This is a genomic window from Buttiauxella cochleicola, from assembly GCF_021282405.1.
GTDB classification, from domain to species: Bacteria; Pseudomonadota; Gammaproteobacteria; order Enterobacterales; family Enterobacteriaceae; genus Buttiauxella; species Buttiauxella massiliensis.
This window is the reverse complement of record NZ_JAJSOU010000006.1, coordinates 1-57,671: the sequence shown is the minus strand read 5'-3', so window position 1 is coordinate 57,671 and position 57,671 is coordinate 1. Positions and strand designations below refer to the sequence as shown.

Here is a 57,671-nt window from a genome sequence, read left to right as displayed (position 1 = left end):
CAGATTGCAGATGCGACAATTCGGTTTTATGACCTTACGCTACCGCTGATTTCTGCTTTGCTGGTGTTATACAGAAAGAAGGCACTTCCCATCCTGGGGATATTTTTCCTTTATTCGATTTCTTGTCATCCGTTATCAGCGAAACTGACTCTAACGTCCCAGTTGCTGGCAGCACTCATCAGTCAGCTACTGTATTACTGGCACACAGGAAAACGTGGTACGGTCAGTTTTGGGCGAAGTCAGTTAACTCCCCGACGCATTGGTTGGCTTGTTTGCTGTAATTCTTTGTTATGTATAACTTTTCATCACTCACTTCAGACTTATTTTGATCCAGAATCAGCCACTGAAATTTTTACAGTACAGACTCTGATTAACCTGCAGTGGATGATGAACTCTTGTATTACGGGTATTCCCTTTTGTTATCTTTTACTTCGGGTCTGCCATAAGCCTGCATGGGGACTTCAATATTTAAGACACGTAAAAGCATCAGTAAAATCAGGCCCATCCGTTTTATATCAGGCAATCTGGTGGTTTTTACTGCTGATAATTATGTACTGCCTGATTTCAAAAAATCTCAATACGCTGCTCTTTACTGATTATTCTTTACTGTGGTTATTACCGGTAATGTTATGGGGGACAGTTCGTATTGGGCATGCTTTGGTGGCTCCTGTATGGGTCATCATACTGGCATTGCTGGGAAATTATATTGATGGATATATTTCAATAGCAAATACCCTTACAGATGCCAACCATCTGCACAGCTTAATCATATCATCCACAACAATTTTCATTTTCTCCCTGACCATTGTTGCAACAGGAGTGATATCTGCGCACAACCTAAAATACTCCCAGCATGTCAGCAGACTGTACCGCTCCGAGCCAAACACAGGGCTGCTAAATTTTCAGGCTCTGAGTATGGATATAGATAAACACTCAGCTGAAGCATTATGCCTGATTCGTTGCCCAGAGCTAAATGAGCTTGAACAGACTTATGGTGTGGAGTTTCGCTTTGAATTTGTTAAAGCGTTAAGTTCGTATATAACAGGCTTATTGCCATGTTGTGGCCAGGTTTATTACAGCCCTGGTCATGGTATAATTCTAAGGCTAAACACGCTCCCAGACGTCCCCGTATTTTACAGATCACTAAGGGTTTTCCGCTTTCAATGGAAAACATCTATCCTCGGGCTCAATTGTGGGGTGGCTTATACTAGTGATAAAAGAATCATCCGCAACTTATCAGAAGCAATAAAACAGTTAAACATTAACAGTTATATTTCCTTGTTGCATGGAAGACCGTTATCTCTGAGCCCGACGGTTCCTGGGGATAACATTGTTGAGTCAGGGATGATACGCGATGTTCTGCAACAAGCTATCGACAGACAATCGTTGTTGCTAATGGCACAGCCAATTGTATCCACGGTGCTCACCGCACAACCTGTTATCTCTGTTCGGGGTAAAATTCATTACCATGAGATCCTTATTCGCCTCAAAACAGCAGATGGTAAACTAATTTTTCCTGATACCTTTCTGCCCCTGGCACGCAAAGGTGGCCTGCTGCCTGCACTGGATATTACGGTAATTGAACAAACATTCCGCTTTATGCAGACAAGGAAAGTCTCAGATCCTGATTGTTATTTTTCAATCAACCTGACGCCAGAGTCACTTTACCAAACTGACTTTCTGGATAATGTCTCAACATTATTCAAGAAGTACAGCATAGCTCCTTACCGTATTATTTTTGAAATTATTGAATCTGAAATTCTTGATAACGACAATGTCTCAGACATCCTGAGAAGTCTGCGTAATGCGGGCAGTAAAATTGCCATTGATGACTTTGGCACCGGCTCCTCAAGTTATGACAGATTGCGTGTTCTGAATGCAGACATTCTAAAAATCGATGGTTCTTTTATCAAAAATATTATTGATGATCCATTTAGCTACTGTGCCGTTAAATCATTTTGCGAAATGGCGAAATTGAAAAATATGGAGATAGTTGCAGAGTTTGTTGAAAACGAAGAAATCGCGCAGATGCTAACTGAGATGGGTATCGATTGGTTACAGGGATACCATATTGGAAAACCTATCCCCGTTGAGCAAGCAGAGCTGTAGCTTTGTATTAAGCTAATTATCGCATTTGACTCAGAAACCGCTCAACAACCCGGCAGCCTAAAATCCTAATAGGCTGCCGGGCTGGTTTTACATTATCAGGCTGTGGTTTGTCGTTGATTGGAGCCTATGAGCACAAAACGTGAATTTCAGGCATAAAAAAACCACCCGGAGGTGGTTTCACGACACTGCTTATTGCTTTGATTATTCTTATGTTTCCCATGGTGCCCGGGGCGGGACTTGAACCCGCACAGCGCGAACGCCGAGGGATTTTAAATCCCTTGTGTCTACCGATTTCACCACCCGGGCTCGGGAAGAAAGTGGAGGCGCGTTCCGGAGTCGAACCGGACTAGACGGATTTGCAATCCGCTACATAACCGCTTTGCTAACGCGCCAAAACCTTTTACCTTCGCAGGCTGTAACAGAAACTCTGCTACATAAATTTGGAGCGGGAAACGAGACTCGAACTCGCGACCCCGACCTTGGCAAGGTCGTGCTCTACCAACTGAGCTATTCCCGCAAAATCTTACTAATTAACCTTAAAGCTAATCATTTGATTTTACTATCTTCTGGCAAGCTGTACTGCCGTTCGATGCGTTGCATTCTACTTACCTGACGCGATGAGTCAATGAAATTTTCCGTCATCACGCTCCGTTTGCTGAATTTTGCACCGCACCGATCACGGTTCGAGCAAATAAGCCTCTGCTGCGTCCAAATATTGATGCATTAACCAGTAAATGGGAATCAAATTTGATAATCCAATATCGTTTCTTCTGGTTCAAGTGCCAGCCTTTTGATATCCGCAACCGAAAGCTCCGGATTACATAGCTCAATAAATCGCCAGACATAATTCCGTTGTAGCTGACCTCGCTTCAATCCGAGCCACACGGTGTTAGTGTCAAAAAGATGGCGAGTATCGAGCCTGACTAACTCCCCTTCCTCGCTGCTTGCCTGAAATGCCACCAGACCGATACCCAGTCCTAGTTCAACATAAGTTTTCACCACGTCTGAGTCTTGCGCACTCAGCACGATATCTGGAGTCAGTCCACGGCGTGAGAACGCTTCATCAATACGCGCACGTCCGGTAATACCCTGACGATAAGTAATAATCGGCCAATGGCTAATATCATCAAGTGTGAGGGGATTAGCATGGATCAGTGGATGACCGCGCGGCACCAATAAAGTGTGAGACCAGCGAAACCACGGATAAGCAACGACTAAGGGATCGGTACTTAAGCGCTCACTGGCAATACCAATATCTGCAGTACCGTTATGCAGCAGCATCTCGATTTCTTGCGGTGTCCCCTGAATTAGCTCAAGACGTACTTCTGGGAATAATGTGCGGAACGATTTGATAACCGACGGCAAACTGTAGCGTGCCTGAGTATGCGTGGTAGCAATGGTGAGTACACCGCTGGTGTCGTTGGTAAATACATCGGCCAGACGACGTACATTACTGGCTTCATTAAGAATACGTTCAGCAATCACCAGCAGAGCTTTACCCGGCTCTGTCATGCCCAATAAACGTTTACCGCGACGGATGAAAATCTCGATACCGAGTTCTTCTTCCAGTTCACGAATATGGCGGCTTACGCCCGATTGCGAAGTGAAAAGCATATTGGCGACTTCGGTCAGGTTGTAGTCCCGCCGGGCCGCCTCGCGGATGATTTTGAGTTGCTGGAAGTTCACATTGCCCCCGGGGCATAACCATTCTTTACACTATTGTTAAAGTGGCAACCCCGATATAACAAATAATAAAAACCAGCAACTTATTCGATTTAGCAATAAGCCGAATCATCCTACCAGTAGCAGTTCGCGATTTTCCTGTGCAGGACGAACCACCAGCGACATCAAAATGTCTTTTACTGCCTGCGCCTGCGGGGTCAGCGCGCTACGGGCCGATAAATTAACCGAGAGTGGTAAATTCAGGGATGGGCTGGTGATACGAGCCATCCAGCCGTTTGCTGAACTCACCAGCGAGCGTGCCGCTGATTCTGGCAACACGGTCACCCCCATACCGCTGGCAATAGCAGCCGTCAGCGTCGAGATAGAATCAATCTCCCCGGTAATTTTTGCCGTTAAGCGGCGTAATGAGAAAGCTTCATCCACGCGTTTACGCACGGCGCTGTAGTCTCGCGGCAGGAATAGGTTCATTTCGGCCACCGCAGAAAGATCGACTGTCTGACCTGGACAGTCGCGGGTGCCGACCAGAAACAACTCCTCTTTAAGTAACGGTTGGCTGGTGATGCCCGCCGTTGGAGAACGGTCATACAAGACCGCCATGTCAAGCTGGCCGCTTAACAGCTTGTCATTCAGGACAGAACTACTGTTCTCATGCAGATAGACCAGCACGTCGGGTAATTCCGCACGTACTGCCTGTAATAAAGGCATGGTAATTGAAGACGCTGCGGTACCGGGAGCCAGACCAATAGAAACCTGACCACCTAAAGTTTGGCCCACATTGCAAACCGCTAATTGAGCCTGTTCACATTGGCGCAAAATAGTTCGCGCATGGGTATAGAGAATTTTTCCTGCTTCTGTTGGCGTTACGCCGCGTTTGGTACGAATTAATAGCTGCTGATCCATTTCACCTTCAAGGGTAGCAACTTGTTGGCTCAGTGCCGGCTGCGCAATATGCAGCACTTCTGCGGCTTGAGTCAGGCTACCAATATCGACGATTTTCACGAAGTACTTCAGTCGTCTTAAATTCATTTTGCCCCCTACACGGAATGCCAACGCCAGTCTCGGCAGTGATGTCTCTCTAAGAATTGCAATATGCTTGCCACTTTTGAGAAACATCCGACCAGATGTCCTAACAAGCTGGATAATAAGCGAAAGTGATTTGAAAAGAGGAAAAATGAGTTTGAAACAGTGGTTCTCTTATGCCCCATTAGAGGTATAGGCGCACCATTACGGTGCGCCAAACCACCTCGTTACAAACTTGCCCACCAAAGACGTAATTTCATTCCTGAAAGGCTGGTCCAACCGGTCGTTGACGAGACAACCTCTCCTTTATAAAGCACAACCAACGTAGGCGTGACGCCAATCTGCCAGTTGCGAGATAACTCACCTGAGGCATCATTGACCACAGGGAGATGGATCTTTTTCTGGGCCAACCAACGCGTCACATCCTGTGGTCCACCTGAACGTAGCGCAATTGTCATCACGTTCCCTCCTTCTCCCACCAACTGCGCAACAGAAGGTGTGGTGTAGCGACACACACCGCACCAACTAGCCCAGAAATAAAGTAGTAATGGACGATCTTCACTCAACGCGCTCAACGTGACTGCCTGGCCATCCAGTGTATGAAGTGGTGTGCTGTCGAAAGTCGTGGGCATTTTCGGCGCTCGCCACCAGTCCATCAGAAAGACAATGGTGAGGAGGACTACCACCATCACCAATGCTTCCCGTCCCCAGCGCTTTAATTTACTTTTCATTGGCCTGCGCCCGCTTTTCTATCACCAGCGTTTCCAAAGACTCCCATGGCACTGCCCCTGCCAGTAAGGTATCGCCAACCAATGTTGCCGGCGTGCCTTCCACACCGACGACCCGAGCCAGTTGAAGGTTGAGATTCAGTGTTTCCCTACTCAATTCATCAGGCTTAACCACTGGTACCCCACTTTTGACGAATGCCGCATCAATAGTGGTTGCGGTGTGATTACCCTGTTTCGACATCAAACTGTGATGCAATGCCAGAAACTGTTGCGGGTACTCGCGCCAGGTCGTTAAGGCGACACGCGCTGCCAGCGATGATGATTCACCACGAAATGGCAACAGCTTGAACACCACCGCCACGTCGGGATACTTCTCGACAATCTTCTCAAGCATTGGGTCGAACTTTTTACAGTACGGGCAGTTGTAGTCGGTAAACGAAATGATGATTAATTTCGGTGACGTTGCACCAATCCGTGGGCTGGCAGGATCGTGATACAACGCTTGATAGATCATCTGCTGTATTTGTTCTTCATTATTAGGTTGGGTCTCGGCAGTGGCACCAAAAGTGGTCGCCAGCAACAGTACAAGCGTCATGATCATTTTCATTTTTTATCTCCTTTCGCATCATTTAGCGCGTTCAATACGACATCTCGTGTCAACAGAGTTGGCAGGGCTTTTCCTTCGGGTGTACCCGGCCCATAGACCTGGTTGAATGGCACACCAACTTGTCCACGCTGTTTGAGGAATGTGGTTATCTCTTTTGAAGGGAGTGTCCAGTCTCCGCGTAATGCAATGACATCAGGCTCTTGCAACACAGCCTGTACATCCTCACGAGAAAGAACGTTTAACTTGTTAATTTTGCAGGTGATACACCAGTCGGCGGTGACATCAATAAACACACGCTTGTTTTGCGCCACTGCATCCTGAATTGCCTGCTCACTTAGCGGCTGCCAGGCAATATTTTCTTTAACGGGAGTATTTACTGCTGACCCAAAATGCACCGGTAACAGACTAACCAGCCATAAAGCTGAGCCCAGCATCATCACTGCCAGGATGCGGCGCAACCAGACCATCCAGCGTCCAGGTTTCGGCAGTCGTAATGCCAATGAAGGGCGCATGGCAATCAGCAGCCACGGCAGGCTCATTCCCACACCAAGAGCTAAAAAGATACCCCACAATGTTGGCAAAGATGCACCAAGTGCCACAGCAACGGCTGTACCGAGGAATGGAGCACTACAAGGTGTTGCCAGCAGTGTTGCCAGCGCTCCCTGCCAGAAATGCCCACTTATGCCATTGCCACCTTGCGTAGCAATCCTGGTTGTCACTTTTGAAGAAAGTCGGAATTCAAATAGTCCAAACAGATTGGCACTGAACACCAACATCACTACGGCCATAAAGCCAATAAACCAGGCATTCTGGAACTGAATCCCCCAGCCCACCGCCTGGTTTGTCAAACGCAGTACCGTCATTAATAGCGCCAGCGCCATAAACGAAACGAGAATACCGGCAAATGAGGCGAGGAACTGTTGGCGAATAACGCGCTTTTCTTGTTTTTCAGCCAGTAACACGGAACCGAGTTTCATCCCCAAAACGGGCAACACACATGGCATCAGGTTAAGAATGAACCCACCCAGCAGGGCAAGCAGTAACACTTGCCAGAGTACAAAGTCACCCCCAGCCTCAGGTACAACTGGCGTTTCAGCTATCGTGATATTGCTTTGCTGAGCAATGCCATTATCGGCGATAACCAAAGAGAGATTGCGCCCACGGAGATCGGGCCCGGCGCCTTCCCAGCCATCACTAACCGGTACGGTTGCCCATAACATTTCACCTTCGACACGATATTTTGGTTTACCGAAACTGGCATCCTCTGGCATATCAAAAAACAACTCGGGTTTCTGCCAGCCTGCCGAACGTGTGGCTTGCACCACCAGTTCAGCGCTGCGATACCCCGCTTTCAGGCTATCGGTTAGCCCGTTATGAAGCGGCACTTTACCCATCGCTTGTGCATAATCGTGGGCAAAAGCTGCGTTGCCATTCTCAGGTGTGATTTCAAAGGGAAAATCTGTCAGCAGACAGACATCTTTGCAGGTCGAGAGCGTAAGTACGCCTGTGATTTTCCCTGTAAAAGCACCATCGAGGACCAGCGGAATACTTACCGCATTGTGGTAACCCTGAGTGGTGATCCCCGCCACATCAAAACGTTGTGGCGTCGGCCAGAACCACTGGGCAGATTTCACGGCTTCGCTCCAGACAATAGTCGGCGCAACGCCACCATCACCCGGCGACCGCCAATAGGTTTTCCACCCTTCTTCCAGTTTTACATCCAGCAGGACGCGGGTTTCACCTGGCAGTGAGGTATCTGCACGCAGCCGAACGCTGGCGTGTTGATTATCCGTAGATTGAAGCCAGCCGGGTTCCGCAGCCCATGAAAATGGCAGCCATAGCAGTAGCAGGCAGAGCAACGCTCGCCTAAAAAGACTCAACATATTTTTTCTCCGTAAATGAATTATCGAACTGTGTTAAACAGCCGGTGTTTCATTCACGGAAAACGCAAAATCTGAGATGGACTCTGAGGGTGGGCGAACTAAATGCCCTGGCAGGAGAAACAGATGATCGTTCAGCTTGTAATGGTGCAATCAGCGCCAGAAGTAGACTGAAAACAAAAAATGCAGCTTCAAACAACACTGGAGGTGCGGCAAGTAATGACTTTGCACTCAATTCGCAGGGGGTAACCGGCGCGTTATCTTCAACTTCGGAATTGCTGCTTTGCGAGAGCATGATGCTTTGGGCAGCTTTCATTTGCAAAGCGTGCAATCCCGCCATGCGTTGCGCGGTGCAAACTAACACCACCAGACATGCCAGCAATAAAAACCACTTTGCAAAATGCTTCCGTTTAAACATGAATCCCTCGCACTATATGAACCGCATATCTTAACCAGTCGTTCTCGTTTGGCAACTGATGTGCTGTAAAGATATGTCTGCACGCCTGCATTGCCGGGTTTGATTGTTTTATCAGCAAACAAACCTGCAGTGTGATAACAGGCTTTGACAACCCCGAAGCGCATCGCTAATATGCGCCCCGTTAACCGATTCCTCTGTAGTTCAGTCGGTAGAACGGCGGACTGTTAATCCGTATGTCACTGGTTCGAGTCCAGTCAGAGGAGCCAAATTCTTGTTTTCATGCATCCCTGCGAATCTCTATATGATTTTGATTCAGTAAGTTAGCGTGAAAAACCTTCCCGATGCGTGTTTAGTTTTCCCTACGCATCCAGTGAATTTGGTGGTCAGATTTGGGGTCAGTTTGGTTCGATATTGGAGTGACCCCCAAATGTCTTTAAACGATTCTAAAATCCGCAATTTAAAACCTTCTTCCCGTCCCGTAAAACTCACCGATTCACATGGCCTGTATTTGCTTGTCAATCCGGCTGGTTCGCGCATCTGGTATCTCAAATATCGCTTTAGTGGAAAAGAATCCAGAGTCAGTCTGGGTGCATATCCACTCATCTCACTTTCGCAAGCCAGACAGCAGCGCGATGGCATTCGCAAACTATTGACACAGAAAATCAATCCAGCGCAACAACGTATTGCGGATAAAGCAGCGTCTTCACCTGGCAAGTGCTTTAAAACCGTGGCGCTTGCATGGCATAAAACCAACAAAAAATGGTCGACCGATTACGCCGCACGTATTCTCGCCAGCATGGACAATCATATCTTTCCGGCAATAGGTCATTTGCCCGTCACAATTCTTAAAACGCAGCATTTCACGGCATTACTTCGGGTTACGAGGATAAAGGCTTCCTTGAGGTCGCGTCCCGAACCCGGCAGCAGCTCTGCAACATCATGCGTTACGCTGTACAGCAGGGAATGACCGAAAATAACCCGGCGCAGCATCTGGAAGGCGTTGTCGCACCTCCCGTTAAAAATCACTATCCCGCACTGCCACTGGAACGGTTGCCTGAACTGCTTGACCGTATCGGCGATTATCAACAGGGTCGGGAGCTAATCCCCGTATTCAGCAGGAAGTCCCCGGTATATTCAACTTAATTACCCGGCGAATGGTTCAGCAGATGCCCCGTGTTTTTATTCTGGTGGACTGGAGTAGTTATCACTGTGAAGCCTTACAACTGTTGCGTGCGAGCCTCGCCTGTGATGGCCGCTATCTTCCACTGATGAGCCGGGTGGTACCAAAAGCTCTTCAGGGGAATCCGGATATACATGACCAGTTTTTTACATCACTTTCACACTGCCTCAAACCGGATACAAAAGTCGTTATTATTGCCGATTCGGTTTTTCATGGACGCTGGTTCAGGCAAATCAGTCAACGCGGTTGGTCTTATATCAGCCGGATACAGGGAAATCATTATTACCGCACCGGAACTGAGTGGGAGAAAGTCAGTGAGTCGGGAAATAAAGCCACAGATAGACCTCAGTATTTAGGTGAAGGTATTCTCGGACGAAATAAGTGCGCTCAACATCCCGGCCATTTTTATCTGTATAAACAGAAAGATAAAGGACGGAAAGGACGAAGTACCAAAGAACGAAAGCGTCGACCCGGTCAGGAGATGAAAAGCCGCGCTTCAGCAAAATCTCCCTGGTTAATTTTTACGAATACGACGGAATATAGCGCAAAGCAAGTAATGAAAATTTACAGCAGAAGGATGCAGATTGAGCAAAATTTCAGGGATGAAAAAAGTGCCAGATATGGATTTGGATTACGGGATGGAGGGAGCCAGACAGTTGGACGGCTTTCAGTACTGAGTCTGATAGCCACACTGGCAAGCATAATCATGTGGCTGAGTGGTTATAGCTTTGAAAACAAGGGATTGCAGCGGAGGTATCAGGCCAACACAACCCATAGCCGCAGAGTAATATCCCTGTTAACACTGGCAGAAAATGTTAAGAGGCATTCACCAGAATTGTTTGTCAGAACGTCGCTGGATAAGTCGTTAAGACTACTTGTCCAGCGAAATACATCTATGGTACTGGTTTACTGATAATGAGTGGGGATCCCTCAGGGTAATTCCCCCGGTTCACTCAACGTCATTGAGCGATTTCACCGTATGTACAATTTAAATGAGCGATTTAGTTTTAACCACTTCTCATCGTTCAGGTAAAAGCATCCGCTTCGTTTTTTAATGTGATTTTCATCTCATTTAATCAATCAGATACACCGCATAACATCCCCTCGGTCAATCACTTCTGAGGTTATTTATGCCCTTTGATACCCGTTCCACCCTGATGCATCTCCTGTCGCTGGATGCCATCCCCGGCCACGAAACCGTTGTTGCTGACGTGATACAACCCCTTCTCGCAAAAGGTGCTATCACAACAAGTCGGGATGTTCTGGGCAATGTCATTGCACAGTTTGGCAGTCAAGAACCCGATGCGCTGCGCGTGATGGTGTTCGCCCATATGGACGAAGTCGGTTTTATGGTGCGAAAGATTGAGCAGAACGGTTTTATTCGTTTTGAACGCGTCGGCGGGCCTGCACAGATAACCATGTCCGGCTCCACGGTGAATTTGCAGGGCAGTAAAGGCAGTGTGCCGGGTTGTATCGGGACCAAATCTTACCATTTCAGTAAAGGGGATGAACGCACCCATCAACCTGCAATCGACCAACTGTGGATCGATATCGGGGCCAGCAGCAAACAGGATGCGCTGGCGATGGGGGTTAATGTTGGGACGCCCATCACACTCAATAATCCACCGCGTGCACTCGGCAATAATCTGGTTTGCAGCAAGGCACTGGATAACCGTCTGGGCTGCACAGCCTTGCTTGGGCTGGCGGATAAAATCGCCGGAAAAACGCTGGAAGTGGCTTTGTTTATCGTCGCTGCGGTACAGGAAGAGTTTAATATTCGCGGCATTCTTCCCGCCGTAAATGCTATCAGCCCTGACCTGACGATCGGCATTGATATCACGCCTTCATGCGATACCCCGGATCTCGCCGACTATTCTGATCTGGTGATCAATCAGGGACCCGGCATCACCTGTCTGAACTACCATGGACGCGGCACGCTGGCTGGTCTTATTACTTCACCCAAAGTCATTCACTGGCTGGAAACGACCGCCGTGCAGCATCAAATCCCGGTTCAACGCGAAGTCGCACCTGGCGTGATTACCGAAAGCGGGTACATCCAGCTTCAGCAGGACGGTATCCTCTGCGCGGGTCTGTCTATTCCCTGTCGTTACACCCATTCTCCTGGCGAAGTTGCCAGCCTGAGCGACCTGCAACACTGCATCAATCTGCTGGCACATCTTGTTGAAGCGAAAGCCGAAACGTTTCCATTAACTGTGAAAGAAAAGAGGTCACCGCAATGAAAAAAATACTTGTTGCCTGTGGTACCGGCATGGCCACGTCCACCATGATTGCCCAGAAACTAAGCCGTTTCCTGAGTGAGCAAGGTATTCACGCCACCACCAATCAATGTTGTCTGAGTGAAATTCCACTCAATAAACAAGGGGTTGATCTTATCGTCACGGCCATGAAAACCAGTACTGATTACGGAGTACCGTGCCTGAATGGTGCTGCATTTCTGACGGGAATTAACGATGAACCACTTAAGCAGCAGTTGCTTGAGTTACTGAAATAACATCAGAGGGTACCGTCATGATTGATTATATTTTATCCCTCGGGGGTACAGTTTTCGTCCCCATCATCATGTTTTTCATCGCGCTTATTTTCCGTATCCCGTTTTTCCAGGCAGTTAAAGCTGGCGTCACCATCGGCATTGGCTTCGTGGGAATGGGGCTAGTGATTGTCATGGCAATAGATAGCCTGAATCCCGCCATCAAACTGATGATCGAGCGTTTCGGCCTGCATCTGAATCTACTGGATGTAGGAGCAGGCCCGGCTTCTGGTGTCGGTTATGCCACGGCTGTCGGGGCGGTGGTGATCCCGGTGGTGTTCCTGTTTAACATTGTGTTACTGGTTACGCGCCTGACCAAAACCATGAACGTGGATATCTACAACTATTGGCATTACGCCATTACCGGTGCTATTGCCAATATTCTTACCGGCAGCATGATCTATGGCGTGATAGCGGCGGTCTGCCATGCGGCATTGTCACTGAAAGTGGCCGATCTCACTGCCCGTCGCGTACAAAAGATTGTCGGTCTGGAAGGCATTTCTATCCCCCAGGGTTGGGGAACCAGCTCAGTCCCCATTGCGCTGCTGCTGGAGTGGGTCTATGAACGTATTCCGTTTATGAAAAACCACAGCATTGATGCCAGCGAAATCCAAAAACGCTTTGGCATGATTGGCGACCCGGTAATTATTGGCGTGATTCTGGGTATTATCTTTGGCCTCGCAGCCGGTTACGGATTCAAAGATCTGGCAAGTCTGGTGATCACCGTAGCGGCCATCATGGTGCTGTTCCCGCGCATGATCCGTTTGATTGTTGAAGGCTTGCTTCCTATATCCGAGGGGGCTCGCACCTTCTTGCAAAAGCATTTTCATGGTCGGGAGTTTTATATCGGCCTGGACAGTGCCGTCACACTTGGCCACCCCACCACCATTGCCGTCGGCCTGCTGCTAATCCCCATCATGCTCATCACCGCCGGGCTGTTACCGGGGAATCAGGTGCTGCCACTCGCCGACCTTCCCGTTGCACCTTTCTTTGTCTGTATGGCAACCGTTATCCATCGCGGAGATTTCCTGCGTACCGTAATCACCAGCTTTATCACCATGATTTTTGTATTACTGATTTCCACCCATTTTGCCCCGTACTTTACCCAGATGGCCGCACAGGGGGGGTTCAGTCTGGCTAAAGACGGTTCACAAATTACCGCGCTTTCGGTTGGCAACCCGTTCGGCTGGTCGATTACCGAACTCGTCGGCATGGGGTTAATTGGCACTATTGTCTGCATTGGTATCACGGCGCTGGTGGTTATTGGTCTGGGTAAACGTGAGTTATCTGCCTGATTTATCAATCGTTAAAAAGGAGTAGTGAAATATGAGTTGGCTTAAAACCGTTATTGGTACTGAGAAAGCCGTTATTGCTATGTGCCATTTGCGCGCCTTGCCTGGTGATCCGGGTTATGACAGCAAAAAAGGCATGAACTGGGTTATCGACAAAGCCCGCGATGACTTGATTGCGCTACAAAATGGGGGCGTAGATGCCGTCATGTTCTCCAACGAATTCAGCCTGCCCTATCTGACGCGCGTAAAAACGGAAACGACCGCTGCTATGGCGCGCGTTATCGGGCAGTTGATGGCTGAGATTAAGGTGCCTTACGGGGTCAACGTACTTTGGGATCCGGTCGCTTCGTTTGATTTGGCGATGGCCGTAGACGGTAAGTTTATTCGTGAAATCTTTACCGGTGCCTACGCCAGCGATTTCGGTATCTGGGATACCAATGTCGGCGAAACGATTCGCCACCAGCACAGCATTGGTGCCTCACATGTCAAAACCTTATTCAACATTGTGCCAGAAGCCGCCGTTTATCTGGGGAACCGCGATATTCGCGCTATCGCTAAATCAACGGTGTTCAACAACCATCCTGATGCACTGTGTGTTTCGGGCCTGACCGCGGGTAGCAAAACGGATTCCGCCCTGCTCAAAATAGTGAAAGAGACGGTACCGGATACCGTCGTGCTGGCCAATACCGGGGTGTGTCTGGATAACGTAGAAGAACAGCTGGCCATTGCCGACGGTTGTGTCACCGCAACACATTTCAAGAAAGACGGGATATTCGATAACTTCGTCGATGAATCGCGGGTCGCGCGCTTTATGGAAAAAGTGCACCAACTCAGAAGGTAAAACGAGGCCGTTTTTCAACGGCCCCTCCGTCATCACTAACGGCCCGGCGCCTTCGCCAAAAGTACACCGGGCCTTTATTTATCGCTATTACGTTACAGGTGTCAATATGCTGATACATCAGCCCCAACTCGCCCAAGCCCGGAGAAAAGCATCAGACTGGCAGCAGGCGGTTCAAATTGCCCTGCAGTCGCTGGAGGAGTCCGGTTACACCACCCGCCGCTACTATCAGAGCGTGATTGAAAATACGCTTGAATGGGGCCCTTATTATGTCATTGCACCCGGTATCGCCATGCCCCACGCACGCCCCGAACAGGGCGTACTGGCGAATGGCATCGCCATCACTACGCTTGAGAGCCCGGTTTGTTTCGGCCATGAAGATTGTGATCCGGTATGGTTGGTGATTGCACTTAGCGCCACGGATGCCAATGCCCACCTGGCAACCATTCAGAGCATCACAACGCTGCTTGATGATGGTGAGTTACTCACCCGGTTGCGACAGGCAAAAACTGACCATGAACTTTTTCAACTGATCGGTTCTCCCACACTACAGGAGCGTTAAAGATGGTCTATCTCCACCCGTCCCTGGCTTCCTCCGACCCGCTGACACTCGGGGAGACACTTTCTTCGCTGGCGCGCCTGAAAGTAAGCTCCCTGCATATTGATATCGAAGACACCAGCTTTATCAACAACATCACCTTCGGGATGAAGACCGTTACCGCCATCGCCCGTGAGACGCAACATTGTTTGTCATTTCATCTGATGCTGGCGGAGCCTCGCCGCTGGCTAACCTGGATTGCGCCGCTAAAACCGGCATGGATTTTTCTGCATGCTGAAGCGCTGGCTAACCCATCAGAAGATCTGGACGCTATCCGTCTGACCGGTGCCAAAGCCGGACTGGCATTTAATCCGGCAACGCCCGTTGCCCATTACCGCTACCTGAATAAACAACTTGATGGCTTGTTGATAATGACCAGCGAACCGGATGGTGAAGGGCAACGTTTCATTCCGGCAATGTCAGATAAAGTGGCCGAAGCCGCGCGGTTATTCCCACAGGCTGAAATCTGGGCTGACGGAGGTGTTGATCTCAATGTTGCCTCAACGCTGATTCATGCGGGAGCTCGCCATCTGGTACTCGGCCGGGCTCTATTTGCTGAGAACGATATTGCATACGCGCTACGCCAGTTTCAGGATGAATCCGATGAGCCAAAAGCGTAGTGAACGTATCGGTAATATCCTGCACTACTTGTGGATACACCATCAGTTCAGCATTCAACAGGCACATGAATTATTGAATTATGCCGATGCCACTTTAAGGCGCGATTTTAACTATATTGCGGCCCACTATCCCGGCATGGAACGTTATCATGGAGGGTTGCGCTTTAACGTCAATAACGCGGATAAAGAATTCGTCTTCGACATGAAAAAAAATATTAATGTCGAAGCAAAAAAACAGATAGCCCTGCTGGCACGTCAGTACATCCGTCCACACGATTTTCTTATTCTTGACTCCGGATCCACCTGCCTTGCGTTGGCAAAGTCGCTGGATATACCGGCAAGCGTGGTCACTACCGATGTTAATATTGCACATCATCTGGCGCAGATGAGTCATCTGGAGAGCTATATTATCGGCGGCATGATCCGCCCCGGCTATTTCACTGTGGGAGAAAGCCTCGCTACGGATATGCTGAAAACCTTTTCTATTGAACAGGCATTTATTTCCTGCGATGCGTTATCTCTCGATGCCGGTATCACCAACGCTACCCTGTTTGAAGTCGGCATAAAAAAAACCATTATCCAGCGCGCCAAAAAAGTGATCCTGCTGGCTGATCACAGCAAATTTGAACAAACCAATCCCTATAACATCAGCACGCTTTCTTGTATTCATTGTGTGATAACTGACAAAGGTCTATCCGATCAGCTGTTTAAGCGTTATCTTCAGGCAGGTGTCAATGTTATTCGTTAACAGCCCATGAAGGCACCCAATGTGTAAAGCCAGCTAAATTAAGCCGGCTTTTTGCTTTTCAACCCTTACCAACCCCTTTCGCTCCCTCCTCCCGATGACATACTATCGAAGCTGCAAACAGCCCTGTAAAAATCAGCAGGATGAGGAGAAAAGATGACGCATCAGACAGCCGCCACAGCCCTTACCCCGAACCAGGCCCTCGATAAACTAGAGGAGCTGTACGATGCCTCGGTCAACGCACTGCGCGACGCTATTGGCCAGTATGTTGAGAACGGCGCACTACCCGAAATTGAAAAACGTGCCGCTGGTTTATTTGTCTACCCGGAGTTACGCGTCAGTTGGGATGGCACCGTACATCACCCAAATAAAACCCGTGCCTATGCTCGCTTTACCCATTCAGGCAGTTATACAACCACCGTCACCCGTCCTGCTTTATTCCGCCATTATCTCGCCGAACAACTCACACTGCTTTATGACGACTATGGCGCACACATAGAAGTGGGGTTATCGCAGCATGAAATCCCGTATCCGTATGTGATTGATGGTTCCAGTTTGTCGCTGGACCGCTCAATGAGCGCCGGTTTGCCGCGCTATTTTCCCACCACCGAACTGTCGCAAATTGGCGATGAGACAGCGGATGGGTTGTTCCACCCTGGCGAGTTCTACCCGCTTTCGCATTTTGATGCCCGACGCGTCGATTTTTCGCTCGCGCGTTTACGCCACTACACCGGCACCCCGGTAGAACACTTCCAGTCTTTCGTGTTGTTTACCAACTACACCCGGTATGTGGACGAGTTTGTGCGCTGGGGTTGCCAGCAAATTCTTGACCCTGAAAGCCCGTATGTCGCACTTTCCTGCGCCGGTGGCGTGTGGTTGACGGCCGACAGCCAGGCCCCTGAAGAAGCGATTTCAGATCTCGCCTGGAAAAAACACCAAATGCCTGCTTGGCACTTAATCGATGCCAACGGTACCGGCATCACGCTGGTGAATATCGGTGTTGGCCCGTCGAATGCAAAAACTATTTGCGACCACCTGGCGGTGTTGCGCCCGGCTGCGTGGTTGATGATTGGCCACTGCGGCGGCCTGCGTGAAAGCCAGTCAATTGGCGATTATGTTCTGGCCCATGCGTATCTGCGTGACGATCACGTTCTGGATGCGGTGCTGCCGCCGGATATCCCAATCCCAAGCATTGCCGAAGTGCAGCGTGCCCTCTACGACGCAACCAAGCTGGTGAGCGGCATGCCGGGTGAAGAAGTTAAGCAACGTTTACGTACCGGGACTGTTGTCACTACCGACGATCGTAACTGGGAGTTGCGCTATTCCGCCTCGGCCTTGCGTTTTAACCTCAGCCGCGCCGTCGCTATTGATATGGAAAGCGCCACCATTGCCGCACAGGGTTATCGCTTCCGCGTACCGTATGGCACGTTGTTATGTGTTTCCGATAAACCTCTGCACGGTGAAATTAAACTCCCCGGCCAGGCCAACCGCTTTTATGAAGGGGCGATTTCGGAGCACTTGCAGATTGGTATCTGCGCGATTGATCTCTTGCGCGCTGAAGGCGAACGCCTGCACTCACGCAAATTACGTACTTTTAATGAACCTCCTTTCCGTTAAGAGAAAATACTAATGCAACACACAACTCCCCTGGCTGCATTGCGCAGCCTGCTTAAAGAGCGCGAACTGGATGGCATGCTGGTTCCACGCACCGACGCCTGGCAAAGTGAATATTGCGCGCCTTATGACGACAAACTGGAGTTTATCAGCGGCTTTGACGGCTCTGCGGGCCTGGCTCTGATTCTGGCTGACCGCGCGTTGCTGTTCGTTGATGGCCGCTATCAGGTTCAGGCGCGCCAGCAGGTGAATCTGGACGAGTTTGAAATCCACCATTTGCACGATGAGCCAATTCATCTCTGGCTTCACGAAAATTTGTCAGCTGGTAAACGCATCGCGTTTGAACCGCTGCTGATGGTCAACAGCCAGTATGAAAGCCTGCGTACCAGTGGCTGCGACCTGGTTGCCGTTAATGATGACCCGATCAATCAAATCTGGGCGACACGTCCGGCCATACCTCGTGGGCTGATACGCCAGATGCCTGATGTGATTAGCGGTGAATCTTCTAAGTCTAAATGTGCCCGAGTCGCGCAAGCGTTGACGCGCCAGGGTGTCGATTACCTTGCGCTCACTTTGCCAGACAACATTGCCTGGTTGCTTAACGTGCGCGGTTCAGACATCCCAACAAGCCCAGTGCCGCTTTCGTTTGCGCTGGTTAAAAATGACGGTGCAGTTGAGTGGTTTGTTGACGAGGCGAAGCTGCAACAACTCGACAGTTCAGTGCCGGCGTCAATCGCCGTCCACAGCCCGGATGCCTTCCTCGCACGTTGCCAGCAGCTTGCGGCCGGGAAGCGCTTCTTGCTTGATGGCGACAACACGCCTGTCGCTGTGCGCTTTGCTGTGGAACAAGGCGGCGGTGACATTGAATGGCAGCCAGATCCAATCACACTAATGAAAGCCAATAAGAACGATATCGAACTGGAAGGCTATCGTTCAAGCCATGTTCAGGATGGTGCCGCCTGGGTTAATTTCCTTGCATGGCTCAGCCATGAAGTACCGCTGCGTGAAGCCTCTGGCAATCCGATTACTGAACTTGAAGCCCAGGAAAAACAGCTCGCTTTCCGTCAGGAATGTGACAACTTCATCGAGCAAAGCTTTGGCACCATTTCCGCCGCAGCGGGCAATGCCGCCATGTGCCATTACCACAGCGCACCGGAAACCAACTTCGCGATCGTCGGTAATGAATTTTATCTCAATGACTCCGGTGGCCAGTATTTCAACGGCACCACCGATGCCACCCGCACGCTGAACTTTGGGCAACTCGATGCTCAACGCCGCCTGCACTACACCGCGGTTCTGAAAGGCTTCCTGTCGCTGATTTCGCTGCAATTTCCGCAAGGCGCACAGGGCCACCAACTGGATGCATTTGCTCGCCGTCCACTGTGGGAACTGGGTCTGGATTATGACCACGGAACTGGTCACGGTGTCGGCCACAACATGTTGATTCACGAAAACCCACACCGTATGGCGAAAAAAGTGAACCCGTGGCCAATGCTGCCGGGCAACGTACTGACTATCGAACCGGGTTATTACCTCGCTGGCAGCCATGGCATTCGTATTGAAAACCAGGTGGAAGTTGTCGCCTCTGTTCCTGGTTTCTGTAAATTCGCTTCGCTGACACTGATCCCGATTGATTTAAGCGCTGTGGAATTACCATTGTTAAGTGAGCAAGAGATTGCCTGGCTTGATGATTACCACCAGTTGGTGCGGGACACATTGTCACCGCTCGTTTCCAGTACTGCGCGGCCATGGCTGATAGAGGCAACAGCGCCAGTCAGAACGCAGCGCATGTAAATCCCTCAAAGAGCCGTGTTTTTGCGGCTCCTTTCTTCTTTTTGATGATTAAAACAGCAATCAAACACATTTCACCTAATCAGCCTTTGACAACCCAGTAGCCGCTAGTTACTATGCGCCCCGTTAACCGATTCCTCTGTAGTTCAGTCGGTAGAACGGCGGACTGTTAATCCGTATGTCACTGGTTCGAGTCCAGTCAGAGGAGCCATATTAGAGAAGCCCGCTTAGGAAACTAAGCGGGCTTTTTGCTTTTTAGAATTTGCGTTTTATAGCTGACCGGCTTTTCCAGATTCAATACTAATTGGCACCGGCATCCCGGAACGACGGGTCAACGCTGCGCTCGCCATGCCTGCATCTACGCCAGAACCTTGCGTCATATCGCGCAGAGTTGGTGTCATGGGTAGCGGCACTTTCTTGTCAGATTCAAACTCCGCACGGTTACGGGACAGAGGCTCATGCACTTCCAGCCAATGCCTTCCGTCCGGTTCGACAGTTGCTTTCACCGGCTGATCAATCAGCTGCACACGCGCCCCCACCGGCACATTATCAAACAGATACTTAATGTCATCTTTGCGAAGGCGGATGCACCCCTGGCTAACGCGCAGGCCGATACCAAAGTTGGCATTCGTGCCGTGAATAGCGTAAAGCTTGCCGATGTAAATCGCATACAGCCCCATCGGGTTATCCTCACCCGGTGGCACGTACGCTGGCAGAGTTTTCCCTTCTTTCGCGTATTCGCGTCGGGTATTCGGTGTTGGTGTCCAGCCTGGAGCTTCCTGCTTACGCTCAACCCTCGTCACCCAGTTACGCGGGGTTTCTCGCCCAGCCTGTCCAATGCCAATGGGGAAGATCTCAACCGTGTTGCTCTGATCCGGATAGTAGTAAAGCCGCATTTCGGCGACGTTAATCACGACGCCCTGGCGTACGGTATCTGGCAAAATCACTTGTTGCGGAATCGTCAACTGGGTACCGGCTTTTGGCAAAAATGGATCGACCCCTGGATTGGCTTCCAGCATATTGCTTAGCCCCTGCCCATATAACGCGGCGAAGTACTCTAGCGGCTGGGTATTCCCTTCAGGTACGCTAACGGTTAGCGGCGAGCCGACCAAGCGGCTACCCTCAGGTGGAAGCATATAGGTAACGGCCTGGGCGCTACTGGTAACGGCGGCAAGCACAAGGGCAAGCGAGGATAAGCGAATCATAATTTCCCTATTATCGTACATGGTATCGATAGGTTAAATATAACCTTCTATTGAGATTCAGTGAGGATTTCGGTATTTGGAACTGGGGGGAGTTTGGTGCTTTTAAGAGATGAGCCCGACAGGAGCTCATCTCTTGTGTCTGATACGGTTATTAAGTGCCTGAACTATCGAGCAGATCTTTACTTGCCGCTTTTAAATACTGGAACATTGACCAGAAAGTTAGTACCGCAGCGATAAAGAATAAACCGATCCCCGCATACTCAATCCACATATTTGGACGCCAGAGCATACCGATCAACGCCAGCATTTGTGCCATGGTTTTGGACTTACCAATCCAGGAAACAGCAACGCTGCTGCGCTTGCCAATTTCAGCCATCCATTCGCGTAACGCAGAGATAATAATTTCACGGGCAATCATAGTGGCCGCAGGTAGCGTCACCCACCATGAGTGGTAGTGTTCCACCACTAGCACCAGCGCAACGACGACCATGACTTTATCCGCTACCGGATCAAGGAATGCTCCAAAACGCGTGCTTTGATTCCAGCGCCGCGCCAGATAGCCATCAAACCAGTCTGTTATTGCAGCGAACCAGAAGATAAACGCGCATAGGAAAGGTGCCCAACTGAACGGCAGATAAAAAGCCAGCACAAAGAATGGGATAAGGACGATACGAAACAGAGTAAGCAATGTCGGAATATTAAATTGCATAGTGCTGGTTAACTGTCTGTCGTAAGTGGAAATTGTCTCTATGTTGCTACAGAGCCCTTAATGTTTCAACGAGTAGAAGATCTTTTCTGCCAACGCTTGCGAGATGCCTGGCACTTTTGCAATTTCTTCTACGGATGCATTCTTTAATGGTTGCAATCCCCCCATATATTTCAACAACATCTGGCGACGTTTTGGCCCAACCCCTTCGATTGTCTCCAACGCACTGGTATTTTTCACTTTTGCGCGTTTTTTACGATGCCCGGAAATGGCATGGTCGTGCGATTCATCACGGATATGTTGGATAACATGCAAGGCAGGAGAATCTGGCGGCAGTGAGAACCCTTCCCCTTCTGGCTCGAAGAACAACGTCTCAAGTCCAGCTTTGCGGTCCACGCCTTTTGCCACGCCGAGCAACAGCGGATGATTTTTATCCCACTCCACATCAAGTTCTGCAAAGACGGTTTTTGCCTGGCCGAGTTGCCCCTTGCCACCGTCAATCAGGATAACGTCCGGGATTTTACTTTCATCGATAGTTTTACCGTAACGACGACGCAATACCTGGTTCATCGCGGCATAGTCATCGCCAGGTGTAATCCCTTCAATGTTATAGCGTCGATATTCGGCACGTACTGGCCCGTTCGCATCAAAAACGACACAAGAAGCGATAGTCTGCTCACCCATGGTGTGGCTGATGTCGAAGCACTCCATCCTTTTAATCGCTGGCAGCTCCAGCACATTGGCGAGCGCCGCCAGGCGTTGGTGGATAGTCGACTGCTGCGCCAGACGCGTCACCAGTGCGGTAGCCGCATTAGTTCGGGCAAGTTTAAGGTAACGAGCGCGATCGCCTCGTGGCTTGGTCTGCACGTTGATGCGCCGCCCCGCCAGTTCCGTCAGGGAGTCTGAAAGCAGGTTTTTATCCGGCAAATTGAAGTCGAGCAGAATTTCAGAAGGCAAGGTGCGCATCTGGCTGCCCTGCAAATAGAACTGGCCAACAAAAGTTTCAACCACTTCTGACAGTTCCGTGCCATTGGGTACTTTCGGAAAGTAACTGCGGCTGCCCAATACTTTACCCTGGCGGATAAACAGCACGTGTACACACGCCATACCCGAATCAAACGACACGCCGATCACATCCAGATCGTCGCCGGTATTAGAGACAAACTGTTTTTCAGTCACACGGCGGACTGCCTGAATCTGGTCACGAATTCGCGCAGCGGCTTCAAATTCCAGGTTTTTGCTCGCCTCTTCCATTCTGGCGATCAATTGGTTCAAAACCTGATCGTCTTTTCCTGACAGAAACAAGCGCACATATTCCACCTGCCGGGCGTAATCCTCTTCACTGACCAAACCCGCAACACACGGCCCAAGACAGCGCCCAATCTGGTATTGCAAACATGGACGAGAGCGATTGCGATAGACATTGTTTTCGCACTGACGAATCGGGAAGATTTTTTGTAATAACGCCAGCGTTTCGCGTACTGCGTAGCCGTTTGGGAATGGCCCGAAATATTCACCCTTCGCATGTTTCGCCCCACGATGCATAGCAAGCCGCGGGTGAGTATCACCGCTCAGGAAAATGAAAGGATAGGATTTGTCATCACGCAGCAATACGTTATAACGAGGCTGATAAAGCTTGATGTAGTTATGCTCAAGCAGCAGCGCTTCTGTCTCGGTATGGGTTACCGTCACGTCGATATGCTGGATGAGCGCAACCAGAGCTTCCGTTTTACGGCTGGCAAGATTGCTCCTGAAGTAGCTCGACAGGCGTTTTTTCAGGTCTTTGGCTTTACCAACGTAAATAACCGTCTCACTGGCGTCATACATACGATAGACGCCAGGTTGGCTGGTTACTGTCTTGAGAAAAGCTCGTGGGTCAAAGATTTCACTCACTACTGATTAACGTCTCCGCACTAAATAAACCATGACGAATGGCCAGGTGTGTCAGCTCAACATCGCCACTGATATTCAGTTTACTAAACATGCGGTAACGGTAACTATTGACCGTTTTTGGGCTCAGACTAAGCTGCTCAGAGATCTCATTGACCTTCTGGCCTTTGGTGATCATCAGCATAATCTGTAATTCACGCTCAGACAAACTGGCAAACGGTGTGTCCGTTTTTTCCGGTTCAATCTGGCTTAACGCCATCTGTTGGGCGATGTCTGATGCAATGTAACGCTGACCCGCGTTTACTGAGCGAATCGCATTAACAACATCCTGCGGTGCCGCACCTTTACTTAAATAACCCGCAGCACCAGCCTGCATGACTTTCGCAGGTAGCGGATTTTCAGTGTGAATAGTCAGCATAATCACTTTGATATCAGTTGAATATCGCGCGATTTTGCGTGTTGCTTCAAGGCCGCCAATGCCCGGCATGTTCATGTCCATCAGGACAACATCAACCTGATGGCTACGGCACCACTTAACGGCATCCTCACCGCAATTTGCTTCACCTGATATCTTGATCCCTTTGATATCTTCAAGAATGCGTCGTATCCCTGCGCGCACCAGTTCGTGGTCATCAACAAGAAGTACGTTGATCAAAGGGGACTCTCCAGAAAAGGAATTACGCTACTAAAAATTATCACGCTATATTAACGGGTTTTCCGGTAACTTTAAAATGCAAAAACAGATTTTCAGAGTTTCCACTGTTTTTGGAAATTTAATTGTACAGTGGAAACTGTACAAGCAATTTGATTAATTTATGTCTTTAAATAATAAAAATGCTTTTCACATTAAAAAAAACGATAATCCATTAATATTAGACGTATTAAATAATGCTTATAAACCGCAACATTTAACCACAAACAAACATAATCAAAACAATTTAACAGCATTGTACAGATAACAACCCGCACGATTAGCGTTAGCACTAATAAAATGGTTTACGATTGTGCTATACTCCGCCGCCTTACGAAACCGTTACACAATTCAACGGTGTACCAACCGAGACCGAGGAACACAAATGAGCACTCCTGATTTTTCCACCGCAGACAACAGTAGTGAACTGGCTATTGAAGTTACCTGCCTGAAAGCTATGCTGACTCAGATGCTGAAAGCCATGGGCCAAGCCGATGCAGGCAAGGTTATCATTAAAATGGAAAAGCAAATTGCTCAGATGGATGACTCGGCGCACGCAGAAGTCTTTGGTAATACTGTTAAGCAAATTAAACAGGCTTACCGTCAGTAATCGTTAAAGGCGGCTGGATGAGGAATGTTTCTCCAGCCGTTTCATTGAAGAGTCATCGAATTAACTCCCCTTTCAAATTATTCCAATCGCTGCCGCATAACAGGCAATTTGTGTTTTATTTGGCGCGTTAAATTTCTTCTGCATATTTTTCTGATGAAAATTGACGGTATTTTCTGATATCGACAAAATAATAGCTATTTCAGCCGATGTTTTTCCTTCGCCCGTCCACTGCAATATTTCCCGCTCGCGCTTGCTGAGTTTTAATGTCAGCGCATCCATAGACGGATCGTTGAGACGCGTTAATGTCATCAGGCTCAATTCACCCAAATACTGCAGGCGTAACTGAAGCTCATCGCCAGGTAATACTTTCCCTTTGCCCTGAGTACGTGAAACTGAGTAAAAACCAATTGCCCGGTTAGGTGCCATTACACACTGGCTAATGCCGCGGCGCAGGCCGTGATCCCTTGCCGCATCCCAGAACTGTGGGGTATCACTAAAAAGCTCGTCATCCCAGGGAAGATGACCACGCATGAAATTTTCCGGGCGCAGCACTGGATCAATCGCGAAGTAGTTTTCTGCATGGTAGTGGTCGAGCCAGCTCTGCGGATAGGACGATCTTAAAGAGGTTTTAGGACGAGTAAATGGCACCGGGTGACGTATACATAGCGAGTAATAGTCAAACTCCAACAGCTCAGTTTGCTGATGCAGAATTTTTGTTATTTCATCAGCCTGAGTGACAGACTGGAAGATATTAAGCGCATCCAGCCGCCAGCTAAAAAAGTTACGATCATCCATTATATCTGGCGAATCTCCTGACATTGAATTCATTTTCGAATGTAATGCTTAACGCTATCACATTTACCAAAATTATTTATATGATTTAACTGCAACAACAGCTGAATATTGAAAATCATTACTCAATAGTTATTTTTTATTTATAACGCTTATTAATTACAGGGTTAATTGACTATAAATAATGGCCCCGATTGGGGCCATTCAAGCTACTGCGTAAGGAACTTTTCAAGAAATTGCTGGGTACGAGCCTGCTTAGGGTTAGCAAACAACTCACGAGCCGGCCCCTGCTCCACAATGCGTCCCTGGTCCATGAAAATAGCTCGGTCAGCAACATCACGAGCAAAGCTCATTTCATGGGTCACTATCACCATGGTTCGCTTCTCTTCAGCCAACTGGCGGATTGTGCTCAACACTTCCCCAACCAGCTCCGGATCGAGTGCTGAAGTTGGCTCATCAAACAGAATCACTTCCGGGCGCATCGCCAGCGCGCGGGCAATCGCTACGCGCTGTTGCTGGCCACCTGAAAGGCGGCGCGGGTAACTGGTTTCTTTGCCGCTTAAGCCAACTTTCGCCAACAGCTCACGGGCGCGTGCTATTGCCTCTTCCTTCGGCTCACCTTTAACAATCACCGGCCCTTCAATGATATTTTCAATCACCGTGCGGTGCGGGAAAAGGTTGAAACTCTGGAATACAAAACCAACATGCTGGCGCAGTTCGCGCACTTTATTCTTTTGCTTATTCAGCGAAAGCGCTGCATCAATGGAGATATCACCAACCCTGATGGTTCCCGACTCCGGCTGTTCCAGCAAGTTAATGCAACGTAATAACGTAGTTTTACCTGAGCCGCTTGGCCCAATAATGGCGACCACTTCACCCGCTTTTACTTCCAGATCGATGCCATGCAGCACGGTCTGCCCGTGGAATTTCTTGACCAGTTGTTTTACGTCGATGGCACTCATTTTGGATCCCTGTCCTGGCGATTGAGTTGATTTTCAAAGTAGTTCTGCAACGAAGAGAGCACCGTTGCCATCACCCAGTAAATCAAGGAAGCCGCGAGATACATGGTAAACACCTCAAGCGTGCGCGAAGTAATAAGCTGAGCCTGGCGAAACAACTCGGGAACCTGAATTGTGGCTGCAAGCGAGGTGTCTTTTACCAGACTGATAAAGCTATTACTCAGTGGTGGTAATGCCACACGAGCAGCCTGCGGTAAAATCGCCCGGCGCAAAGTTTGCCACGGCGTCATACCGATACTTGCCGCCGCTTCCCACTGCCCTTTCTCAATTGATGAAATGGCAGCACGCAGAGTTTCTGATGCATATGCCGCCATATTCAACGACAAACCAATCATTGCGGCCGGAATAGGATCAAGCTCGATACCAAACTGCGGCAGGCCGTAATAGATCATAAACAGCTGCGCGATTAACGGCGTACCACGAAAAATCGATACATAGAAACGTGAAAGTAGTGAAAACGGCCAGAATCGAGACAAGCGCATCAGCGCCAGTAAAAAACCGAGAATCAACCCAAAGAACATACCGCCGATGCTGAGTTGCAGCGTGAACACCGCACCTTTGAGCAGGAATGGCGCTGAGTCCAGCACCAGTTGAATACTTTCTTGCATAGTAACCCTGTTTTTTTATTATGACTTAGACATGGGGATGGTAAGCAAACAACGCGGGCGCCCCACCAGTATGAATAAAGATAATCGGGCCTTCGTCTTTAAAACGCTTCTGCGCAACGCCGTCTATCAACCCTGCCATCGCTTTGCCAGTGTAAACCGGATCGAGCAGTATCCCTTCCAGACGGGCGAGAATTTTAATCGCCTCAAGCCCTTCTTCGTTCGGCGTGCCGTAGCCCGGAGCGAAGTAGTCATCCCAAAGTTTTATCGGATTGTTTGCGCTGACACTAAGCGACTGCGCCACAGCCTGCTGTAATGCTTCCACTTTCGGTAATTGCTGAGCAATGGTGCGCGACACGGTAACGCCAATTAAATCAACATCCGGCATCACTTGCTCAAGCCCGACGGCAAGCCCCGCATGCGTTCCCGCGCTTCCGGACGCAACAACAACAGACGATACGCTCACCGCACCTTCGCACTGCTGGGCGATTTCCAGCGCGCTTTCCACATAACCCAACGCACCCAGTGCATTCGACCCACCCACCGGAATCACGTACGGGCGAAAACCCTGTGCTTCAAGACGAACGGCTATTTCTTCGAGTTGTTGGTCCGGCGAATGCAACGCATCACACATCTCAATTTCGACATCAAACAGGTCGAGCATCAAGCGGTTGCCATTGGTGAGATAATTTTCTGCCTGTGTACCGATCGGGTTTTCCAGCAAAGCGACACATTTCAGGCCGAGTTTTGCGGCAACCGCTGCGGTTTGGCGAACGTGATTCGACTGAATTGCCCCTGCGGTGACCAGTACATCAGCCCCTTCACGTAAGGCGTCAGCCGCCAGAAACTCAAGTTTACGCAGCTTATTCCCGCCCATCGCCATAGGGGTTGTGTCGTCACGCTTGATGTAGATTTCGCGGCCGAGATAGTCAGAAAAACGCGGCAAATATTCGAGTGGCGTCGGGGCGCCAATAAATTCCAGACGCGGGAAACGCGTCAGATTGTGCAGTGACATGAGCAACTCCATACACTTATTAAAAATTCACATCTCTTCATTATGCACGAGCCTGGCCGAATGCCCGCAAATGCAAATAAAAAAAGGTGCTGAAATCAGCACCTTTTTTCAGGCTTTCGTAAACTACTTAGTCACGTCAGCGCCAAACCACTTCTCGGAAAGCTTCGCTAAAGAACCATCTTTCTGCATTTCAGCGATACCTTTATTAATAGCATCAACCAGGTCTTCGTTGCCTTTACGAACGGCAACACCCGCTTCCTGACGAGAGAATGGAGCGCCAGCTACTGCCAGGGTATCTTTGGTTTTCTTCACCAGATCCAGTGCCGCCAGGCGGTCAACCAGAATGGCATCGATACGACCTACGCGCAGATCCTGATATTTGGTTGGGTCATCATCATAAGTGCGGATATCAACGCCCTGCACATTGGCACGCAACCACTCTTCGTAGTTTGTCCCAAGGCCAACACCCACTTTCTTACCTTTCAGCGACTCAGGCCCGGTAATGCTGCCTTCATTGCCTTTTTTCACCAGCGCCTGAATACCAGAAACGGTGTATGGCGTGGAGAAATCATATTTTTGCTTACGCACATCGGAAATTGTGACCTGATTAATCACCACATCGATACGTTTGGAGTCCAGTGACGCCAGCATGCCGTCCCATTTAGTCGGCTTAAGCGCGGCTTTCACGCCCAGGTGCTGTGCCAGTTGTTCCGCAAATTCCACTTCAAAACCGGTCAGTTTGCCATCATCACCCTGGAAGCTAAACGGAGGGTAAGTCCCTTCCAGCCCAACCAGCAACGTGCCGCGTTCTTTAACTTTATTGAGTAAGTTTTCCGCCGCAAACGTCTGCACACTCGCGCCAGCTACCATTGCCACAGCCAGCACGCCCATCAGCGCCTGACGCCCCACCATTGCTAATTTCATAGATACCCCGAATGTCGATAATTTGATGTAGTGTAACGACTTAATATAATCAATCAAAACCACTACGCTACAAGTTATGCCATTTTAATATATACCCTTATCTTTCAAGTTGCAGGTGCGTTGGCTGCTCTCTTTCACCCGAATCACTTACTACAGTAAGCTCATCGGGATTCACTCGCTTGCCGCCTTCCTGCAACATGAAATCTTTTGGGTAATGATCAGAAGTTGATTTTTTTTCCTGGAAATGGGCATGGGTATTTTGGTTCACGGTCTGGAACTGCCCGTACTTGCGCAGTGCAATACGGTAATTGTTGGTGCTGGTTGGCGGTAACCATTCTTCGAGGGAATCGTCGAAGAAGGCCTTAGTTGATGTGGGAAAAGGGATATTTTGTACGGCAAAATGATTCCCCAGACGACGCAGGCGCACCACATATTCGCGGATAGTGCCGTGGCTCATCTCGGTTTGCTCGAACAGGTATTCTTTAAAGCCAATGATATCGAAATAGTGTTGCTGCTCTTTGCAGTACAAATCACCGCAAAAACGGCACAGTGCCGCCCAGGACTGGCGTTCAGCCTGCCAGCCATTTTCATCTATTAAGGTATCAAGTTGGGCGATGGCGGTTTTGCTGACAATTTCACCCCCACGCGTAAGCGTGATTCTATCGAGCAATTTTGCGCACTGCGCACAATGAGTTTGTGTGTGTTTAAAGTCTTTCAAATAACGGCTTAATGGCCGTTTTTTTAATTGCTGCACCGTCATTATGTAATCCCGATTATCTCGCCAAATACCCAAATAATTCGAGTCGCAGCGCTACGGCAAGAGAACAAGTCCCAATGAGCTTACATCAGTAAGTGATTCGGGCGCGTGAACGCTGCCAACAAAGATGCGACTTGAAGTATGACGGGCATTTACAACTTACCGAGCTTAGTGCGTAAACGTTTAATCGCCTGGCTGTGCAACTGACTGACGCGCGACTCCCCTACTTCCAGCACCGCGCCAATCTCTTTCAGATTCAGCTCTTCCTGGTAGTAAAGTGTCAACACCATCTTTTCGCGATCGGGTAACGCATCAATTGCGCCCATCACACGTTCACGCAAATTCCCTTCCAACAGTTGCTGAAGCGGGTTTGCCTGCTGATGCTCTTCAGTAATCAGTTCGATACTATCGCCATGCTCTTCACGCCACTCGTCATAAGAGAAGAGTTGGCTGTTATTGGTGTCGAGCAACATCTGACGGTATTCGTTGAGCGGGATATCCAACCGGTCTGCCACTTCTGTTTCGGTAGCATTACGGCCCAGCTCTTGCTCCAGTTGACCAATTGCCTGCGCAACGCCGCGGGCGTTACGCCTGACGCTGCGTGGCACCCAGTCACGGCTGCGCAACTCATCAAGCATCGCCCCACGGATGCGCTGCACCGCGTAGGTAGTAAATGCCGTTCCTTGCAGGGCATCATAACGGTCCACTGCGTTTAACAACCCGATGCCGCCCGCCTGTAGCAGGTCGTCAAGCTCCACACTCGCGGGCAGGCGTACCTGCAGGCGCAATGCTTCGTGACGCACCAGCGGTACATAACGCTGCCACAGCGAGTGTTTATCCATCACACCTTCAGCGGTATACAGTGAATTCACGATAAACAGCCCTGCGTTAGTTGAGTTATCGGCATGATTATCCGTTTCTGGAGGGTTTTTAATCGCAAGAATAGTGGGTGAAATAAGGGGTTATTTGGGGGTTATGGGTAACAAGCATAAAGAAAAAACCCCGCAAGCGCGGGGTTTGGTCAGGAATGTGCGTTTTTTTATGAAACTTAACGCAGCAGAGACAGAACGCCCTGCGGAACCTGGTTTGCCTGAGAAAGAACAGAAGTACCAGCCTGCTGCAGGATCTGCGCGCGGGACATGTTAGAAACTTCGGTCGCGTAGTCAGCATCTTCAATACGGCTACGAGCAGAGGTCAAGTTATTTACTGTATTGCCCAAGTTAGTAACTGCAGATTCGAAACGGTTTTGAATTGCACCCAAAGAACTACGGAATTGGTCCACTTCAGATAATGCAGCATCAATCTTTTTAAGTGGATCCGTTGTACCTAAAGTAACAGCAGTTGTTGTAGCAGAAGCTACCTTTGTTGTTTCATCAATGCTTGCTTTTGCAAAACTACTGACCCCATTAGCATCGACAGACTGAACAGCATAACTTGCATTACCTTTATCATCTTTGTAACTAACCAAGGTTTTTCCTGCAGCTTCAAGCGCTGTGGTGTCAACTTTCAGATCTTTGCCTACTTCAGTAACATCTTTAAGATTCGCAGCATTTACAGTAGCTGGAGGAAGATTACTATCGATAGTAACTGTACCGGCTTTATTATCTACTGCAGCAGCGTAAAATGTTGTACCGTCTTCAGTCGCATAATAGTTCCCTGATGCGTCTTGTTTCAGCTCAGCGGTAGCTGTAAACGTAACCCCACCAGTTGTTTTGCTATCTTTAAAATCCGCTGGAGCTGCCAAAGCATGACGCACATTAATTGTGTCGCCATTGCCTACAGATTTGCCCATTTTTGTGATATTCAAATCTGCAAGGCCAAGTGTTGTACTATCAATTTTTTTAAGATCGATAGTTATAGTTTCATTATCCTTAGCACCGACCTGAATTGTCAGTTGTCCATCCTGATTGAGTACTTTTTTACCGTTGAAATCAGTTTGTTGTGATACGCGATTGATTTCTTCAAGACGTTGGTTAATTTCGTCTTGGATTGAAGAAAGGTCAGTATCTGAGTTAGAACCATTTGCAGCCTGTACCGAAAGCTCACGCACGCGCTGCAGGTTGTTATTGATTTCGTTTAATGCACCCTCGGTTGTTTGTGCAACGGAAATACCGTCGTTAGCATTACGAGAAGCTTGCGTTAACCCCTTAATATTTGCTGTAAAGCGATTGGCAATTGCCTGACCTGCTGCATCATCTTTGGCGCTGTTGATACGCAGACCGGAGGACAGACGCTCAATAGCAGTACCCAGAGCGGACTGAGATTTGTTCAGATTGTTTTGGGTCAACAGCGACAGGCTGTTAGTGTTGATAACTTGTGCCATGATTTTATCCTTATCAATTCACATTTTGTGGTTGGGCTGTTGCCCACGGTTTCTCACCGTCTACCCATGTATCGGCACACTATTTTCGAACTTTAGGAATATTTCACTTTTTCACTAGTCGCAGAAATAACCCGCAACGCCTTCATTATTCCCGCCATTAAGTTTGCACAAATATCATTAAACTTTGTGCTCTTGTTGCCGATACCACTGTGAATAATTGTTAGTAATGAAAAGGGAATAATAATGGCTAGCGTTTCTTCATTAGGGGTCGGTTCCAATCTGCCACTGGACTCACTGTTAACCAACCTGAGCACAGCAGAGAAAGGCCGCCTGACGCCGATCACTGCGCAGCAATCCAGCTATAGTGCAAAACTCACCGCGTACGGTTCGCTTAAAAGTGCAATTGAAAAATTCCAGACCGCAAACACTGCACTAAATGATGCCACTCTCTTTAAAAGTAGCATTGCCACGAGCAGCACTGCAGATTTAGGTGTAACTACAACAGCTGGAGCCGCTGCTGGGAAATACACCATCAGTGTGACACAGCTCGCACAAGCTCAATCGCAAGCAACGAGCGGCCTTACTAGTGCTACAGATAAACAAAGCAGTACTTCGTCATCTGATCGTAAGTTGGTAATCAACCAACCTGGCCGTGAGAAACCACTAGAAATTAAACTTAGCGATGATCAAACTTCACTGAATGGTATTCGCGATGCTATTAATGTTGCCGACAGCGGTGTATCTGCAAGTGTAATCAAGAATAAAGATGGTGAATTCCAGTTAGTTATATCTTCTGCCGAAACGGGGGAAGATAACAAAATGGCAATTACCGTCACAGGTGACCAAGCTCTGAGCGATAAACTCATCACTGGAGATAAAGGTCTAAAAGAAACAATACCTGCAAAGAATGCTGAGCTTACTATCAACAATATTCAGGTTATTAGCAGCAGCAATACAATTAAAGATACACCAGAAGGTGTGACCTTAACTCTGAATAAAGAAGTCACTAACGCAACAGTTTCGGTAACCAAAAGCAACGATAAAGCGACGACTGCGATTAAAGCATGGGTTGATGCTTATAACTCAATGCTGGATAACTTTAGCTCCCTAACTAAATACAGTGCAGTGGAAGCAGGCGCCGACCAAAACTCAGGAAATGGCGTTTTACTGGGCGATAGCGTAGTACGCACTATTCAGACAGGCATTCGTTCCCAGTTTACCGCGGGTGATACGGGTTCAAACTTTAGCACCCTAGCGCAGATCGGTATTGCACAAGACCCAACCACCGGCAAACTAAAAATTGATGATGATAAACTGGGTGCTGCATTGACCAAAAATTCCGTTGATACTCAAAAATTACTAGTCGGTGACAGCAAAAATACAGGCATAACCACAACAACTGTTAATTTGCTGAAAAGCTATCTAGCAAGTGACGGTATTATTGAGAATGCTACTAGCAGTATTAACACCACATTGAAAGGTCTGACTAAGCAATATCTGGCGGTCAGTACCAGCATTGATGAAACCATTGCCCGATATAAAGCTCAGTTTACGCAACTCGATACAATGATGAGCAAGCTGAACAACACCAGTTCATATCTGACTCAACAATTCTCATCCAGCAGTTCCTGATAACAAGGGGTAATTATGTACAGCGCGCGGGGTACACAAGCATATGCTCAGATAGGTGTGGAAAGCGCCGTCATGAGCGCGAGTCCTCATCAATTGATTGTTTTGCTTTTCGATGGAGCATTAAGCGCCCTGGTTAGAGCTCGCTTGTTTATGCAGCAAGGAGAGGTGGCAGCGAAGGGTGAAGCACTGAGCAAAGCTATCAATATTATTGATAACGGTCTGAAGGCAGGACTCAATCATGAACAAGGTGGCGAATTAGTAGACAGTTTATCTTCTCTATACGACTATTTGGTTCGCCGTCTATTGCAAGCAAATTTACATAATGATGTTAGTGCAATAGAGGAGGTCGAAAGGCTATTAACCAATATTGCGGATGCCTGGAAGCAAATCTCACCTCTGAATGCTGCGCGGGAGCCTGCCTAATGTCGCCGTATGTAGAACTGATCAGCCGCTGGCAGAACGTTGTGCTGTTAAGCCAGTCGTTGCTGGAACTGGCACAGCGCGGCGAGTGGGATTTATTGCTGGAGCAGGAAGTCGCTTACCTGCAAGGCATTGAGACGCTTAACGCCAACCCTATTCCACCAGGGACGGCGAAAAGCGTGCAGGATATGTTGCAGCAAAAACTAGAACAAATTCTGGAAAATGAGCAGGCGCTAAAAAACTTATTACAGCAGCGCCTGGACGAACTGAGTTCGTTAATCGGCCAGTCATCACGCCAGCAAACCCTGAACCACACGTATGGAAGGTTATCAGGTCAGTTACTGGTACCTGATGCACCACAATAATTTTGCCTCACACTGCAAAGCATTCAGTAACTAATCCGCTAGTCATCCTAAAATCTTCCATACTCCAGTGGTCAGCTAAATGACTCCTGGAGCGTGGACTCGATGAAAAACCCAACCTTATTGCAATTTTTCCATTGGTATTACCCCGGTGGGGGTCAATTGTGGGCAGAAGTCGCCGAACGCGCGGCAACTCTCAATGATATCGGCGTCAATATGGTCTGGCTGCCACCGGCTTATAAAGGCAGTTCCGGTGGCTATTCCGTGGGATATGACTGTTACGATCTTTTTGATCTCGGTGAATTCGACCAAAAAGGATCGGTGGCGACCAAATACGGCGATAAAGCGCAATTGCTGGCAGCAATAAAAGCCCTAAAAGAAAACGATATCGCAGTGCTGCTTGATGTGGTGGTTAACCATAAAATGGGCGCTGATGAGAAAGAGCGCATTCAGGTCAATCGCGTCAACGAAGAAAACCGCAATGAAATAGACGACGAAGTTATCGAATGCGAAGCCTGGACGCGTTACACCTTCCCTGCCCGCGCCGGTCAATATTCGAAGTTTATCTGGGATTACAAATGCTTTAGTGGCGTTGACCACATCGAAAACCCGAACGAAGACGGTATTTTCAAGATAATCAACGATTACACCGGTGAAGGCTGGAACGACCAGGTTGATGATGAACTCGGCAATTTTGACTATTTAATGGGCGAGAATATCGATTTTCGCAATCACGCCGTCACAGAAGAGTTGAAGTACTGGGCGCGCTGGGTCATGGAAGAAACCGGCTGTAACGGCTTCCGCCTCGATGCGGTCAAACACATTCCGGCGTGGTTCTACAAAGAGTGGATTGAACATGTTCAGGAAGTGGCTGAACAACCGCTGTTTATTGTTGCGGAATACTGGTCACATGAAGTCGATAAACTTCAGGAATATATCGCGCAGGTTGATGGCAAAACGATGCTGTTTGATGCGCCACTGCAGATGAAATTCCACCAGGCATCAAAGCAAGGTCGTGATTACGACATGAGCCAGATTTTCACCGGCACGCTGGTTGAAGCCGACCCTTTCCACGCCGTGACTCTCGTTGCCAATCATGACACGCAACCCCTGCAATCACTTGAAGCACCTGTTGAGCCATGGTTCAAACCCTTAGCTTATGCGCTGATTTTGCTGCGCGAAAACGGTGTGCCAAGCGTGTTTTATCCCGATTTATTTGGCGCAAGTTACGACGATGAGGGTGGCGATGGCGAAACTTACCACATCGACATGCCGGTTATCGAACAGCTGGACGACCTGATCCATGCACGGGAACTTTATGCTCACGGCGTGCAGACGCTCTATTTTGATCACCCTAATTGCATCGCTTTTAGCCGCAGTGGCACCGATGAAAATCCAGGTTGCGTGGTGGTGCTATCAAATGGTGATGAAGGCGAGAAAACCATTACGCTTGGCGATAATTATGGCAGCAAAAACTGGCGGGATTATCTGGGCAACCGTGAAGAAACCGTCACCACCGATGAAAACGGCAGCGCGACATTTTCCTGCAACGGCGGTAGCGTCAGCGTGTGGGTAATGGAAGAGGTGTTATAGATTGGCTGAAACTTCCCTCTCCCTTTAAAGGAGAGGGAATCATCACTTACGGTAATTTGCTATCCAGCGGGTTCTTCTGCAAATAATCAGCACATTCTTGCGTCGGACGATCAACACGTTTCAGCGTCATACCTGCATATTCCAGCGTATCGCCTTCACGCTCAACGCTATAAACATCGCGTTTGTTGGTCACGTTATACCAGTCATCTGAACGCACGGTCAGTTTACCCGGCAGAGCAAGCACGCGCTGCCACTGGCGGCAATCGAGCGTATCCCCTTGCGGCGTGACCACAAGAGTCGCGATCGCTTCCGGGCTCACCATCTCACTTTGTGGGCCTTGTGACTGCCAGTAACCAGCAAGTCCTGCAGGCGCTGGGGTTTTAACCACTTCGAGGTAATTATCAACCTGCACACAGCCGCTCAACGCCAGCAACACTGTCAATAATGCAATCTTCTTCATCATCTATCCCGACTGCGGAGAAAAAATAATTTTCGCATTAAAGCACTTAGCCCGCCAGTGTTTCAGTAGCTTGCAACCAATCGCGGGAAATTAAGACGGGCCGTTCAAGCCCTGGCATAGCAAATCTTTTACCAGACTCAATGGCGAGTTGCAGATTATGAATTAAGATTATTCTTATAAATCTTAAAAGGAATATCGCCATGCGTGATTTCTTTTCCACATTAAAATATGACTTAAAAATCAATACAGCCAAATCTAAGCTCATTATTTTAATTTTCAGAATGGCCACTATTCATGCCAAAACAAAGGTGCTTTACCCGATTTCGCTAATGTTTGTGATACTCAACCGAGTTATTAATGAAGGCCTGTTTGGGGTAGAGCTGTCTTACCATTTAAAAATTGGCAAGGGCTTTAAGATTTGGCACGGTAACTCAATGATTATCAACAGAAGCTGTGTGATTGGAGAAGGTTTTACCATCAGGCAATTCTGCACCCTTGGCAGCAATAAAAATGGTGTCGACATCAAATTTAAAGTGGGAAACAACGTCAATATGGGCGCCCATTCCTGCATCATTGGCGACGATATAGAAATTGGCGACAACGTGACAATTGGCGTAGGCACGCTGGTTTTAAAAAGCGTTCCGTCTAATAGCACAGTCATTTCCAGCAATAAAATGGTTATTATCGAAAAGCCCGAAACGTTAACGATTTAATTAACTAGCGCAAAACCCAGCATCGGAAAACATGTTTTAAGCCGCTCATATTTCGCAACTTTGGGCAGGCTAAATAGAAAAAGGCCGACGATTGTCAGCCTTTAGAATCATTTTAAAAATCTTGCTTACTTCTGAACTTCTATACATTTTCCAGCAGATGGGGCCTGGACAGTACCGTAACTTCCATCAGGAATTCCCTTCATCACCTCTTTTAAGGTGAGCTCGCACACGTCCATGCTAGGCATGGGGGTCACGTTCCATGAAACATTACTCGTATAACCTGACGCCAGAAGCATAAAATAATAAACAGTTGCCACAATACCCCCCTATAAACTGTCGCGGATTATGTAAATGGAACCAGGAAGCAGCAAGCCATTTATTACATTTGAGTAACTTTTAGGAATTAATGACAAAAAAATAATGATTATCGTGGGTTAGTAAAGATGATAATTAACAAGTCCACAGATTTTTTCACAACAACACTTCTACGTAGGCGCATATGTATTGACCTACGCTGTCTTATTTTAGTGATAAAAATGTACGTCTATATTTTTATATATCTCATAGATCAAGCAACTAAACCTGCATGTTCATCACTTCCTGGTAGGCCGACACCATCTTGTTACGCACCTGAATTCCCATCTGTAACGAAACTGACGATTTTTGTAGATCGACCATCACATCATTTAGCGCAACACCGGGAGTTCCCAGGGCAAATTTTTCAGCCTGGGTACGCGCAGCGGTTTGTGTTTCGCTGATGCGACCAAGTGCTGCCTGCAACTCACCGGAAAAACTCACTTTAGGCTCGTTATTCTGAACCGGATTTCCCGCCGATAGCGCGGTTGCCTGCAACTGCTGAAGAACGCCTTCAATACCCTGAATTGCCATTTCCCTGCCCCAATGATTTTTATCGCGGCAAGATTAACACCTTGTCAATAGGACAAAGGCGGTAATTAGCGTCAATAAATAGAGCTAATTCAGCCATCGAAACTTTTGAGAAAGAAAATAATGACGGTGCCATCTATGTGGAACTTTTGTTGTGGGAGCTCGTTTTGTTCACTCTTTATAGTAAAAATGATGTCTATGTTCAGTTGCGAGGTGCTCAATGACCGCAGCGGACCAGGCACAAACGTCACAAAACAAATCCCAGGAGTGGCTGACCCGCGTTCGCGCGAATCCTAAAATCCCACTGATGGTCGCAGGTGCGGCGGCGATCGCCGTTATTATCGCGCTGGTACTGTGGGCCAAAACACCTGATTACAAGGTGCTTTACAGCAATCTGGCGGATCAGGACGGCGGCGCCATCGTCACGCAACTGACCCAAATGAATGTGCCTTACCGCTTCTCCGATAACGGTAGTGCCATTGAAGTTCCAGCTGATAAAGTCTACGACCTGCGTCTGCGCCTCGCCCAACAAGGGTTGCCGAAAGGTGGCGCAGTTGGCTTTGAGCTGCTGGACCAGGAAAAATTCGGTATTAGCCAATTTAGCGAGCAAGTGAACTACCAGCGTGCGCTGGAAGGTGAACTGGCACGAACAATAGAAACACTCGGCCCGGTAAAAAATGCGCGTGTGCATCTTGCCATGCCAAAACCCTCTCTCTTTGTCCGCGAGCAAAAGTCCCCTTCTGCTTCCGTAACGCTCAGCCTCGAACCTGGCCGCGCCTTGGATGAAGGGCAAATCAGCGCCGTTGTCCACATGGTTTCCAGCGCGGTTGCAGGGCTGCCACCAGGTAATGTAACGCTTGTTGACCAGGGCGGGCATCTGCTCACGCAGTCCAATACCGCAGGCCGCGACTTAAACGATGCTCAACTGAAATATGCGATGGATGTTGAAAGCCGCTTCCAGCGCCGTATCGAATCAATCCTCGCACCTATCGTGGGTAGCGGGAATGTCCATGCTCAGGTCACCGCCCAGATAGATTTCGCCAATAAAGAAAAAACTGAAGAGCAATATCGCCCGAACAGCGATCCTTCTCAGGCTGCCGTGCGTTCACGCCAGCTAAACCAAAGTGAGCAGGTTAATGGCCGTAACCCAGGTGGTGTTCCGGGTGCTCTATCAAACCAACCAGCTCCGCCGAACAATGCCCCTATTGCCAATGCGCCACAAAACAATGCGGCAAATGCACCTCAACAAAATCAATCGACGTCGATGGGTGGCTCTACCCCAACCGGCTCAAGCAATACGCAGCGCGACGAAACGACCAACTACGAAGTTGACCGCACTATTTTGCATACCAAGCTGAACGTCGGTGATATTCAACGCCTGTCTGTGGCTGTCGTCGTGAATTACCGCCAGCTAACCGATGGCAAGCCTTTGCCGTTGACCACTGAGCAAATGAAGCAAATTGAGAACCTGACGCGTGAAGCGATGGGCTATTCAGACACACGTGGCGACACGCTCAACGTAGTGAACTCACCATTTAGCGCGACAGAAGAAACCAGCCTTGAGCTGCCGTTCTGGAAGCAACAAGCCTTCTTCGAAATGCTGATGTCCGCAGGCCGTTGGTTGGTAGTGCTGATTGTTGCCTGGCTGCTGTGGCGCAAACTGGTGCGCCCACTTATTCAACGCAAGGTTGAGGTGCAACAAACGCAGGTGGAAGCACAGCGCCAGCGTGCGGAAGAGGAAGATGCAGTTTCTGTTCGTCTGACGAAAGACGAGCAGCAACAACAACGCAAAGTGAATCAAAAACTGAGCGCTGAAGTGATGAGCCAGCGTATTCGCGAGATGTCCGATAATGATCCGCGCGTCGTTGCGCTGGTTATACGCCAATGGATGAGTAACGAACTATGAGTATTAGCGGAACAGAGAAAAGCGCAATTCTGTTGATGACCATTGGCGAAGACCGAGCGGCAGAGGTGTTCAAACACCTTAGCCCGCGTGAAGTCCAGCATCTTAGTGCGGCCATGGCCAGCATTCGCCAGATTTCCAATAAACAGCTGACCGAAGTGCTAGCTGAGTTCGAGCAAGAAGCCGAGCAATACGCTGCGCTGTCGATTAACGCCAACGACTACCTGCGCTCTGTGCTGATCAAAGCGTTAGGTGAAGAGCGTGCTTCCAGCTTGCTGGAAGATATTCTGGAAACCCGCGAAACCACCTCGGGTATGGAAACGCTCAACTTTATGGAACCACAGAGTGCCGCCGATCTTATCCGCGACGAGCACCCGCAGATCATCGCCACGATTTTGGTTCACCTCAAACGCGCTCAGGCTGCCGATATTCTGGCGTTATTCGACGAACGTCTACGCCACGATGTGATGCTGCGTATCGCCACCTTCGGCGGCGTGCAGCCTGCAGCGCTGGCGGAACTGACCGAAGTGCTCAACAACCTGCTCGATGGTCAGAACCTCAAACGCAGCAAAATGGGCGGCGTAAGAACGGCTGCAGAAATTATCAACCTGATGAAAACTCAGCAGGAAGAAGCGGTTATCTCTGCTGTTCGCGACTTCGACGGCGAACTGGCACAGAAAATTATCGACGAAATGTTCCTGTTCGAAAACCTGGTCGAAGTGGACGATCGCAGTATCCAGCGCCTGTTGCAGGAAGTGGAATCCGAATCGCTGCTGGTCGCACTCAAAGGTGCCGAGCAACCGCTGCGCGAGAAATTCCTGCGCAACATGTCGCAGCGTGCAGCAGATATTTTGCGCGATGACCTTGCAAACCGTGGCCCGGTACGTCTCTCGCAGGTGGAAAACGAACAGAAAGCCATTCTGCTTATTGTTCGTCGCCTGGCAGAAACCGGCGAGATGGTGATTGGCACCAGCGAGGATACGTATGTCTAACGGGCTTGCGTGGAAAATCTGGACACCAGACGACCTGGCTCCGCCTTCACAGGCCTTCGAGCCGATGTTCCAGTCGGAATCGGATGGCGATGAGCCCGAACAGGCTCAGGAAAGTGTGCCTGATTTACAGCAACAACTTGCTCAAATGCAGATGCAGGCTCATGAACAAGGCCATCAACTGGGCTATGCCGAAGGGCAAAAAACTGGCGTGGAAGAAGGCCGCAAAACGGGTTTTCAGCAAGGGCTGGAACAAGGTCTTGCTGAGGCTAAGCAGCAACAAGCGCCGGTACATGCGCGAATGCAGCAACTGGTCAGCGAGTTCCAGTACACGCTTGACGCGCTCGACAGCGTTATCGCTTCACGTTTGATGCAGATGGCACTGGAAGCGGCTCGCCAGGTTATCGGCGAAACCAAAGGCATTGATAACACTGCGCTGATTAAGCAGATTCAGTCGCTATTACAGCAAGAACCACTGTTTAGCGGCAAACCACAGCTGCGCGTACATCCTGACGATTTAAGCCGCGTGGAAGAGATGCTGGGTGCCACGCTCAGCCTGCATGGCTGGCGTTTGCGTGGCGACCCGAGTCTGCATCAGGGCGGCTGCAAAGTCTCCGCTGATGAAGGCGATCTCGACGCAAGCGTTGCAACGCGCTGGCAAGAACTCTGCCGCCTTGCAGCCCCTGGAGTGTTGTGATGACTGCGCGTCTGACTCGCTGGCTCAATTCGCTCGATACTTTTGAGGCGAAAATGTCTCAACTGCCGACCGTGCGTCGTTATGGTCGTCTGACTCGTGCAACCGGTCTGGTACTGGAAGCCACAGGTCTGCAATTACCGCTTGGTGCGACCTGCATCATCGAGCAGCACTCGCGAGATATCGAGTGTGAGGTCGTCGGTTTTAACGGTCAAAGACTGTTTCTGATGCCGCTTGAAGAAGTCGAAGGCATTCTGCCCGGTGCCCGTGTTTATGCCCGCGCCACCAGCGAAGGTGGCCTGCATAGTGGTAAACAACTGCCCCTCGGCCCGGCGCTTCTGGGCCGTGTACTGGATGGTAGTGGTCGCCCACTCGACAGCCTTCCGGCACCGGAAACCACCACGCTTGGTGCATTGGGTGCCGCCCCATTCAACCCCTTACAACGTACCCCTATCGAACACGTGTTGGATGTTGGTGTGCGTCCTATCAACGCGCTGCTAACCGTGGGTCGCGGCCAGCGTATGGGCCTGTTTGCCGGTTCTGGTGTGGGGAAAAGTGTGCTGTTGGGCATGATGGCGCGTTATACCCAGGCCGATGTAATCGTCGTGGGGTTAATCGGCGAACGTGGGCGTGAAGTAAAAGACTTTATTGAAAACATTCTTGGCCCTGAAGGGCGTGCCCGCTCGGTGGTCATTGCTGCTCCTGCGGATGTTTCGCCGCTGCTACGTATGCAGGGTGCCGCTTACGCCACACGCATCGCCGAAGATTTCCGCGACCGCGGCCAGCATGTGTTGCTGATTATGGACTCCCTCACCCGTTATGCGATGGCGCAACGTGAAATAGCGCTGGCGATTGGCGAGCCGCCTGCAACCAAAGGTTATCCACCTTCGGTGTTCGCCAAGCTGCCTGCGCTGGTTGAACGCGCCGGTAACGGCATTTCTGGCGGTGGTTCGATTACCGCGTTTTATACCGTTTTGACCGAGGGCGACGATCAACAAGATCCGATTGCCGATTCGGCGCGAGCCATTCTTGATGGTCACATTGTGTTATCGCGCCGTCTGGCGGAGGGCGGTCACTACCCGGCAATCGATATTGAAGCGTCTATCAGCCGTGCCATGACTTCGTTAATTACCGATCAGCACTACGCACGCGTACGCCATTTCAAACAGCTGTTATCCAGTTTCCAGCGCAACCGCGATTTGGTGAGCGTAGGTGCGTATGCCAAAGGCAGCGATCCGCAGCTCGATAAAGCAATTTTGCTGTGGCCGCAACTGGAAGCCTTTTTGCAGCAAGGGATTTTTGAACGCAGCGGCTGGGAAGAAGCCTGCCAGTCACTGGAGATTATTTTTCCAACGGTTTGATAACCCATCGTAGGTCGGATAAGCGTCAGCGTCATCCGGCATAAGCTTGACGAGAGGTAACAATGAACCAAAGCACAGCACTGGATACCCTGCACGACCTGGCAGAAAAAGAGGTCGAGGACGCAGCAGTACGCTTAGGGGAAATGCGCCGCGGCTGCCAGGCGGCAGAAGAACAGCTCAACATGCTGATTAACTATCAATTTGAATATAGCTCCAGCCTCAACGACAGCATGAGTCAGGGCATTGCCAGTAACCGTTGGCAGAATTATCAGCAATTTATACAGACGCTTGAGAAAGCTATCGATCAGCATCGCCAACAGTTGATGCAGTGGAACGGAAAGGTCACTCAGGCGCTGAATGTATGGCAAGAGAAGCAGAAGAGATTGCAGGCCTGGAGCACGTTACAGCAGCGCAAAGCAGCACAAGTCCTGTTGGCTGAGAACAAGCTTGATCAAAAACTGATGGATGAATACGCCCAGCGGGCAACACTGAGGAAAGCAGAATGATTATGCAGCCCCTGATTACAGCCTCTCCCGATGTCGCAAGTACTGCGTCTGCCCCGGGTAGTGTAGTTCCTGGCGATAAAGGCTTCAGTGAAGATTTCCTGAGCCTGCTGAGCAAAGCGCTGCCAGGTGAAGTCACTCTGGCAGATGGTAAAACCGTGTCTCTGGAAGCCGCTCTGGGTAAAACAGCGGGCAAAGACGCACCTGCTATTGCTGCTGATGCCGCTGATGAAAAAACCACGCTTGCCGCGCTGTTAAAGAACCTCGATGCACCACAGGCATTGTCTGCCCTGCTCTCTAACGTGAAGAAAAGCGGCAACGAGGAAAAAACGGCACAAGTCGATGCGCAACATGAGCAAACCCACACGCTCAGCAATGCTGACATGCAGGCATTAAGCGCATTGTTTGCCATGCTGCCGCAGCAATTACCGGCCGCCAACACACTCAATACCCAGTCAGATGGTGAAAGTAGCGCGGCGGTTAGCCTGAATACTTTGCTTTCCAGTAGCGGTATAAAAAATGCGCCGACGGTTGATGCGCGAACCAACAGCGCCATCGCGACAGATAACACCGTTACACTTGATAGCGCAGCGACAGCAAAAAATGCACCCGCAACAACCGACTCACCGGTTGAAGCAAAAGCTTTCACCATAAGTAGCACTGAAAATGGCAACCGTGATGCCACAGCGAACAACACCACCACTGCTTCGGCACTGACCACGCCAGTCTTCAGTACCGCAACGGTGGCGACACCCGCTTCGACGCAAATTGCTGTGCCGGTCGCACCACAGATTAGCGCCCAGCTTGGCAGCCAGGAGTGGCAGCAGGCAGTCAGCCAGCACATCACCCTATTCACTCGCCAGGGCCAGCAAAGTGCCGAGCTACGTCTGCACCCTGAAGATTTAGGACAGATTCAAATCAGCATGAAGCTTGATGACAACCAGGCCCAGTTGCAGATGGTTTCAGCCCACAGCCACGTTCGCGCAGCACTTGAAGCGACATTACCAAACCTGCGTATTGCACTGGCAGAAAGTGGTATCCAGCTTGGGCAGAGCAGTATCAGTAGCGAAAGTTCTGCCGGGCAGCAGCAACAGCAATCAGGCCAACAGCAGCAACAAGCCTCACGATCGGGCGGTGCTTTCCCATCAATGGGTGATGCTGATTCGCTGGCAGTTCCTGCCAGCGTGCAACGTTTAGCATCGGGTAATAACGCGGTGGATATTTTCGCCTGAGCCACGCTCCCTAAGCTAAACGTCAGAGGTAACAACAAATATCATCTGTTTTCGGGCCTTTGAACGCCCGCCGACACAGGATAATCAACCGATACCCAAGCTACTTCAAGGTGCAGGTAGGCGGCAATCGAATGAATCCCGATGAGCTTACTTGTGTAAGTGATTCGGGTGAATGAGAGCAGCCAACACCCCTGCAACTTGAAGGGCGATGGGTAGATATGCAGTACCGATACAGGAAAGATTCATTTTATGACTGACAACGCTTTGCCAAAAAGCCGCAAGCGCTCCATCTGGATGCCATTACTGGTCCTGATTACACTTGCCGCATGTGCTACCGCTGGTTACAGCTACTGGCGTATGCAGCAGCAACCTGCTGCCGCGCAGGCGAAGGCACCAGAGCCACCACCAGCACCAGTATTTTACGCACTGGATACCTTCACGGTTAACCTCGGTGATGCTGACCGCGTCTTGTATATCGGTGTCACATTGCGCCTGAAAGATGAAGCCACGCGTCAACGTCTGAGTGAATTCCTGCCAGAAGTACGTAGTCGTCTATTGCTGCTGTTTTCCCGCCAGGACAGTGCAGCCCTTGCGACCGATGAAGGTAAACAGAAACTGGTTGAAGCGATAAAGAATACGCTGGCACCACCTCTGGTCGCCGGACAACCTCAACAGGCAGTCAGCGACGTGCTGTATACCGCCTTCATTTTGCGGTAATCCCATGGGCGATAGCATTCTTTCTCAGGCCGAAATTGACGCACTGTTAAATGGCGACAGTGACAACTCTGACGAACCCAAGACCAGTGTCGTTAATGAAACCGACATTCGTCCTTATGACCCCAATACCCAACGTCGTGTGGTGCGCGAGCGCTTACAGGCTCTGGAAATTATTAACGAGCGTTTTGCTCGTCAATTCCGTATGGGGTTATTTAACCTGTTACGTCGTAGCCCGGACATTACCGTCGGGGCTATCCGCATTCAGCCGTACCACGAGTTTGCCCGTAACTTGCCCGTGCCTACCAACCTCAACTTGATGCATCTGAAACCGCTGCGCGGCACAGGTTTGTTCGTGTTCTCCCCAAGCCTTGTGTTTATCGCCGTGGACAACCTGTTTGGCGGCGACGGGCGTTTCCCAACTAAAGTTGAAGGCCGGGAGTTTACCCATACCGAGCAGCGCGTGATTAACCGCATGTTGAAACTGGCGCTGGAATCTTATAGCGATGCGTGGAAAGCCATTTATCCACTGGAAGTGGAATATGTGCGTTCCGAAATGCAGGTGAAATTTACCAACATTACGACGTCGCCAAACGACATCGTGGTGAATACGCCATTCCATGTGGAAATCGGCAACCTGACCGGCGAGTTTAATATCTGCCTGCCGTTTAGCATGATTGAACCTTTGCGCGAGCTGCTGGTAAATCCGCCACTGGAAAACTCCCGTCAGGAAGACCAAAGCTGGCGCGATACCCTGGTACGTCAGGTTCAGCATTCTGAGCTTGAGCTGATTGCCAATTTCGCTGATATCCCGCTACGCCTGTCGCAAATTTTAAAATTGAAACCTGGTGACGTGCTGCCGATTGATAAACCGGACAGGATTCTGGCGCACGTTGACGGTGTTCCGGTACTGACGAGTCAGTACGGTACGCTTAACGGCCAGTACGCTCTGCGCGTCGAACATTTGATCAACCCGATACTGAATTCGCTGAACGAGGAACAGCCCAAATGAGTGATATTAATCAACCGTCCGACGACAATGCAGACTCCGTGGACGATCTGTGGGCTGACGCGTTAAACGAACAGAAAGTTACGACCAACAAAAGCACGGCAGACAGCGTATTCCGTGCGCTTGAAGGCAATGACATAGCGGGCGCGATGCAAGACATCGACCTGATTATGGACATTCCCGTCAAACTGACTGTGGAGCTGGGCCGTACCCGTATGACTATCAAAGAGCTGCTGCGTTTGTCGCAAGGTTCAGTGGTAGCACTGGATGGCTTAGCAGGTGAACCGCTGGATATTTTGATCAACGGTTATCTGATTGCTCAGGGCGAAGTCGTGGTAGTGGCTGACAAATACGGTGTTCGTATCACCGACATTATTACGCCGTCCGAGCGTATGCGTCGTTTGAGCCGCTAACACCATGAAAACCCAGGCAACTGTTCAGTCACAATCCACTGCCAGCACCGGCTCTCCGTTGGTGCAAGTGAGCGGCGCGTTAACGGCGATTATCATTTTTATTTTACTCGCCGCCTGGGTGGCAAAACGTTTTGGCTTTACGCCGAAAACAGGCTCCAGCAAAGAGATGAAAGTCAGCGCCAGTTGTAGCGTTGGCCCGCGTGAACGGGTAGTGATTATCGATGTGCAAGATGCGCGTCTGGTGCTCGGCGTGACTGCCGGGCAAATCACTCATTTGCATACGCTCCCCGCCGCGACGGTGATCGAAACTGTATCGCCAACAGCACCTGCTGATTTCCGCGAATTGATGAAAAACAGTCTGATGAAAAATCTGCTTAAACGTAACGGGAAAGATTGATGAAACGTTGGCTCCCCTTCTCGTTGCTTGGCCTGTTGTTAGTCATGCCAGCCGCTTTTGCCCAGCTACCCGGCCTCATCAGCCAGCCGATGTCTAACGGCGGCCAAAGCTGGACGCTGCCGGTTCAGACGCTGGTATTTATTACTTCGCTGACATTTTTGCCGGCAATTCTACTGATGATGACAAGCTTCACTCGCATCATCATTGTTTTTGGCCTGCTGCGTAGCGCATTGGGCACACCGTCTGCACCGCCCAATCAGGTATTGTTGGGACTTGCGCTGTTTCTGACCTTTTTCATTATGGCCCCGGTATTCGACAAAATTTATACCGACGCTTACCAGCCATTTAGTGAAAACAAAATCCAGATGGACGAAGCCATTGAGCGGGGTTCGAAGCCGCTACGTGAGTTCATGTTGCGCCAAACACGTGAAGCAGATCTGGCACTGTTTGCACGCCTGGCAGATACACCACCGCTGGAAGGTCCTGAAGTGGTTCCGATGCGCATATTGTTGCCGGCATACGTGACCAGCGAGCTGAAAACCGCATTCCAGATTGGCTTTACAGTCTTCATTCCGTTTTTGATTATCGACCTGGTTATCGCAAGCGTACTGATGGCGCTGGGGATGATGATGGTGCCACCGGCAACTATCGCCCTGCCCTTTAAATTAATGCTGTTTGTGTTGGTGGATGGCTGGCAGTTGTTGGTCGGCTCGCTTGCGCAAAGTTTCTACAGTTAGAGGGGAAAAAGATGACTCCTGAGTCGGTCATGATGATGGGCACCGAAGCCATGAAAGTCGCTTTGGCGCTCGCAGCCCCATTATTGATGGTGGCACTGGTCACAGGTCTGGTGATCAGTATGTTGCAGGCCGCGACCCAGATAAACGAAATGACCCTATCGTTTATTCCAAAAATTCTCGCGGTGTTCGTCACTATTATCGTTGCAGGGCCGTGGATGCTTAATCTGCTGCTGGATTATATGCGCACGCTGCTGACGAACATCCCGATGAACATTGGATGATTCACGTTGATAGCGGGCAGTGGCTCACATTATTAAGTATGGGCTTCTGGCCATTTATTCGTATTCTGGCGCTGATTTCCACTGCACCGATTCTCAGTGAACGCGCGATTTCAAAGAAGGTAAAAATTGGCCTCGCGTTGATGATTACCTGGATAGTTGCTCCGACCCTTCCGGCAACTGAGGTCACGATTTTCTCGGCGGCAGGGTTCTGGCTCGCCGCACAGCAAATTCTGATTGGCATTGCGCTTGGCTTTACAATGCAGTTTGCCTTTGCCGCTATTCGTACTGCAGGTGAGATAATCGGCCTGCAGATGGGGCTCTCATTCGCTACCTTCTTTGACCCTGGCAGCCGCCTGAATATGCCAGTCCTCGCCCGTTTTATGGACATGCTGGCCATGTTACTTTTTTTGGTGTTTAACGGCCATTTATGGCTGATATCGATGCTGGTCGACACTTTTCACACCCTGCCAATCGGTGGCAATCCGATTAACAGCAACGCGTTTCTGGCGCTGACTCGAGCAGGCGGCCTGATCTTCCTCAATGGCTTAATGCTGGCCCTCCCACTCATCACTTTGTTACTCACGCTAAACATTGCACTTGGTCTGCTAAACCGTATGTCACCACAGCTGTCTGTGTTTGTTATCGGTTTTCCGCTGACACTTGCTGTGGGCATGTTGGTGATGACGACATTAATTCCCTTAATGGCTCCTTTCGCCGAACACTTATTTAGTGAAGTATTTAATTTACTCTCAGATATTATGAGTGAAATTCCCGCGAATTAATCCCCAGGTTTTGTGGAGTCTTACTGAGGATATTCCTAAAAGCTTTCTTGAATAACATCCACCAGGATATAACTGGCGCGGCTTATATGCTTTTAGGTATCTCACATAATGTAACATTCACTTTACTTTGAGAGCATTCTTAACAAATTATACATAACTTTACTAGATAGTTAGTACGCCTAAAAATACTTAATTACGGGTGGGGGGTGTTATGTCAACGATCATTATGGACTTATGCAGTTATACCCGGTTGGGGTTAACAGGTTATTTAACCAGCCGTGGCATCCGAAAACGACAGATGACCAACGTGGAGACAATTGAGGATTTAGCGCTCGCTTGTGAGTCCCTGACACCCAATGTGGTGTTTATTAATGAGGACTGTTTTATCCATGATGCTCAAAGCAGCGAGCGAATTAAGCAGATCATTAATCAGCATCCCAGTACTTTATTCCTGGTCTTTATGGCAATTGCTAATATTCATTTCGATGAATATCTTTTGGTGCGTAGTAATCTACTGATCAGCTCTAAATCTATAAAGCCAGAGTCACTGGACGAAATACTTTCAGAATATTTAGCAAAAAATGCTCACTGCATCGGGCATATTAATTTACCCACGTTATCATTAAGCCGAACTGAGTCCAGCATGCTTAAAATGTGGATGTCTGGACAAGGCACAATTCAAATATCCGACCAGATGAATATCAAAGCAAAAACGGTTTCGTCACACAAAGGGAATATAAAACGCAAGATAAAGACACATAATAAGCAAGTGATTTATCATGTGGTCCGCCTTACCGATAATGTCACCAACGGTATCTTCGTAAATTTGCGTTAATCCAACCAGGATGGTTTAGGGTGGATTAGCGCAAGCGATATCCACCGCAAATATATTACTCAGAGCGCTCAACAAAAACGCCATCCGGGTGCCCCAGTTCGTTAAAGAACCAGATCCCCAACGGATACTCTTCCAGCGACACGAGGTACATCGTCCCCTCGCTAAATTGCTCGACAGCTAATACCACGCCTGGCCGACGCGGGCCGCCATCGGTTTTGACTGTCACGCGATCGTTGATATTCATAACAAAAATCTCCAAGTTTCTTTGTGCCAGTGTAGATCAAAAACGACTCATTCGCATCGCATGATGCGCAAGGTTATGCATTTTGTTAAGCGTCTATACTTAAACACGGGTATCGCCTGGAGGACGACTGCATGAAGACCGCGAAAGAGCTCAATGAAACCACGCGTATTGATGTCGATGCGCTATTGGCGGCCATCAATGAGATTAGCGAAAGTGAAGTGACACGTGCGAGTGACGATCCGCATCGAGTCAGTATCGATGGGCGCACATGGCACACCTACTCCGAATTAGCGGAAGCCTTTGAACTGGATATACACGATTTTAGTGTTAATGAAGTGAACCGCTGAGCTGAATAAAAGAATCCCGGCAGGAAAGCCGGGATGAACTTGCATAAGCAAGAAGCAATTGAAAAATTCGTTACACCAGGAAATCTGATGTGCATCCACCATACATCAGATTTATTTCAAAACAATGAATGATTCGTTCTATGAATATTCAATTTTTCGCAACGACTTAGCTGAATCGTGCCGCCATTCCTTATTCTTAGCGGTTTCCAGCAATAATACGGATACTCATTAATGATTAGCCTGCGAATTTAATTGAGATTTATCCTACTCAACCAGTCATTTAGCCTTTGGATTTCAGGAGAAGTACCATGCTGCATCTGCACGATCCGCTATTAATCATTTCAGATCTCGATGGCACACTGCTGGAACACCATTCCTACCGTTGGGAGGCCGCTAGTCCCTGGATTAACATTTTGCGCCAAAACGAGATCCCACTGATTTTGTGCAGTGCGAAAAGTGCTGCGGAAATCATTGAGTGGCAAAATGAGTTTTCATTAACCGGACAAGCGTTTATTGCAGAAAACGGGGCGGTTATTCAGCTTGATTCGCGCTGGAGTGACAGCGACGATTATCCTCGTCTGATGACGGGTATTCGCCATGAAGAGCTGTTTTCTGTGTTGGATAAACTGCGCCAGAAATTTGGCTTCAAATTCACCTGCTTTGCCGACGTTGATGAGAATACCCTCTGTGAGTTAACTGGCCTTACACGCAAACAGGCAGCCCTTGCAAAGCTCAGTGAAGCATCTGAAACCTTAATATGGCGCGATAGCGAAGAAATGATGGCCGCATTTAACGACCAGTTGGCAAGTCTGGGTTTAATGATGCTGCAAGGCGGGCGGTTCTGGCATGTATTAGATATGCAGGCCGGCAAGGATAAAGCGCTACACTGGCTTCAGGAACAGTTTCAACAACGCGAAGGGAAAACCCACATCACAATCGGATTGGGGGACAGCCCGAGCGATGCATTACTGCTTGATAGCGTCGATTACGCAGTGGTTGTCAAAGGCTACAGCCGCCAGACAGTGACGCTGCAACGAGACGATCCACAGCGCGTGTATCGCAGTCAGAACTACGGTCCTGAAGGGTGGAAAGAAGGTCTTGATCATTTCATCACCCCTGAGTAACCGGTTTAATCGTGATTACAGACCTGATTACGACCACCCTGCTTCGCTTTATACAGCCGATGGTCAGCGTAAGTTTGTAGGCGTTCGAAATCATAATCATTAAATTCAAACGAACTACTCACACCAAATGAGGCGCTGATCCTTACCGTAGTGCCTTGCTTGATGAGTAATTCCTTAGTGTTAATGCGCACTCGGATGCGTTCAGCCACTTTTGTCGCCTCTTCCAGCGTTGTCTCAGGCAGCACGATACAGAACTCCTCACCGCCGACGCGTCCGGCAATATCTCCCGTACGAAATGCATCACTGAGCATCGCTGCCGCATGGATAAGTACTTTGTCGCCGCAACTATGGCCAAATCTGTCGTTTATGCTTTTGAAGAGATCAAGGTCCATCTGAATAACCGAGAAAGGTAACCCTTGCTGCTCACACTCCTGCGACAATTTACGTGCAATCTCGAAGAAGGCACCGCGATTGTACAAACGAGTTAGCGTGTCATAGTTAGCCCGCCAGGATAGGGTTTGTTGTAAGCTAAACATGTTATTGACCAGGCGGCGAATCACCATCCATGAAGCAAACAGCATAAGCGTAAACAGCGTCCACAGAATGCTCAGAACGATACTGATACGACCAAATTCACCCTGAACCCCTTCTTCCAGGGTATGAACTTTAATCAGCAAACCATCAAAGTTATTCAGCTTCGCCCAGGTGATGAAACGGCTATCCATACGCAATTCGCCCTGATCCCCCTGTTTTGCGGCAGTGACTACATTGGCAATTCGCGCCAATTGGGGGGCGGTAAACAGCTCATGTTGCGGCAAACTCCTGGCCGAAGTCGCAATAGGATTTAATTCGTTATCGTAGAGCAGCACCGTGCCTTCATGGTCGTCATATTTGGCTTGCCGCAAGAAGTTATGGATTGATTCGATAGGATAATCGAGAGCCAGTACGCCATACCAACGCCCGTTAAAATCAAGCGGGACCGAAGCGGTAACAATCTGCCCTGATGTATCGTTGCCATTAAACGTGTGTGTCCACTTCAAAGACCGCTGTGGGTTATTTTGCAGTGACTGTGAGGAAAAATAGGGTCTGGCAATCAAGCGGTAGTAAAGCGAGACGATATTCGGATCGTTGGCGGGCGGCGTATTCGTCAAAAAGAACCCGCTGCGCGAGGCATAGAACATGCGCTGCGGCATTTTCCCGGAACTGTCGGATAAGCGCATGATATAGCTTAATTCCAGCGCTGAACTTAATTCGGAGTGAAGCGTACGCTCATCGCGGTCGAGCAATGGGCTTTTATTTACAAATTCATCAGACACGCCGCTCATCGGCAAACTGCGGCTTAAATCGAGGCGCAATTGCCAAAAAGGCTGGGTACGCAATGTATCAAAATCGGCCAGGGATTTGCGGGTTCTGTCCGTTGAAATCGGGGATTGCAGCGCGTACAGCATCGCATTGCGATAAAACAGCAGATTGTCGATGCTGTGCTGGAGCTGTCGGTCAAGCAAAGTGGCAACGCTATCGAGACTATTGCGCTGGTTGGCGACATAGGCCCCTTCAAGTACCACTGCCTCTCGCCATGTCAGCACTGTAGAGAACAAAAATACGAATATAAAACAAAGGTTAACGACCTTCTGCGGATTTTTGAAGCGGCCGATCACGCGTTGTAATGCATTGCCAAACACTGACACTCTCCCTGAAACCGCAATCATCTATAAACCTGGCAACTCTGCCGGTGCCATGACACCCAGGTCATGGGTCAGTTCTAATATGTAGAGAATACATGACCACTCAGGATTATTACTAAGGGTAAATATATTCATGAGAATTATATTACCCTCAAAACGAATGGTAATCAGGAAATAAAAATGCCCCGTCAATGACAGGGCATTTGAGGCTTATCCTTGCGAGCCGCCTCCTGTTGCCAGTGGGGCCAAATCATCCTCTCGGAAGGCCTCGCGCTTTACACCAAAACCATCATACCAACGACACTCCACCATACCGCTGGAAAACCCGGTAACAATCATCCTTGGGCCACCATTCTTAGGTTGGACTTCATCGCTGACCACAAAGACCATAACTGCCTCCTGTATCAGGGGTGAAAACTTCTACAGTTATAGACAATGACCTGGTGTTTTGCCTGGCAAACCAGGAAAATTTACGCAAAAAATTAGTGAACTGTGCGCCCACGCAGGCGGCTTATGCCATTAACGACTGCCAGCACAATGGCGCCAATGACAAAACCGATAACCAGGTTTGCTACGGTTGGCCCGAGTAAATGAACGGCACCACCGACCTTCTGCGCCCAGTTTTCAATGGCATGATGAAGAACCGGAATACCGTGAACCAGAATGCCGCCGCCGACCAAAAACATAGCCAGAGTTCCGACAACAGAGAGGAATTTCATCAGCCACGGTGCCAACACTAATAACCCTTTGCCGATCCCGCGTGCGATAACCGAGGTTTTCTCAACCAGCCAAAAACCAAGATCGTCGAGCTTAACGATAATCCCCACCAGGCCATACACCCCTACCGTCACGACCAGCGCTATTCCCGATAGCACCAACACCTGGTTGAGCAAAGGCGCTTCGGCGACAATGCCTAACGTAATCGCCACGATTTCAGCAGAGAGAATAAAATCGGTACGAATCGCGCCTTTCACTTTGTCTTTTTCGTAAACCAGCGGGTCTTGCGCGGCAATATCATCTAACCGCTTCTGGCGCTCTTCCGGTGTCTCCTTGTGCTTACGGGCCTGGAGCGTGTGAACGACTTTTTCCACGCCTTCATAACACAGGAAAGCGCCGCCAATCATTAATAATGGCGTGATGGCCCACGGTGCAAAAGCGCTAATAATCAGAGCCAGAGGAACGAGGATCAGCTTATTGATGGCCGACCCCTTCGCAACTTGCCACACCACCGGCAATTCACGGTTTGCCCGGACCCCAGAAACTTGTTGTGCGTTAAGGGAGAGATCGTCTCCCAATACCCCGGCAGTTTTCTTCGCTGCCAGTTTCCCCATCATCGAGATATCGTCCAGCAAAGTGGCGATATCATCCAGCAACGTTAGTAAGCTACTTCCAGCCAAAATGAGCATCCTTTTTTGTTTGTCTACTCAATAGTATGGAACAAAAGTTAGCTGACGAATATCAAACTCATCTGTCAATAAAAATTAACATTCTTTAAACAAGTAAAATCCTCGCCAGAAAGATAGTTTTGACGTTAACTATTAGCTCTATTAGCGTTAGTTACCCTGAATAATTCGAGTTGCAGGAAGGGTAAAGAGAGGAAACATGCGCGTTCGTTCTGGTCAGTTATTGCCGCTGGTTGCTGCACTATTTTCGTTGTACATCATCTGGGGCTCCACCTATTTTGCTATCGCCGTAGGCGTGAAAAGCTGGCCGCCATTTATGATGGCTGGCGTGCGATTTATGGTTGCTGGTGTGTTGTTGATGAGCGTTTTATTACTGCGGGGCCATAAGTTACCCGCCATGCGCCCAATGCTTAATGCCGCGTTAATTGGCGTGTTATTGCTGGCTGTTGGCAATGGTTTTGTGACTGTCGCAGAACATCAGCATGTTCCATCGGGTATTGCCGCAGTTATGGTCGCAACGGTTCCGCTATTTACCTTGTGCTTTAGCCGACTGTTCGGCATTCAAACGCGCAAACTGGAGTGGCTAGGCATCGCCATTGGCCTTGCTGGCATCGTGTTACTTAATAGCGGTGGAAACCTGAGTGGTAATCCCTGGGGCGCGTTGTTAATTCTGATTGGTTCCTTGAGCTGGGCGTTTGGTTCGGTTTACGGGTCGCGTATTGAATTGCCAACCGGCTTGATGGCCGGTGCAGTAGAAATGCTTGCGGCAGGCATTGTCCTTCTGGTCGCATCGGCGTTAACAGGCGAACGCCTGACTGCAATGCCTACACCAGCAGGCTTTATAGCGGTGGCTTATCTCTCACTATTTGGTTCTATTATTGCGATCAGCGCTTATATGTACTTGATTCGTAATGTGGCACCTGCGGTAGCGACCAGTTATGCCTACGTCAATCCAGTAGTGGCGGTGCTTTTAGGTACGGGTTTTGCCGGAGAAAGCTTGTCACCAATAGAATGGCTGGCACTCGGCGTGATTATCTTTGCAGTTGTACTGGTTACGCTTGGGAAATACCTCTTGCCCCCAAAGGCGGTGATCACCCCGTGTGAAGTAGAGAAGTAATCAACTCGTGGGTGGCATTTGCCACCCACTATCTGCGATGGTGTGTATGCCCTGCCCATCAATTTGGGCAAAATTATTCCCACTACAGACCCACTCTTCAAGCCGTTCACAAAGCGCGCTATCACTGAGTTTTTCTCGCCCACGTAATGAGCATTCCCAGACTAAAAGCACCCGCCAACCTTCGTTCAATAAAAGCTGTATATCTCGCTTATCGCGCTGCACATTTTTACCTATCTTCTCAAGCCAGAAATCGGTGCGGGTTGCCGGAACCTTGAACAGATAACAGTCGTGGTGATGCCAGAAACAGCCATGAGCAAAAATAACGCAGCGATACTCATCAATAACAAAATCCGGACGACCCGCAAGCGAGGCATCCTGTACGCGAAACGCAAAGCCAGATTCGCTCAATAAACCAGACAACCGTTTTTCAATAGCAGTGTCGCGCGTTGCAATGGCGCGCATGTTTTTGCTGCGAATCGCCTTACTATGCACATCAACCATTAGCGGCTCTCTTACTCGTTATTAATATACTCAGTCCAATATTAGCAACAACCACATAACATATGTTATAAAAAATAATGGCTCCGCTGCGAATAATTAAAAATAATTTAATAGTGAAATTATTTCCGCTGCCAAAAATGAATATCGATAAATTTAATTATGTATACTTTTGGACATTCCACGACAGTAACTATTCTTCTAACATCATGTATCAACTAAAAATACATCAATTCCTGCTCATCATTTAGCCATTTTTGAAATAATTTCAACTTTGATCTGTAGAATTAAAATGGCAATCTATATTCCGCAGCACCCATTATGAAGAAGAAAAACTTAAGTTGTTAACATCAGTAGCATTATTTTGTTGGCATGTAAAAGCTCTTCATTATATCAAATATTCTATTTAACTTTTTTATGCCCGGACTGGGCTTGTTTAAGACGATAACATGAAGCTATACAAAGCATTATTCATCCCAACTTTGTTGTTGAGTGGCGTATTCAGCACATGGGCAGGAGAAGCAGAAAATAATATTACTCAGGATTATATGGTTCACTGGAATGAAGCCATGGATGGACAGACCAACCCCATTTCACAGGCCGCAATTCTCGATGCTGATATTGTGAAGAGTTGCAAAACTGTAGCGCCGAAGACTTATCGCAGTGCAATGGTCAATTTATGGCAACATAAAACCGGCACAAAAATGACAGAGACGGCATTTCTGTCCGAAGATTTACAGCTATTTGACCGCCTGGCGACAATATCCTGTATTGAAGGTGCGAGCTATGAGCACAAAGGAAATGGCGAATTGTTAGTCAAAACGCTAAGTGCACAGCTTCTGGATATGGATGTTAAAGATGGCAATGATGCTTTTGAGCAAATAAAAACAATGGAATTCCAGACTGGCATCGTGACCGCCAGATATGGGGTCAGCCTTGAGAAAAAGAGATCGACTAATATTAACTAATCGTTGCTCCTTTAAAAGATATTGATGCCCGACACAGAGACTGTAATTAAAATTGTGTATCTGCCTGTTTTTGATATGTTCACTCCAACAACGGAGACAGGCAAATTATGGACGAAAAGAAACTTAAAGCCCTTGCGGCTGAACTGGCTAAAGGTCTTAAAA

58 protein-coding genes, 5 tRNA genes and 3 pseudogenes (1 of these 66 running past the window's edge) are annotated in these 57,671 nt (G+C 49.0%); 38 read left to right on the top strand and 28 right to left on the bottom strand.

The genetic code is table 11. The features are described 5' to 3' along the window. On the top strand, positions 1–2,109 hold the 3' portion of the coding sequence (locus tag LVQ79_RS09670; protein WP_232864757.1) for a sensor domain-containing phosphodiesterase. 117 nt of this gene lie to the left of the window's left edge; 2,109 of the gene's 2,226 nt are visible here — the last part of the coding sequence; its start codon lies off the left edge, out of view; the stop codon is at positions 2,107–2,109. Positions 2,110–2,328: 219 nt separating this feature from the next. Here LVQ79_RS09670 and LVQ79_RS09665 read toward each other — a convergent pair. The 9 genes from LVQ79_RS09665 to LVQ79_RS09625 form a co-directional block, all read right to left on the bottom strand. After that, a tRNA-Leu gene (locus LVQ79_RS09665) sits at positions 2,329–2,415 on the bottom strand. Between the two features lie 12 nt (positions 2,416–2,427). Further along, positions 2,428–2,501: transfer RNA gene (locus LVQ79_RS09660), tRNA-Cys, on the bottom strand. 49 nt (positions 2,502–2,550) lie between these two features. Then, positions 2,551–2,626 (bottom strand) — tRNA-Gly (locus LVQ79_RS09655). 224 nt (positions 2,627–2,850) lie between these two features. Further along, positions 2,851–3,795 carry an HTH-type transcriptional regulator Cbl gene (gene cbl, locus LVQ79_RS09650; protein ID WP_232864756.1) on the bottom strand — a complete coding sequence of 315 codons (945 nt, stop codon included), beginning with the start codon at positions 3,793–3,795 and terminating at the stop codon, positions 2,851–2,853. A 105-nt stretch (positions 3,796–3,900) separates the two neighbouring features. Then, on the bottom strand, positions 3,901–4,818 hold the full coding sequence (nac, locus tag LVQ79_RS09645) for a nitrogen assimilation transcriptional regulator NAC (RefSeq protein ID WP_232864755.1): 918 nt from the start codon (positions 4,816–4,818) through the stop codon (positions 3,901–3,903). 221 nt (positions 4,819–5,039) lie between these two features. Next, positions 5,040–5,543, bottom strand: coding sequence for a protein disulfide oxidoreductase (locus LVQ79_RS09640; protein ID WP_232864754.1), 504 nt, complete (start codon positions 5,541–5,543; stop codon positions 5,040–5,042). Then, complete coding sequence (locus LVQ79_RS09635) at positions 5,533–6,147, bottom strand: DsbA family protein (protein ID WP_232864753.1); 615 nt, start codon at positions 6,145–6,147, stop codon at positions 5,533–5,535. Before LVQ79_RS09635 ends, LVQ79_RS09640 begins: the two co-directional genes overlap by 11 nt. Next, positions 6,144–8,030, bottom strand: coding sequence for a cytochrome c biogenesis protein CcdA (locus LVQ79_RS09630; protein ID WP_232864752.1), 1,887 nt, complete (start codon positions 8,028–8,030; stop codon positions 6,144–6,146). Before LVQ79_RS09630 ends, LVQ79_RS09635 begins: the two co-directional genes overlap by 4 nt. A gap of 49 nt (positions 8,031–8,079) precedes the next feature. Beyond that, a complete protein-coding gene (locus LVQ79_RS09625; protein ID WP_232864751.1) occupies positions 8,080–8,445 on the bottom strand; it encodes a copper resistance protein in 366 nt (121 codons plus the stop codon). A 190-nt stretch (positions 8,446–8,635) separates the two neighbouring features. Here LVQ79_RS09625 and LVQ79_RS09620 point away from each other — a divergent pair. The 13 genes and pseudogenes from LVQ79_RS09620 (at position 8,636) to LVQ79_RS09560 (ending at position 19,882) form a co-directional block, all read left to right on the top strand. Then, positions 8,636–8,711: transfer RNA gene (locus LVQ79_RS09620), tRNA-Asn, on the top strand. A 161-nt stretch (positions 8,712–8,872) separates the two neighbouring features. Beyond that, positions 8,873–9,546: pseudogene (locus LVQ79_RS09615) on the top strand (tyrosine-type recombinase/integrase); the annotation flags it as partial. Further along, a pseudogene (locus LVQ79_RS09610) lies at positions 9,546–10,538 on the top strand (IS4 family transposase); the annotation flags it as partial. The pseudogenes LVQ79_RS09615 and LVQ79_RS09610, both read left to right, overlap by 1 nt. A 217-nt stretch (positions 10,539–10,755) precedes the next feature. Further along, entirely contained in the window at positions 10,756–11,865 is a 1,110-nt protein-coding gene (locus LVQ79_RS09605; RefSeq protein WP_232864750.1) for a M42 family metallopeptidase, read from the top strand. Further along, positions 11,862–12,137, top strand: coding sequence for a PTS sugar transporter subunit IIB (locus LVQ79_RS09600; RefSeq protein WP_232864749.1), 276 nt, complete (start codon positions 11,862–11,864; stop codon positions 12,135–12,137). Before LVQ79_RS09605 ends, LVQ79_RS09600 begins: the two co-directional genes overlap by 4 nt. Before the next feature lie 17 nt (positions 12,138–12,154). Beyond that, positions 12,155–13,468, top strand: a complete 1,314-nt coding sequence (locus LVQ79_RS09595; protein ID WP_232864748.1) for a galactitol-specific PTS transporter subunit IIC — start codon at positions 12,155–12,157, stop codon at positions 13,466–13,468. 31 nt (positions 13,469–13,499) lie between these two features. Then, entirely contained in the window at positions 13,500–14,306 is an 807-nt protein-coding gene (locus tag LVQ79_RS09590; protein WP_232864747.1) for a BtpA/SgcQ family protein, read from the top strand. A 109-nt stretch (positions 14,307–14,415) separates the two neighbouring features. Further along, positions 14,416–14,865: a PTS sugar transporter subunit IIA gene (locus LVQ79_RS09585; protein ID WP_370639845.1), complete on the top strand. Its 450-nt coding sequence runs from the start codon at positions 14,416–14,418 to the stop codon at positions 14,863–14,865. Positions 14,866–14,867: 2 nt separating this feature from the next. Next, positions 14,868–15,521: a beta/alpha barrel domain-containing protein gene (locus LVQ79_RS09580; RefSeq protein ID WP_232864745.1), complete on the top strand. Its 654-nt coding sequence runs from the start codon at positions 14,868–14,870 to the stop codon at positions 15,519–15,521. Then, positions 15,505–16,269, top strand: a complete 765-nt coding sequence (locus tag LVQ79_RS09575; RefSeq protein WP_232864744.1) for a DeoR/GlpR family DNA-binding transcription regulator — start codon at positions 15,505–15,507, stop codon at positions 16,267–16,269. Before LVQ79_RS09580 ends, LVQ79_RS09575 begins: the two co-directional genes overlap by 17 nt. 153 nt (positions 16,270–16,422) lie before the next feature. Continuing rightward, a complete protein-coding gene (locus LVQ79_RS09570; RefSeq protein ID WP_151994283.1) occupies positions 16,423–17,883 on the top strand; it encodes an AMP nucleosidase in 1,461 nt (486 codons plus the stop codon). Positions 17,884–17,895: 12 nt separating this feature from the next. Continuing rightward, a complete protein-coding gene (locus LVQ79_RS09565; RefSeq protein WP_232864743.1) occupies positions 17,896–19,674 on the top strand; it encodes an aminopeptidase P family protein in 1,779 nt (592 codons plus the stop codon). A 132-nt stretch (positions 19,675–19,806) separates the two neighbouring features. Beyond that, positions 19,807–19,882, top strand: a tRNA-Asn gene (locus tag LVQ79_RS09560). 58 nt (positions 19,883–19,940) lie between these two features. Here the strand turns inward: LVQ79_RS09560 and ldtA are convergent. The 4 genes from ldtA to uvrY form a co-directional block, all read right to left on the bottom strand. Beyond that, the gene (gene ldtA, locus LVQ79_RS09555; RefSeq protein WP_232864742.1) at positions 19,941–20,876 is read right to left on the bottom strand and encodes a L,D-transpeptidase; all 936 of its coding nucleotides are present in this window, start codon (positions 20,874–20,876) and stop codon (positions 19,941–19,943) included. Between the two features lie 151 nt (positions 20,877–21,027). Continuing rightward, entirely contained in the window at positions 21,028–21,585 is a 558-nt protein-coding gene (gene pgsA / locus LVQ79_RS09550; protein ID WP_232864741.1) for a CDP-diacylglycerol--glycerol-3-phosphate 3-phosphatidyltransferase, read from the bottom strand. 57 nt (positions 21,586–21,642) lie between these two features. Further along, a complete protein-coding gene (gene uvrC, locus LVQ79_RS09545) occupies positions 21,643–23,475 on the bottom strand; it encodes an excinuclease ABC subunit UvrC (RefSeq protein ID WP_232864740.1) in 1,833 nt (610 codons plus the stop codon). After that, positions 23,468–24,127, bottom strand: coding sequence for a UvrY/SirA/GacA family response regulator transcription factor (gene uvrY, locus LVQ79_RS09540; protein WP_064512040.1), 660 nt, complete (start codon positions 24,125–24,127; stop codon positions 23,468–23,470). The genes uvrC and uvrY overlap by 8 nt, the downstream gene beginning before the upstream one ends. A 421-nt stretch (positions 24,128–24,548) precedes the next feature. On the opposite strand from uvrY, the gene LVQ79_RS09535 reads away from it, so the two are divergent. Beyond that, positions 24,549–24,773, top strand: a complete 225-nt coding sequence (locus LVQ79_RS09535) for a DUF2594 family protein (RefSeq protein WP_034458173.1) — start codon at positions 24,549–24,551, stop codon at positions 24,771–24,773. Between the two features lie 72 nt (positions 24,774–24,845). On the opposite strand, the gene sdiA is transcribed toward LVQ79_RS09535, so the two are convergent. The 8 genes and pseudogenes from sdiA to LVQ79_RS09495 form a co-directional block, all read right to left on the bottom strand. Next, positions 24,846–25,568 (bottom strand): quorum-sensing transcriptional regulator SdiA, encoded by a 723-nt coding sequence (sdiA, locus tag LVQ79_RS09530; protein WP_064512041.1) that lies wholly within the window; start codon positions 25,566–25,568, stop codon positions 24,846–24,848. Positions 25,569–25,774: 206 nt separating this feature from the next. Continuing rightward, entirely contained in the window at positions 25,775–26,527 is a 753-nt protein-coding gene (gene tcyN / locus LVQ79_RS09525; protein ID WP_232864739.1) for an L-cystine ABC transporter ATP-binding protein TcyN, read from the bottom strand. After that, positions 26,524–27,192, bottom strand: coding sequence for a cystine ABC transporter permease (gene tcyL, locus LVQ79_RS09520; RefSeq protein ID WP_064512043.1), 669 nt, complete (start codon positions 27,190–27,192; stop codon positions 26,524–26,526). The genes tcyN and tcyL overlap by 4 nt, the downstream gene beginning before the upstream one ends. A 25-nt stretch (positions 27,193–27,217) precedes the next feature. Beyond that, positions 27,218–28,204, bottom strand: coding sequence for a D-cysteine desulfhydrase (gene dcyD, locus LVQ79_RS09515; RefSeq protein WP_232864738.1), 987 nt, complete (start codon positions 28,202–28,204; stop codon positions 27,218–27,220). 123 nt (positions 28,205–28,327) lie between these two features. Continuing rightward, complete coding sequence (gene tcyJ / locus LVQ79_RS09510) at positions 28,328–29,128, bottom strand: cystine ABC transporter substrate-binding protein (RefSeq protein WP_232864737.1); 801 nt, start codon at positions 29,126–29,128, stop codon at positions 28,328–28,330. A gap of 211 nt (positions 29,129–29,339) precedes the next feature. Next, a pseudogene (gene fliZ / locus LVQ79_RS09505) lies at positions 29,340–29,888 on the bottom strand (flagella biosynthesis regulatory protein FliZ); the annotation flags it as partial. A gap of 149 nt (positions 29,889–30,037) precedes the next feature. Then, entirely contained in the window at positions 30,038–30,757 is a 720-nt protein-coding gene (locus LVQ79_RS09500) for an RNA polymerase sigma factor FliA (RefSeq protein WP_064512046.1), read from the bottom strand. 176 nt (positions 30,758–30,933) lie between these two features. Further along, positions 30,934–32,208 (bottom strand): FliC/FljB family flagellin, encoded by a 1,275-nt coding sequence (locus LVQ79_RS09495; protein WP_232864736.1) that lies wholly within the window; start codon positions 32,206–32,208, stop codon positions 30,934–30,936. A 243-nt stretch (positions 32,209–32,451) separates the two neighbouring features. Here LVQ79_RS09495 and fliD point away from each other — a divergent pair, with 243 nt between their 5' ends. The 4 genes from fliD (at position 32,452) to amyA (ending at position 36,215) form a co-directional block, all read left to right on the top strand. Continuing rightward, positions 32,452–33,840, top strand: coding sequence for a flagellar filament capping protein FliD (gene fliD, locus LVQ79_RS09490; RefSeq protein WP_232864735.1), 1,389 nt, complete (start codon positions 32,452–32,454; stop codon positions 33,838–33,840). A 15-nt stretch (positions 33,841–33,855) separates the two neighbouring features. Continuing rightward, positions 33,856–34,263, top strand: coding sequence for a flagellar export chaperone FliS (gene fliS / locus LVQ79_RS09485; protein WP_232864734.1), 408 nt, complete (start codon positions 33,856–33,858; stop codon positions 34,261–34,263). Next, complete coding sequence (gene fliT / locus LVQ79_RS09480) at positions 34,263–34,625, top strand: flagella biosynthesis regulatory protein FliT (RefSeq protein ID WP_064512050.1); 363 nt, start codon at positions 34,263–34,265, stop codon at positions 34,623–34,625. Before fliS ends, fliT begins: the two co-directional genes overlap by 1 nt. Positions 34,626–34,727: 102 nt before the next feature. Further along, the gene (gene amyA / locus LVQ79_RS09475) at positions 34,728–36,215 is read left to right on the top strand and encodes an alpha-amylase (RefSeq protein ID WP_232864733.1); all 1,488 of its coding nucleotides are present in this window, start codon (positions 34,728–34,730) and stop codon (positions 36,213–36,215) included. Between the two features lie 46 nt (positions 36,216–36,261). Here the strand turns inward: amyA and yedD are convergent, their stop codons facing one another. Then, on the bottom strand, positions 36,262–36,675 hold the full coding sequence (gene yedD / locus LVQ79_RS09470) for a lipoprotein YedD (RefSeq protein ID WP_232864732.1): 414 nt from the start codon (positions 36,673–36,675) through the stop codon (positions 36,262–36,264). Positions 36,676–36,875: 200 nt separating this feature from the next. On the opposite strand from yedD, the gene LVQ79_RS09465 reads away from it, so the two are divergent. Further along, a complete protein-coding gene (locus tag LVQ79_RS09465; RefSeq protein ID WP_232864731.1) occupies positions 36,876–37,388 on the top strand; it encodes an LbetaH domain-containing protein in 513 nt (170 codons plus the stop codon). A 576-nt stretch (positions 37,389–37,964) separates the two neighbouring features. On the opposite strand, the gene fliE is transcribed toward LVQ79_RS09465, so the two are convergent. Beyond that, a complete protein-coding gene (gene fliE / locus LVQ79_RS09460) occupies positions 37,965–38,276 on the bottom strand; it encodes a flagellar hook-basal body complex protein FliE (protein ID WP_232864730.1) in 312 nt (103 codons plus the stop codon). A gap of 217 nt (positions 38,277–38,493) precedes the next feature. Between fliE and fliF the strand changes: the two genes are divergently transcribed. The 14 genes from fliF (at position 38,494) to rcsA (ending at position 50,123) form a co-directional block, all read left to right on the top strand. Continuing rightward, on the top strand, positions 38,494–40,179 hold the full coding sequence (fliF, locus tag LVQ79_RS09455; protein ID WP_232864729.1) for a flagellar basal-body MS-ring/collar protein FliF: 1,686 nt from the start codon (positions 38,494–38,496) through the stop codon (positions 40,177–40,179). Beyond that, positions 40,176–41,168: a flagellar motor switch protein FliG gene (fliG, locus tag LVQ79_RS09450; protein WP_232864728.1), complete on the top strand. Its 993-nt coding sequence runs from the start codon at positions 40,176–40,178 to the stop codon at positions 41,166–41,168. The genes fliF and fliG overlap by 4 nt, the downstream gene beginning before the upstream one ends. Then, positions 41,161–41,862: a flagellar assembly protein FliH gene (gene fliH, locus LVQ79_RS09445; protein WP_232864727.1), complete on the top strand. Its 702-nt coding sequence runs from the start codon at positions 41,161–41,163 to the stop codon at positions 41,860–41,862. Before fliG ends, fliH begins: the two co-directional genes overlap by 8 nt. Next, positions 41,862–43,220 (top strand): flagellar protein export ATPase FliI, encoded by a 1,359-nt coding sequence (gene fliI, locus LVQ79_RS09440; protein ID WP_064559259.1) that lies wholly within the window; start codon positions 41,862–41,864, stop codon positions 43,218–43,220. The genes fliH and fliI overlap by 1 nt, the downstream gene beginning before the upstream one ends. 62 nt (positions 43,221–43,282) lie before the next feature. Further along, on the top strand, positions 43,283–43,726 hold the full coding sequence (gene fliJ, locus LVQ79_RS09435) for a flagellar export protein FliJ (protein WP_134186500.1): 444 nt from the start codon (positions 43,283–43,285) through the stop codon (positions 43,724–43,726). Next, positions 43,723–44,955, top strand: coding sequence for a flagellar hook-length control protein FliK (locus LVQ79_RS09430; RefSeq protein WP_232864726.1), 1,233 nt, complete (start codon positions 43,723–43,725; stop codon positions 44,953–44,955). The genes fliJ and LVQ79_RS09430 overlap by 4 nt, the downstream gene beginning before the upstream one ends. A 249-nt stretch (positions 44,956–45,204) precedes the next feature. Continuing rightward, entirely contained in the window at positions 45,205–45,672 is a 468-nt protein-coding gene (fliL, locus tag LVQ79_RS09425) for a flagellar basal body-associated protein FliL (protein WP_151994299.1), read from the top strand. A gap of 4 nt (positions 45,673–45,676) precedes the next feature. Then, the gene (fliM, locus tag LVQ79_RS09420; RefSeq protein ID WP_034458217.1) at positions 45,677–46,681 is read left to right on the top strand and encodes a flagellar motor switch protein FliM; all 1,005 of its coding nucleotides are present in this window, start codon (positions 45,677–45,679) and stop codon (positions 46,679–46,681) included. Next, the gene (fliN, locus tag LVQ79_RS09415; RefSeq protein ID WP_134186496.1) at positions 46,678–47,091 is read left to right on the top strand and encodes a flagellar motor switch protein FliN; all 414 of its coding nucleotides are present in this window, start codon (positions 46,678–46,680) and stop codon (positions 47,089–47,091) included. Before fliM ends, fliN begins: the two co-directional genes overlap by 4 nt. A gap of 4 nt (positions 47,092–47,095) precedes the next feature. Then, on the top strand, positions 47,096–47,488 hold the full coding sequence (fliO, locus tag LVQ79_RS09410; protein WP_232864725.1) for a flagellar biosynthetic protein FliO: 393 nt from the start codon (positions 47,096–47,098) through the stop codon (positions 47,486–47,488). Further along, on the top strand, positions 47,488–48,225 hold the full coding sequence (gene fliP / locus LVQ79_RS09405; RefSeq protein ID WP_151994301.1) for a flagellar type III secretion system pore protein FliP: 738 nt from the start codon (positions 47,488–47,490) through the stop codon (positions 48,223–48,225). Before fliO ends, fliP begins: the two co-directional genes overlap by 1 nt. Before the next feature lie 11 nt (positions 48,226–48,236). Beyond that, positions 48,237–48,506 (top strand): flagellar biosynthesis protein FliQ, encoded by a 270-nt coding sequence (gene fliQ, locus LVQ79_RS09400; RefSeq protein WP_034458225.1) that lies wholly within the window; start codon positions 48,237–48,239, stop codon positions 48,504–48,506. Continuing rightward, complete coding sequence (gene fliR, locus LVQ79_RS09395; RefSeq protein ID WP_232864724.1) at positions 48,503–49,288, top strand: flagellar biosynthetic protein FliR; 786 nt, start codon at positions 48,503–48,505, stop codon at positions 49,286–49,288. Before fliQ ends, fliR begins: the two co-directional genes overlap by 4 nt. A gap of 211 nt (positions 49,289–49,499) precedes the next feature. Further along, positions 49,500–50,123, top strand: coding sequence for a transcriptional regulator RcsA (gene rcsA, locus LVQ79_RS09390; protein WP_151994303.1), 624 nt, complete (start codon positions 49,500–49,502; stop codon positions 50,121–50,123). Between the two features lie 55 nt (positions 50,124–50,178). Here rcsA and dsrB read toward each other — a convergent pair whose 3' ends face one another. Continuing rightward, positions 50,179–50,367 (bottom strand): protein DsrB, encoded by a 189-nt coding sequence (dsrB, locus tag LVQ79_RS09385; RefSeq protein WP_064512068.1) that lies wholly within the window; start codon positions 50,365–50,367, stop codon positions 50,179–50,181. 131 nt (positions 50,368–50,498) lie between these two features. Here dsrB and yodD point away from each other — a divergent pair, with 131 nt between their 5' ends. Then, positions 50,499–50,714, top strand: a complete 216-nt coding sequence (yodD, locus tag LVQ79_RS09380; protein ID WP_064512069.1) for a YodD family peroxide/acid resistance protein — start codon at positions 50,499–50,501, stop codon at positions 50,712–50,714. A gap of 308 nt (positions 50,715–51,022) precedes the next feature. Continuing rightward, positions 51,023–51,838: a mannosyl-3-phosphoglycerate phosphatase-related protein gene (locus LVQ79_RS09375; RefSeq protein WP_232864723.1), complete on the top strand. Its 816-nt coding sequence runs from the start codon at positions 51,023–51,025 to the stop codon at positions 51,836–51,838. 5 nt (positions 51,839–51,843) lie between these two features. On the opposite strand, the gene dgcQ is transcribed toward LVQ79_RS09375, so the two are convergent. The 3 genes from dgcQ to LVQ79_RS09360 all read right to left on the bottom strand — a co-directional run bounded on the left by dgcQ (position 51,844) and on the right by LVQ79_RS09360 (position 54,920). Continuing rightward, entirely contained in the window at positions 51,844–53,547 is a 1,704-nt protein-coding gene (dgcQ, locus tag LVQ79_RS09370; RefSeq protein ID WP_232864722.1) for a cellulose biosynthesis regulator diguanylate cyclase DgcQ, read from the bottom strand. 186 nt (positions 53,548–53,733) lie between these two features. Continuing rightward, positions 53,734–53,913, bottom strand: a complete 180-nt coding sequence (locus LVQ79_RS09365; RefSeq protein ID WP_064512072.1) for a YodC family protein — start codon at positions 53,911–53,913, stop codon at positions 53,734–53,736. A gap of 92 nt (positions 53,914–54,005) precedes the next feature. After that, entirely contained in the window at positions 54,006–54,920 is a 915-nt protein-coding gene (locus tag LVQ79_RS09360) for a DUF808 domain-containing protein (RefSeq protein WP_232864721.1), read from the bottom strand. 205 nt (positions 54,921–55,125) lie between these two features. Between LVQ79_RS09360 and yedA the strand changes: the two genes are divergently transcribed. Continuing rightward, entirely contained in the window at positions 55,126–56,043 is a 918-nt protein-coding gene (gene yedA / locus LVQ79_RS09355) for a drug/metabolite exporter YedA (protein WP_232864720.1), read from the top strand. On the opposite strand, the gene LVQ79_RS09350 is transcribed toward yedA, so the two are convergent. Beyond that, positions 56,044–56,544: a very short patch repair endonuclease gene (locus LVQ79_RS09350; protein ID WP_232864719.1), complete on the bottom strand. Its 501-nt coding sequence runs from the start codon at positions 56,542–56,544 to the stop codon at positions 56,044–56,046. A gap of 446 nt (positions 56,545–56,990) precedes the next feature. On the opposite strand from LVQ79_RS09350, the gene LVQ79_RS09345 reads away from it, so the two are divergent. Beyond that, positions 56,991–57,509, top strand: a complete 519-nt coding sequence (locus LVQ79_RS09345; RefSeq protein ID WP_232864718.1) for a hypothetical protein — start codon at positions 56,991–56,993, stop codon at positions 57,507–57,509. Positions 57,510–57,671 lie beyond the last annotated feature (162 nt).

Coding starts and splice junctions, on each gene's coding strand:
- nac (WP_232864755.1), bottom strand. CDS start 4,818: ATGAATTTAAGACGACTGAAGTACTTCGTGAAAATCGTCGATATTGGT.
- LVQ79_RS09640 (WP_232864754.1), bottom strand. CDS start 5,543: ATGAAAAGTAAATTAAAGCGCTGGGGACGGGAAGCATTGGTGATGGTG.
- LVQ79_RS09635 (WP_232864753.1), bottom strand. CDS start 6,147: ATGAAAATGATCATGACGCTTGTACTGTTGCTGGCGACCACTTTTGGT.
- LVQ79_RS09630 (WP_232864752.1), bottom strand. CDS start 8,030: ATGTTGAGTCTTTTTAGGCGAGCGTTGCTCTGCCTGCTACTGCTATGG.
- LVQ79_RS09625 (WP_232864751.1), bottom strand. CDS start 8,445: ATGTTTAAACGGAAGCATTTTGCAAAGTGGTTTTTATTGCTGGCATGT.
- LVQ79_RS09605 (WP_232864750.1), top strand. CDS start 10,756: ATGCCCTTTGATACCCGTTCCACCCTGATGCATCTCCTGTCGCTGGAT.
- LVQ79_RS09600 (WP_232864749.1), top strand. CDS start 11,862: ATGAAAAAAATACTTGTTGCCTGTGGTACCGGCATGGCCACGTCCACC.
- LVQ79_RS09595 (WP_232864748.1), top strand. CDS start 12,155: ATGATTGATTATATTTTATCCCTCGGGGGTACAGTTTTCGTCCCCATC.
- LVQ79_RS09590 (WP_232864747.1), top strand. CDS start 13,500: ATGAGTTGGCTTAAAACCGTTATTGGTACTGAGAAAGCCGTTATTGCT.
- LVQ79_RS09580 (WP_232864745.1), top strand. CDS start 14,868: ATGGTCTATCTCCACCCGTCCCTGGCTTCCTCCGACCCGCTGACACTC.
- LVQ79_RS09575 (WP_232864744.1), top strand. CDS start 15,505: ATGAGCCAAAAGCGTAGTGAACGTATCGGTAATATCCTGCACTACTTG.
- LVQ79_RS09570 (WP_151994283.1), top strand. CDS start 16,423: ATGACGCATCAGACAGCCGCCACAGCCCTTACCCCGAACCAGGCCCTC.
- LVQ79_RS09565 (WP_232864743.1), top strand. CDS start 17,896: ATGCAACACACAACTCCCCTGGCTGCATTGCGCAGCCTGCTTAAAGAG.
- ldtA (WP_232864742.1), bottom strand. CDS start 20,876: ATGATTCGCTTATCCTCGCTTGCCCTTGTGCTTGCCGCCGTTACCAGT.
- pgsA (WP_232864741.1), bottom strand. CDS start 21,585: ATGCAATTTAATATTCCGACATTGCTTACTCTGTTTCGTATCGTCCTT.
- LVQ79_RS09535 (WP_034458173.1), top strand. CDS start 24,549: ATGAGCACTCCTGATTTTTCCACCGCAGACAACAGTAGTGAACTGGCT.
- sdiA (WP_064512041.1), bottom strand. CDS start 25,568: ATGGATGATCGTAACTTTTTTAGCTGGCGGCTGGATGCGCTTAATATC.
- tcyN (WP_232864739.1), bottom strand. CDS start 26,527: ATGAGTGCCATCGACGTAAAACAACTGGTCAAGAAATTCCACGGGCAG.
- tcyL (WP_064512043.1), bottom strand. CDS start 27,192: ATGCAAGAAAGTATTCAACTGGTGCTGGACTCAGCGCCATTCCTGCTC.
- dcyD (WP_232864738.1), bottom strand. CDS start 28,204: ATGTCACTGCACAATCTGACGCGTTTCCCGCGTCTGGAATTTATTGGC.
- tcyJ (WP_232864737.1), bottom strand. CDS start 29,128: ATGAAATTAGCAATGGTGGGGCGTCAGGCGCTGATGGGCGTGCTGGCT.
- LVQ79_RS09495 (WP_232864736.1), bottom strand. CDS start 32,208: ATGGCACAAGTTATCAACACTAACAGCCTGTCGCTGTTGACCCAAAAC.
- fliD (WP_232864735.1), top strand. CDS start 32,452: ATGGCTAGCGTTTCTTCATTAGGGGTCGGTTCCAATCTGCCACTGGAC.
- fliS (WP_232864734.1), top strand. CDS start 33,856: ATGTACAGCGCGCGGGGTACACAAGCATATGCTCAGATAGGTGTGGAA.
- fliT (WP_064512050.1), top strand. CDS start 34,263: ATGTCGCCGTATGTAGAACTGATCAGCCGCTGGCAGAACGTTGTGCTG.
- amyA (WP_232864733.1), top strand. CDS start 34,728: ATGAAAAACCCAACCTTATTGCAATTTTTCCATTGGTATTACCCCGGT.
- yedD (WP_232864732.1), bottom strand. CDS start 36,675: ATGAAGAAGATTGCATTATTGACAGTGTTGCTGGCGTTGAGCGGCTGT.
- LVQ79_RS09465 (WP_232864731.1), top strand. CDS start 36,876: ATGCGTGATTTCTTTTCCACATTAAAATATGACTTAAAAATCAATACA.
- fliE (WP_232864730.1), bottom strand. CDS start 38,276: ATGGCAATTCAGGGTATTGAAGGCGTTCTTCAGCAGTTGCAGGCAACC.
- fliF (WP_232864729.1), top strand. CDS start 38,494: ATGACCGCAGCGGACCAGGCACAAACGTCACAAAACAAATCCCAGGAG.
- fliG (WP_232864728.1), top strand. CDS start 40,176: ATGAGTATTAGCGGAACAGAGAAAAGCGCAATTCTGTTGATGACCATT.
- fliH (WP_232864727.1), top strand. CDS start 41,161: ATGTCTAACGGGCTTGCGTGGAAAATCTGGACACCAGACGACCTGGCT.
- fliI (WP_064559259.1), top strand. CDS start 41,862: ATGACTGCGCGTCTGACTCGCTGGCTCAATTCGCTCGATACTTTTGAG.
- fliJ (WP_134186500.1), top strand. CDS start 43,283: ATGAACCAAAGCACAGCACTGGATACCCTGCACGACCTGGCAGAAAAA.
- LVQ79_RS09430 (WP_232864726.1), top strand. CDS start 43,723: ATGATTATGCAGCCCCTGATTACAGCCTCTCCCGATGTCGCAAGTACT.
- fliL (WP_151994299.1), top strand. CDS start 45,205: ATGACTGACAACGCTTTGCCAAAAAGCCGCAAGCGCTCCATCTGGATG.
- fliM (WP_034458217.1), top strand. CDS start 45,677: ATGGGCGATAGCATTCTTTCTCAGGCCGAAATTGACGCACTGTTAAAT.
- fliN (WP_134186496.1), top strand. CDS start 46,678: ATGAGTGATATTAATCAACCGTCCGACGACAATGCAGACTCCGTGGAC.
- fliO (WP_232864725.1), top strand. CDS start 47,096: ATGAAAACCCAGGCAACTGTTCAGTCACAATCCACTGCCAGCACCGGC.
- fliP (WP_151994301.1), top strand. CDS start 47,488: ATGAAACGTTGGCTCCCCTTCTCGTTGCTTGGCCTGTTGTTAGTCATG.
- fliQ (WP_034458225.1), top strand. CDS start 48,237: ATGACTCCTGAGTCGGTCATGATGATGGGCACCGAAGCCATGAAAGTC.
- fliR (WP_232864724.1), top strand. CDS start 48,503: ATGATTCACGTTGATAGCGGGCAGTGGCTCACATTATTAAGTATGGGC.
- rcsA (WP_151994303.1), top strand. CDS start 49,500: ATGTCAACGATCATTATGGACTTATGCAGTTATACCCGGTTGGGGTTA.
- dsrB (WP_064512068.1), bottom strand. CDS start 50,367: ATGAATATCAACGATCGCGTGACAGTCAAAACCGATGGCGGCCCGCGT.
- yodD (WP_064512069.1), top strand. CDS start 50,499: ATGAAGACCGCGAAAGAGCTCAATGAAACCACGCGTATTGATGTCGAT.
- LVQ79_RS09375 (WP_232864723.1), top strand. CDS start 51,023: ATGCTGCATCTGCACGATCCGCTATTAATCATTTCAGATCTCGATGGC.
- dgcQ (WP_232864722.1), bottom strand. CDS start 53,547: ATGATTGCGGTTTCAGGGAGAGTGTCAGTGTTTGGCAATGCATTACAA.
- LVQ79_RS09365 (WP_064512072.1), bottom strand. CDS start 53,913: ATGGTCTTTGTGGTCAGCGATGAAGTCCAACCTAAGAATGGTGGCCCA.
- yedA (WP_232864720.1), top strand. CDS start 55,126: ATGCGCGTTCGTTCTGGTCAGTTATTGCCGCTGGTTGCTGCACTATTT.
- LVQ79_RS09350 (WP_232864719.1), bottom strand. CDS start 56,544: ATGGTTGATGTGCATAGTAAGGCGATTCGCAGCAAAAACATGCGCGCC.
- LVQ79_RS09345 (WP_232864718.1), top strand. CDS start 56,991: ATGAAGCTATACAAAGCATTATTCATCCCAACTTTGTTGTTGAGTGGC.